This is a genomic window from Chryseobacterium sp. Leaf201 (genome assembly GCF_001421435.1).
GTDB lineage: Bacteria > Bacteroidota > Bacteroidia > Flavobacteriales > Weeksellaceae > Chryseobacterium.
The window spans coordinates 1-46,030 of record NZ_LMKA01000065.1 but is presented as its reverse complement, the minus strand read 5'-3'; the positions used below and the strand labels follow the sequence as shown (position 1 = coordinate 46,030).

46 protein-coding genes are annotated in these 46,030 nt (G+C 39.2%); 16 read left to right on the top strand and 30 right to left on the bottom strand.

Annotated features, from left to right (window positions below; genetic code table 11):
• Window positions 1-263: 263 nt before the first annotated feature.
• Window positions 264-623: a DUF805 domain-containing protein gene (locus tag ASE55_RS08585; RefSeq protein WP_056217931.1), complete on the top strand. Its 360-nt coding sequence runs from the start codon at window positions 264-266 to the stop codon at window positions 621-623.
• A 33-nt stretch (window positions 624-656) separates the two neighbouring features.
• Here the strand turns inward: ASE55_RS08585 and ASE55_RS08580 are convergent, their stop codons facing one another.
• Window positions 657-1,190, bottom strand: a complete 534-nt coding sequence (locus tag ASE55_RS08580; protein ID WP_128414531.1) for an SRPBCC family protein — start codon at window positions 1,188-1,190, stop codon at window positions 657-659.
• 219 nt (window positions 1,191-1,409) lie between these two features.
• On the opposite strand from ASE55_RS08580, the gene ASE55_RS08570 reads away from it, so the two are divergent.
• The 5 genes from ASE55_RS08570 (at window position 1,410) to ASE55_RS08550 (ending at window position 6,140) form a co-directional block, all read left to right on the top strand.
• Window positions 1,410-3,467 (top strand): M3 family metallopeptidase, encoded by a 2,058-nt coding sequence (locus tag ASE55_RS08570; protein WP_056217923.1) that lies wholly within the window; start codon window positions 1,410-1,412, stop codon window positions 3,465-3,467.
• Window positions 3,468-3,588: 121 nt separating this feature from the next.
• Complete coding sequence (locus tag ASE55_RS08565; RefSeq protein WP_056217918.1) at window positions 3,589-4,146, top strand: hypothetical protein; 558 nt, start codon at window positions 3,589-3,591, stop codon at window positions 4,144-4,146.
• A gap of 189 nt (window positions 4,147-4,335) precedes the next feature.
• Window positions 4,336-4,887, top strand: coding sequence for a hypothetical protein (locus ASE55_RS08560; protein ID WP_056217915.1), 552 nt, complete (start codon window positions 4,336-4,338; stop codon window positions 4,885-4,887).
• Window positions 4,888-4,935: 48 nt separating this feature from the next.
• The gene (locus ASE55_RS08555) at window positions 4,936-5,319 is read left to right on the top strand and encodes a tetratricopeptide repeat protein (RefSeq protein ID WP_056217913.1); all 384 of its coding nucleotides are present in this window, start codon (window positions 4,936-4,938) and stop codon (window positions 5,317-5,319) included.
• Window positions 5,320-5,477: 158 nt separating this feature from the next.
• Window positions 5,478-6,140: a hypothetical protein gene (locus ASE55_RS08550; protein WP_238585024.1), complete on the top strand. Its 663-nt coding sequence runs from the start codon at window positions 5,478-5,480 to the stop codon at window positions 6,138-6,140.
• Window positions 6,141-6,262: 122 nt separating this feature from the next.
• Here the strand turns inward: ASE55_RS08550 and ASE55_RS08545 are convergent, their stop codons facing one another.
• The 3 genes from ASE55_RS08545 to panD all read right to left on the bottom strand — a co-directional run bounded on the left by ASE55_RS08545 (window position 6,263) and on the right by panD (window position 8,414).
• Window positions 6,263-6,838 (bottom strand): TerD family protein, encoded by a 576-nt coding sequence (locus tag ASE55_RS08545; protein WP_056217910.1) that lies wholly within the window; start codon window positions 6,836-6,838, stop codon window positions 6,263-6,265.
• A 204-nt stretch (window positions 6,839-7,042) separates the two neighbouring features.
• Window positions 7,043-8,059, bottom strand: a complete 1,017-nt coding sequence (locus ASE55_RS08540; RefSeq protein ID WP_056217908.1) for a lysylphosphatidylglycerol synthase transmembrane domain-containing protein — start codon at window positions 8,057-8,059, stop codon at window positions 7,043-7,045.
• Between the two features lie 4 nt (window positions 8,060-8,063).
• Window positions 8,064-8,414, bottom strand: coding sequence for an aspartate 1-decarboxylase (gene panD, locus ASE55_RS08535; protein WP_056217906.1), 351 nt, complete (start codon window positions 8,412-8,414; stop codon window positions 8,064-8,066).
• A gap of 400 nt (window positions 8,415-8,814) precedes the next feature.
• Here panD and ASE55_RS08530 point away from each other — a divergent pair, with 400 nt between their 5' ends.
• The gene (locus ASE55_RS08530) at window positions 8,815-9,132 is read left to right on the top strand and encodes an HU family DNA-binding protein (protein ID WP_056217904.1); all 318 of its coding nucleotides are present in this window, start codon (window positions 8,815-8,817) and stop codon (window positions 9,130-9,132) included.
• Between the two features lie 117 nt (window positions 9,133-9,249).
• Here ASE55_RS08530 and pdxH read toward each other — a convergent pair whose 3' ends face one another.
• A complete protein-coding gene (pdxH, locus tag ASE55_RS08525; protein ID WP_056217901.1) occupies window positions 9,250-9,894 on the bottom strand; it encodes a pyridoxamine 5'-phosphate oxidase in 645 nt (214 codons plus the stop codon).
• A 24-nt stretch (window positions 9,895-9,918) separates the two neighbouring features.
• Between pdxH and ASE55_RS08520 the strand changes: the two genes are divergently transcribed.
• Together ASE55_RS08520 and ASE55_RS08515 are read left to right on the top strand one after the other, a co-directional pair.
• The gene (locus ASE55_RS08520) at window positions 9,919-10,467 is read left to right on the top strand and encodes a YqgE/AlgH family protein (protein WP_056217899.1); all 549 of its coding nucleotides are present in this window, start codon (window positions 9,919-9,921) and stop codon (window positions 10,465-10,467) included.
• A 104-nt stretch (window positions 10,468-10,571) separates the two neighbouring features.
• Complete coding sequence (locus ASE55_RS08515; RefSeq protein WP_056217937.1) at window positions 10,572-11,156, top strand: N-acetylmuramoyl-L-alanine amidase; 585 nt, start codon at window positions 10,572-10,574, stop codon at window positions 11,154-11,156.
• Between the two features lie 82 nt (window positions 11,157-11,238).
• Here ASE55_RS08515 and ASE55_RS08510 read toward each other — a convergent pair whose 3' ends face one another.
• From ASE55_RS08510 to ASE55_RS08460, 11 genes are all read right to left on the bottom strand, one after another.
• Window positions 11,239-12,051, bottom strand: a complete 813-nt coding sequence (locus ASE55_RS08510) for an aminotransferase class IV (protein ID WP_056217896.1) — start codon at window positions 12,049-12,051, stop codon at window positions 11,239-11,241.
• A gap of 77 nt (window positions 12,052-12,128) precedes the next feature.
• On the bottom strand, window positions 12,129-12,515 hold the full coding sequence (locus ASE55_RS08505; protein WP_056217893.1) for an START-like domain-containing protein: 387 nt from the start codon (window positions 12,513-12,515) through the stop codon (window positions 12,129-12,131).
• Between the two features lie 206 nt (window positions 12,516-12,721).
• On the bottom strand, window positions 12,722-13,288 hold the full coding sequence (locus tag ASE55_RS08500; RefSeq protein ID WP_056217889.1) for an outer membrane beta-barrel protein: 567 nt from the start codon (window positions 13,286-13,288) through the stop codon (window positions 12,722-12,724).
• A 67-nt stretch (window positions 13,289-13,355) separates the two neighbouring features.
• Window positions 13,356-14,426, bottom strand: coding sequence for a hypothetical protein (locus ASE55_RS08495; protein ID WP_056217886.1), 1,071 nt, complete (start codon window positions 14,424-14,426; stop codon window positions 13,356-13,358).
• 47 nt (window positions 14,427-14,473) lie between these two features.
• A complete protein-coding gene (locus ASE55_RS08490; protein WP_056217883.1) occupies window positions 14,474-15,649 on the bottom strand; it encodes an aspartate aminotransferase family protein in 1,176 nt (391 codons plus the stop codon).
• A gap of 447 nt (window positions 15,650-16,096) precedes the next feature.
• On the bottom strand, window positions 16,097-17,857 hold the full coding sequence (locus tag ASE55_RS08485) for an OstA-like protein (RefSeq protein ID WP_056217881.1): 1,761 nt from the start codon (window positions 17,855-17,857) through the stop codon (window positions 16,097-16,099).
• Entirely contained in the window at window positions 17,850-18,323 is a 474-nt protein-coding gene (locus ASE55_RS08480; protein ID WP_056217878.1) for a Fur family transcriptional regulator, read from the bottom strand. Before ASE55_RS08480 ends, ASE55_RS08485 begins: the two co-directional genes overlap by 8 nt.
• A gap of 67 nt (window positions 18,324-18,390) precedes the next feature.
• Window positions 18,391-20,385 (bottom strand): KUP/HAK/KT family potassium transporter, encoded by a 1,995-nt coding sequence (locus ASE55_RS08475; RefSeq protein WP_056217876.1) that lies wholly within the window; start codon window positions 20,383-20,385, stop codon window positions 18,391-18,393.
• Window positions 20,386-20,508: 123 nt separating this feature from the next.
• Window positions 20,509-21,489 (bottom strand): pyruvate dehydrogenase complex E1 component subunit beta, encoded by a 981-nt coding sequence (locus ASE55_RS08470; RefSeq protein ID WP_056217872.1) that lies wholly within the window; start codon window positions 21,487-21,489, stop codon window positions 20,509-20,511.
• Window positions 21,490-21,597: 108 nt separating this feature from the next.
• On the bottom strand, window positions 21,598-22,014 hold the full coding sequence (locus ASE55_RS08465) for a DUF2147 domain-containing protein (protein WP_056217870.1): 417 nt from the start codon (window positions 22,012-22,014) through the stop codon (window positions 21,598-21,600).
• 185 nt (window positions 22,015-22,199) lie between these two features.
• A complete protein-coding gene (locus tag ASE55_RS08460) occupies window positions 22,200-24,131 on the bottom strand; it encodes an LTA synthase family protein (protein WP_056217867.1) in 1,932 nt (643 codons plus the stop codon).
• A gap of 160 nt (window positions 24,132-24,291) precedes the next feature.
• Between ASE55_RS08460 and ASE55_RS08455 the strand changes: the two genes are divergently transcribed.
• From ASE55_RS08455 to ASE55_RS08435, 5 genes are all read left to right on the top strand, one after another.
• Window positions 24,292-25,005 carry a CDP-alcohol phosphatidyltransferase family protein gene (locus ASE55_RS08455; protein ID WP_056217864.1) on the top strand — a complete coding sequence of 238 codons (714 nt, stop codon included), beginning with the start codon at window positions 24,292-24,294 and terminating at the stop codon, window positions 25,003-25,005.
• Between the two features lie 87 nt (window positions 25,006-25,092).
• Complete coding sequence (locus tag ASE55_RS08450; RefSeq protein ID WP_056217861.1) at window positions 25,093-25,857, top strand: 3'-5' exonuclease; 765 nt, start codon at window positions 25,093-25,095, stop codon at window positions 25,855-25,857.
• Window positions 25,858-25,859: 2 nt separating this feature from the next.
• Window positions 25,860-26,258: a putative signal transducing protein gene (locus ASE55_RS08445; protein WP_056217859.1), complete on the top strand. Its 399-nt coding sequence runs from the start codon at window positions 25,860-25,862 to the stop codon at window positions 26,256-26,258.
• Between the two features lie 283 nt (window positions 26,259-26,541).
• On the top strand, window positions 26,542-27,147 hold the full coding sequence (locus tag ASE55_RS08440; RefSeq protein WP_056217855.1) for a fumarylacetoacetate hydrolase family protein: 606 nt from the start codon (window positions 26,542-26,544) through the stop codon (window positions 27,145-27,147).
• A gap of 59 nt (window positions 27,148-27,206) precedes the next feature.
• Entirely contained in the window at window positions 27,207-27,650 is a 444-nt protein-coding gene (locus ASE55_RS08435; protein WP_056217853.1) for a universal stress protein, read from the top strand.
• Window positions 27,651-27,728: 78 nt separating this feature from the next.
• Here ASE55_RS08435 and ASE55_RS08430 read toward each other — a convergent pair whose 3' ends face one another.
• Complete coding sequence (locus tag ASE55_RS08430; RefSeq protein ID WP_056217850.1) at window positions 27,729-27,962, bottom strand: DUF6341 family protein; 234 nt, start codon at window positions 27,960-27,962, stop codon at window positions 27,729-27,731.
• Between the two features lie 42 nt (window positions 27,963-28,004).
• On the opposite strand from ASE55_RS08430, the gene ASE55_RS08425 reads away from it, so the two are divergent.
• Together ASE55_RS08425 and ASE55_RS08420 are read left to right on the top strand one after the other, a co-directional pair.
• Window positions 28,005-28,910 (top strand): DUF6427 family protein, encoded by a 906-nt coding sequence (locus tag ASE55_RS08425; RefSeq protein WP_056217847.1) that lies wholly within the window; start codon window positions 28,005-28,007, stop codon window positions 28,908-28,910.
• A gap of 6 nt (window positions 28,911-28,916) precedes the next feature.
• On the top strand, window positions 28,917-29,501 hold the full coding sequence (locus ASE55_RS08420) for a DUF3109 family protein (RefSeq protein WP_056217843.1): 585 nt from the start codon (window positions 28,917-28,919) through the stop codon (window positions 29,499-29,501).
• A 236-nt stretch (window positions 29,502-29,737) separates the two neighbouring features.
• Here the strand turns inward: ASE55_RS08420 and ASE55_RS08415 are convergent, their stop codons facing one another.
• The 13 genes from ASE55_RS08415 to ASE55_RS08355 all read right to left on the bottom strand — a co-directional run bounded on the left by ASE55_RS08415 (window position 29,738) and on the right by ASE55_RS08355 (window position 45,911).
• Window positions 29,738-32,602: a M16 family metallopeptidase gene (locus ASE55_RS08415; RefSeq protein WP_056217841.1), complete on the bottom strand. Its 2,865-nt coding sequence runs from the start codon at window positions 32,600-32,602 to the stop codon at window positions 29,738-29,740.
• Window positions 32,603-32,906: 304 nt separating this feature from the next.
• On the bottom strand, window positions 32,907-33,599 hold the full coding sequence (locus tag ASE55_RS08410; protein ID WP_056217839.1) for a hypothetical protein: 693 nt from the start codon (window positions 33,597-33,599) through the stop codon (window positions 32,907-32,909).
• A 114-nt stretch (window positions 33,600-33,713) separates the two neighbouring features.
• Complete coding sequence (locus ASE55_RS08405) at window positions 33,714-35,048, bottom strand: trigger factor (RefSeq protein WP_056217836.1); 1,335 nt, start codon at window positions 35,046-35,048, stop codon at window positions 33,714-33,716.
• 145 nt (window positions 35,049-35,193) lie between these two features.
• Complete coding sequence (locus ASE55_RS08400) at window positions 35,194-35,781, bottom strand: hypothetical protein (RefSeq protein WP_056217833.1); 588 nt, start codon at window positions 35,779-35,781, stop codon at window positions 35,194-35,196.
• 18 nt (window positions 35,782-35,799) lie between these two features.
• A complete protein-coding gene (locus ASE55_RS08395; protein ID WP_056217830.1) occupies window positions 35,800-38,193 on the bottom strand; it encodes a TonB-dependent receptor in 2,394 nt (797 codons plus the stop codon).
• A 159-nt stretch (window positions 38,194-38,352) separates the two neighbouring features.
• The gene (locus ASE55_RS08390; RefSeq protein ID WP_056217827.1) at window positions 38,353-38,709 is read right to left on the bottom strand and encodes a hypothetical protein; all 357 of its coding nucleotides are present in this window, start codon (window positions 38,707-38,709) and stop codon (window positions 38,353-38,355) included.
• Between the two features lie 136 nt (window positions 38,710-38,845).
• Window positions 38,846-40,774, bottom strand: coding sequence for an ABC-F family ATP-binding cassette domain-containing protein (locus ASE55_RS08385; RefSeq protein WP_056217825.1), 1,929 nt, complete (start codon window positions 40,772-40,774; stop codon window positions 38,846-38,848).
• Window positions 40,775-40,953: 179 nt separating this feature from the next.
• Window positions 40,954-42,297 carry a T6SS phospholipase effector Tle1-like catalytic domain-containing protein gene (locus ASE55_RS08380; RefSeq protein WP_056217823.1) on the bottom strand — a complete coding sequence of 448 codons (1,344 nt, stop codon included), beginning with the start codon at window positions 42,295-42,297 and terminating at the stop codon, window positions 40,954-40,956.
• A gap of 134 nt (window positions 42,298-42,431) precedes the next feature.
• Window positions 42,432-43,109: a response regulator gene (locus ASE55_RS08375; RefSeq protein ID WP_056217819.1), complete on the bottom strand. Its 678-nt coding sequence runs from the start codon at window positions 43,107-43,109 to the stop codon at window positions 42,432-42,434.
• A complete protein-coding gene (locus ASE55_RS08370; RefSeq protein ID WP_238585023.1) occupies window positions 43,078-43,911 on the bottom strand; it encodes a sensor histidine kinase in 834 nt (277 codons plus the stop codon). The genes ASE55_RS08375 and ASE55_RS08370 overlap by 32 nt, the downstream gene beginning before the upstream one ends.
• Window positions 43,857-44,291, bottom strand: a complete 435-nt coding sequence (locus ASE55_RS08365) for a hypothetical protein (protein ID WP_128414529.1) — start codon at window positions 44,289-44,291, stop codon at window positions 43,857-43,859. Before ASE55_RS08365 ends, ASE55_RS08370 begins: the two co-directional genes overlap by 55 nt.
• 192 nt (window positions 44,292-44,483) lie before the next feature.
• Complete coding sequence (locus tag ASE55_RS08360) at window positions 44,484-45,215, bottom strand: hypothetical protein (RefSeq protein ID WP_056217807.1); 732 nt, start codon at window positions 45,213-45,215, stop codon at window positions 44,484-44,486.
• Between the two features lie 78 nt (window positions 45,216-45,293).
• The gene (locus tag ASE55_RS08355; protein ID WP_056217805.1) at window positions 45,294-45,911 is read right to left on the bottom strand and encodes a DUF5715 family protein; all 618 of its coding nucleotides are present in this window, start codon (window positions 45,909-45,911) and stop codon (window positions 45,294-45,296) included.
• Window positions 45,912-46,030 lie beyond the last annotated feature (119 nt).

The window sequence follows — 46,030 nt, the reverse complement described above, 5'->3', positions numbered from 1 at the left end:
AAAGATAATATTTTTTAAATAATATTTATTTGGCTCAGCATAAAATAATGCTTTGCAATTTTCCCGAAAGACAGGATAAATTTCAGTTCTTAACCGTTTGGGAAAACTTTTAAAGCTGATTGTTCAGCAGATTTAAATGCACATCAAAACCTTCATAATCTCTGTTATCTACAGGAATTATTCGGTGAAATAAATTTTATAGGAGTTTTTAAAATATTAAAATATTTTTTACATTTGCCGCCTATTAAAAACTAAACCCAGCCATGTTTAAAAACCCATTTTCATTTGAAGGAAGAATAAGAAGAACCGAGTATGGATTGTCATACTTAATTTATTTAGCGTTTTACCTGCCTTCTAATTTCTATCTGAGGAACTATGACGACCCTTCCGGAATCCTCATGATCATATTCGTTATTTTACTGATTCCTTTTATATGGTTTAATCTGGCACAGGCGGCAAAAAGATGTCATGACCGCGGAAATTCCGGATGGTTTCAGATCATTCCTTTTTACGGACTCTGGATGCTGTTTGGCGACAGCGATTACGGCCCGAATAGATACGGACCAAATCCGAAAGGAGAAGGAAACTACAGTTCAATCAACGAGATCGGTGAAAAATACTAAACTTAACAAGCCTTGTACCTGTACAGGGCTTTATTATTTCTCAACCAATACTTTCAGGTTGCTGAGGCCTTCTCCGTAAGATTTCCCCATCTGGTAGTCCATCAGCGGCCGCATTATTTTCATCATGGCATCCTGTTCGGTATCCATAGTCCAGGTTACTTTTGTAGCATTTCCCTGCGGAGATAAAATAATTTCAGAAACAGCTTCTCCTTCAAAAGGCTTGATAAAGGTCATTTCTGTTTTCTGACTTTCATTGGCGGTCAGCTCCTTAATTTCATGACAGCCCGCTCCGGCATCATCATTTTTGCTTTCCCAACAGTACTTATCGCCCACCTGCCCGGAATTCCCGGTATACGTGATTTCCATCTCCTTATCCAGCTTCATCCAGGGATTCCATTGGTTAAAAGCCTTCATTGAATTTACCTGCTGCCAGACTTTTTCTTTGGGAGCATTAACAACCACAGATTTTTCATAGTGATAATTATTACTGAAAGCCAGCATGGCTATTATGGCATACGCCATAATCAAAAGGATAAAGACACCAAAGATTTTGAAGATTGTTTTCATAGGTTATATTGTTTTTATGTTAAACTTTCATGACAGGATTTTATTATACTGCCTTGCCTCCAAAATTAATTATTTGAAGCGGAATTTTACTTTTCTTATGACAGGATTTATCATGACACATCATTTTGTCACATCTGCCGGCCGGGGCATTATTTTTGAGCCATTGAGCTGTCGGATCATCCCGATTTATTACATTTACAACAATTAAAAAATTAGAATATGAATATTTTAACGGAAAAATTCAACACACCATATCATGCTGCGCCATTCAACTCGATAAAAAATGAAGATTATCTTCCTGCTTTTAAGGAATTAATTCAAAAATCCGAGGAAGAAATCACTGCAATCATCAGCAATCCGGAAGAACCGACCTTTGAAAATGTTATCGAAGCACTGGCCTATTCAGGAGAACAACTGGACCGGGCATCCAATATTTTTTTCAATCTGAATTCGGCAGAAACCAGTGACGAGCTTCAGCAGATTGCCCAGGAAGTGTCTCCGATTTTAACGGAATATTCATCAAAAATCGCTCAGAACGAAGCTCTTTTTAATAAAATCAAAAAAGTGTATGACCAGAAAGATCAGTATGACCTGAATGAAGAGCAACGGATGCTTTTAAACGAAACCTACAAAGGCTTTGTAAGAAGCGGTGCTTTACTGAATGAAGAAGATAAAGAAAAATTAAAGAAAATCAGTATGGATTTATCTTTAAAATCGCTTCAGTTCGGGCAGAATGTACTGGCTTCAACCAATAATTATTTCAGGCACATTACCAATAAAGAAGACCTGGCAGGAATTCCCGAAGCTATTCTGGAACAGTATGCCGAGGAAGCCAAAGAAAGGAATCTGGAAGGCTGGGTGGTAACTTTACAGTACCCGAGCTACATCCCTTTTATGACTTACGCTGAAAACCGTGAACTGAGAAAGGAACTGACACTGGCCAACGGCAGAAAATCTTTTGACGGCGGTGAGTTCGACAATCAGAACCTCATCAAAGAACTGCTTCAGCTAAAACAGCAGAAAGCCGAATTGTTGGGTTATAAAAACTATGCAGATTATGTTTTAGAAGAAAGAATGGCCAAGTCTCCTGCAAAAGTGATCGATTTTTTAAATGAGTTGCTGACCAAAGCAAAACCTTATGCCGAGAAAGAGGTCGAGGAATTGAAATCTTTGGCAAAAGCCGACGGAATTGATGAAATGCAGGGATATGACCATGCTTTCTATGCCGAAAAACTCCGTAAAGCAAAGTATGACTTGAATGATGAGGAATTAAAACCTTATTTCCCTTTGAACCAGGTTCAGGATGCGGTTTTCGGTTTGGCAAATACATTATTCGGGTTAACTTTTGAGGAAAGAAACGATATTCCGAAATACCATGAAGATGTGAAAGTGTATGAGGTTTTTGAGGCGGGAAGCGAAAAGCCGGAGGATGGAAGTGACTACTCTGAAAAAACCTTCAAGTCTTTACTGTACGTGGATTATTTCCCAAGGAAAGGCAAAAGAGCCGGCGCGTGGATGACGAGCTACAAAAGCCAGTATACAACGGCAGGTGAAAATTCCCGGCCGCATATTTCCATTGTCTGCAATTTCAGCAAGCCGACCAAAGATACACCGAGCTTACTCACCTTCCAGGAGGTAACCACCCTGTTCCATGAATTCGGGCATGCGCTTCACGGTATGCTTGCAGATACGCAGTATCCTACCCTTTCCGGAACTTCCGTGAAATGGGATTTTGTGGAATTGCCTTCCCAGTTCCTGGAAAACTTCTGTTACGAACCGGAATTCCTGAAAACATTCGCCAGACATTATAAAACAGGAGACGTTTTACCGGACGAAAAAATTGAGAAAATTGCCCAGTCCAAAAACTTTATGGAAGGCTACCAGACTTTAAGACAGATCGGTTTCGGATTGCTGGACATGAATTACCATACGAAAGTTGAAGAACTGCAGAATAAGACGGTAAAAGAGTTTGAAGATGATTATACCAAAGAGACCCAATTATATCCTACTAATGCCGAAACGGCCATGAGCCCGAGTTTTTCCCATATTTTCCAGGGCGGATATTCTGCCGGATATTATTCTTACAAATGGGCGGAAGTTCTGGATGCCGATGCGTTTCAGTATTTTAAGGAAAACGGAATTTTCAATCCTGAAATTGCCACAAAATACAAAGTCCTTCTTTCTTCCGGCGGCACTAAAGACCCGATGGAGCTGTATAAAAGTTTCAGGGGAAGCGAACCGAAAGTGGAGAGTCTGCTGAAGAGGGCGTTTGGGTAAATTAATTAGCTTCCGGAAAATCCGGAAGCTTTTTTATACTTGTTTTAAGAATAAGTCTATAATAAATAAGCTTGATGTTACATCTGGGATATCTTTTGTATTAAGAATTATAAATTATGAAATGGTCAAAAGAATTATTTTAATTGTATTGCTGTATGCATTGTTCATTACAGCGTATACTTTGGCTATGCCACAGAACAGTGATGCTTATATTATTGTCATCACCATTTCAGGTTTGATTTTAGGAGTTTTGATTATCCGTGAAATTTACAGGAAATACTTTGCCGCTCTATCGAAAAATCAAAATGTAACATACAGCAGTTCAAATCCTGAAGGTCTGAATAAGATTTCAGGGAGGCCGTTTTTATTCGGTCTTGAAAAAAAGATAATTTCTGAGGATGATTTTTATTTTGACAATCACTTTTTTTATGCTGTCAATAAGAATAACCAGACCGCAAAGTTCAGCCTGAGAGATATTACGGAGCTCAGCAAAACCTCTTATCAGATTAACAACAGCAGGATCTGGCAGGTTAAGATCAATGATGAGGGTGACGAGGTAGTTTTCAGCTTTGCTCATAATTATTCCGTCTGGAACAAGAATTTTCTCTCCTTTTATCATAAAATAAAAGAAGCGAACCCTTCTGTCATCCAATCCAAATGGAGCGTATGGAGTATGTAATTTTATGTTTCAAGCATTAATACTACGATTAAAAAATTTAAAAATTTCACAGATACTTTTTTTACATTTTTAGGTTTTGTATGTATTGCCGGTTTAGTGGTCTTTTGTGTATTTATAGAAAACCCTGTGTCCTATTTTTTATATGCTTTTTGTATAACCGTTGCTGTTAGTTTTAAGAATTTAAGACATTTGAAAACCGGCTTCCGTAATGTAATCAGAGATTTTTCAATAATTTTAAGTGCCGTGTATCTGGTGCTTATTACCGTAATGTCTCTTTCTCCCTTTCTCAGAATTGAGGAATTCAAAATATCCCATTGGAACTGGAAAGCAATTGATGCCAAAGAAATAAAAGCACTTCCTTTCTGGGACAGCGGTTACAAAAGGATGGGAAATTCCTACACTGATGTTTCTTATATCTATCAACCGGACAAAACATTGTACAGGAAAACAGAATCCGAAGCTTTAAAAAGATATTATCCTTTCTGGAATAGGCAGGATCGTGATGTACTTATTAATGAATTTTCAAAAGCGGTTTCAGAGAAAATCGAAAAGAAAGATTTTGTCGTTTTCTACAATACGGAAAATCAGGAGAAAAGCAAACTGTTCCTGTCTACAGATCTATTTTGCTTTCAGGGCTCTTTATTTTACAATTTTATAACAAGCTTGGTCATGATGATCTTAGTTATCTTAGGGTTAGTATCGGCCATCGTCTTATTTTCGAAGAGAACTACATTGAAATAAGCTTATCAAGCCTGAATATAAGTATTTACAATTCCGTAATTTTGCATTATGAATAATATTATCCAGCGATTAGAAAACGTAAAAAAACTCCAGGCAAAAAGATGGGACAATGAAGACCATTGGGATGAAATCAATGATCTTCTGATTAAGGAACTGGATGAAATTTTATTGATCGAGCCTCAGAATACTTCAGCTTTAATCAATATCGGGGCAATTTATTCGGATATGGGAGAAAACGAAACGGCGCTGGAATATTTAGAGAAGGCACTTAACCTGGGCTCTGAAGACAAAAACCTGTTCATTAACCTGTCCATCGTTATGGTTTATATGGAAAAGCACCCGGAAGAATACCATGAATACCTGGAAACGGCTGAAGACAAAACGGAAGACCCGCTGACTTTCAAAGCTTACTTTGACCCTAATTCGCATTAGGTAATTGATTACCATCATTCAATTGACCGTAAAGCATCACAAGCTATAAATAAAATGCAGTTTTGGCAGGATTGATTTAATTTTCTGCACCGATTTAATTAAAAATTACACAGTAAAGTAATTATATCCCTTTATGTTAATTTTTTTGCTAACTTAGTATGGACAATATCAACAACCGAGGCGTTCACAATACTATGGCAGAAAAGCTTTACTTCATAAAAATCAATCCTGTTGCCGCAAAGATCAATCTGTATAACAAGCTCTGCCGTGAAGAGGAGCAGGTACTGGAATTTCTTGAAGAAGATAAAAAGACGAGCCTGGAGCTTATCCGTAAAAAAGTACAGGAAGATGTTGAGGGCCTTTCAGGGGAAGAGCTTCTGGGTATTGTCAGCTGGTTCAACGCAAAGCATGCTTCAGATCCTGAAGAAATGAAAACCCAGCTTTTCGTACACGGAATCGACCTTTTTTATGAAATCACCTCTTCTCCGCACACAGAACATTTCAGGCAGGTACTTTCGGATTATGAAAAACATGCACAGATCAGGATCAGCCATCGTACAGATTCAGAAAACTTTAACCGGTTTTTAGTTTACGGAATCTTTTTCACCGGTTTGGTAAACAGAGAAAAAACAGAGGAAGATTACCTGTTTGACACGCTGAAATCTGAACACGCAAAAATATATTCCCTTGCTGAAAATGAATATTACGGGAAAAATCCGGAACAGGCTGTCTCCGGGGATCTGTATGATTATTTCAAGAATTTATTTGACGGCACCCGGTTCTATAAAGGCTCTGTTATTAAGCTTCACAGTGACAAATAAGCAGATTCTTTTCAGTTCACGTTACATAAGGCATTGAATACTGATAAAATCATCAGCCTGATTAATTTTCACTGATAACGTGAATCTACATCACCGTCATAAAGACATTAGATTGGCCGATTTTATTTGATGATCTGGCCTTTGTAATATTTTTCAAGAAAGAATGCCAGGTCTGCACGGTAACCGATTCCGGACGCCTCAAATTTCCAGCTGCCGTTCTTTTTATATAACCTCCCGAATTCCACGCCTGTCTCAATGGAGAAATCTTCATCCAGCTCATATTTTGCAATTTCCTGATGGCTCATATTGTCGATAATCCGGATGTATGAATTTCTTACCTGCCCGAAATTCTGCTTTCTTCTCTCATAATCTTCAATAGTTACCACGAAAAGGATTTCCGTTACCCTTTCATCTACTTTATCAAGATCCACAATAATGGCTTCATCATCATCGCCATCGCTGTTTTTACCGCTCGGGTCATCACCGGTATGGATAAGCGCTCCGTCCGGAGAATTTAAATTATTATAAAAAACAAAATAGTCTTCACTCACCAGCTTGCGGTCTCCGTCAATCATAATTGCAGAAGCATCAAGGTCAAAATCATAGCCCATTCCTTCATTCGGATCCCAGCCGAGGCCGATGGTCATTTTTGTAAATCCGATTTCTATTCTTTGCCCTTTCTGTAAATTAATTGCCATAATAATGTGGTGTATTGTATTGCTTCCTCTAAGTTAGGGCGGTTTTACAAATTTTCCAACATATTTTATCCGGAATAATGATGTAAATTGTCATGCTGAGATTGAGAGATATTGATGATTGGCACAGAATTGCAGCCATAAAAAATCCGGCCATTGATGACCGGATGTATTGTAACAGATTTAATTAAGAATCTTTGTATTGTTTTACTCTTCTGAAATCCTGCTGTTTCTTGATTTCGCCAGCATAGGGATAGAAATCAGCCCCATGGTAAGCATGATGATGATCTGCAGCGGCAAGGATATGAATGAATAGGTAAGCCCTGTTTCACCACCCAGTTCACCGCTTTTCCCCATAGAAATAAACAGGGCCATAAAGCCGTATTTCATCGCCAGGTTAAAAGCCCCGATTCCGCCGCTGGCAGGCACAATCATTCCCAAAGTCCCGACCACAAGGATAAAAAAGCCGTCATCAAATGTAAAACCTGACGTTTCAGGCAAGGCAAAGCATACCAGATAAGCTGCAAAATAATAGGAAATCCAGATTCCTGCTGTGTACAGAATGAATTTTACTTTCTGCTTTAGTTTGAATATTGAGGTTAAGCCCTGAAGGATTCCATCAATAAAGCTGATAATTTTATCCAGAACCGGTACTTTAGCCAGCTTTTTCTTAAATGAAAAAAATAAAACAGCGCCGGCAATTAAAACCAAAAGAACAATAAGGATTTTATTTGTATTAAAATTGATTCCGGAATTTTTATAAAAAGAATAGATGATATCTCCTTTAAAGATGATGGTCAGTCCCAAAAAGACAATCATACACATTAAATCCACTACCCGCTCCAGAATAATAGTCCCGAAAGATTGGTCAACAGGCACTTTCTCAACGCCGTACAAAGCTGTAGCCCGCGCCACTTCCCCGCTTCTGGGAATGGTAAGGTTCATTAAATATCCGAAAGATATAGACCACAGTGAATTGGAATTGGAAATCTGATGTCCCATCGGCTCCAGCATCAGGTTCCAGCGGATGGCCCTGAACCAGTAGGCCGAGATACCAAAACAGGCAGCGAGCAATACCCACCAGTAATTTGCTTTGGAGATGGATTTTTTAAAAGACGCGTAATCAAAATCCTTCAGCGCCAGCCATAAAAAAAAGCCTGCAAAAGCAAGCGATATTACTATTGTAAGAATTTGTTTTAAAGGGTTATTTTTCTTCTTCTCCATTGGATTATGTAAGAAGATTGGTTCTTTCGTCCGGGAAGACGATTTTAGGCTGAAAGTTCTGCGCTTCTTCAGGGGTCATCTGGGCGTACGCAATTACTATAATAATGTCATCTCTCTGCACTTTTCTGGCAGCCGGCCCGTTCAGGCAGACTTCCCCGGATTTTCTTTTCCCTTTGATCACGTAGGTGTCAAAGCGCTCTCCGTTATTTACATTCACGATATATACCCTTTCTCCCACTACCAGACCGGCAGCATCAATCAGGTCTTCATCTATCGTTATACTTCCAATATAATTAAGGTCAGAAGCTGTAACTCTCACCCTGTGAATCTTAGACTTGAAAACTTCTATTAACATGGTGCAAATTTATTAATAAAAATTTATAAAACAGACTTTTGCCATAAATTTAAAACTCACAGAAACACAGCTGTTTAATTACCTTAAACCCAATATTTAAAGACTTTGATTACTGAATTTATAATATATTGCAATAACTGTTAATAAATAATACAAAATTCAGGATTTAATAAATGTAAGAAATAATTTACATTTATTGCTAAAGTCAATACACATAAGCATTTGGCATGATTTTAGTGACCGGTAACGTAGATTTTTCGCTATTTTTTGAATTATCAAATTTTAACCAATTCGGCTAAAAATCGAAAATATTATTTATTTTTTTTCATAAAAATTGCACATTTACAAAATAGTATTATATTTGCTATAATTACGAACTAACTTTAATATTAAAAAAATTATGAACAAGTCTGAATTAATCGACGCAATCGCTAAAGATGCAGGAATATCTAAAGTTGCAGCCAAAGCTGCTTTGGAATCATTTATTGATAACGTAATGACTACGTTAAAAAAGAAAGACGGAAAAGTATCTTTAGTAGGATTCGGTACGTTCTCAGTAGCGGAGAGAGCTGCGAGACAGGGGATCAATCCTGCCACTAAAAAGCCAATCAATATTGAAGCTAAAACTGTTGCCAAATTTAAGGCAGGTGCAGATCTTTCTGCTGCTGTTGCTTCAGCGAACACTCCTGCAGCTGCTGCCGGAAAAAAGAAAAAATAATCACTCAACAAGGTTATAAAAAGGCTGTTTCATTGAAACAGCCTTTTTTTATGTTATCAGGTACATAAGGATTATATTAACAGCTATACTATAATCAGCTTATTAATCTTTTAATAATCAAGGAGCCAGCCGGGAAATTTTCCAGTCGAGATCATTTTCCAGCTGATAGACAATCCTGTCATGAAGCCGGTTTGGCCTTCCCTGCCAGAATTCAATTTCATAAGGTTTTGCAATATATCCGCCCCAGTCTGCAGGCCTTGGAACCTCGGTATTCTCGTACTGCTCTTCCATCTGTTTAAGCTTTTTCTCCAAAAACTCCCTGTCGGGAATCTCCTGACTCTGTGGGGAAACTGCTGCACCCAGCTGGCTGCCTTTCGGCCTGGAATGGAAATAGCCGTCACTCAGGTTTTCAGCAATCCGTTCGAGATTGGCCTTGATAATAATCTGCCGCTCTAAATTCGGCCAGAAAAAATGAAGGCACGCTCTGTGTGTTTTTTCTATTGATCTTCCTTTTTTGCTTGTATAATTGGTGTAAAAGATAAAGCCTTCATAGGTATAGGCCTTCAGCAGAACCATCCTTGTACGCGGGCAGCCGTCTTCCTCCACGGTAGAAACCGACATGGCATTTGCTTCATAAATATCAGGATTCTCACCGGCCTCCATAAACCAGTCCCGGAACTGCTCGATCGGATTTTGTTTTATCTCACTTTCAATAAGTTGGGATTTATCATACACTTTTCTTTTATCGTGCAGGTTTTCCATAAATATTTTTTATTAAATTTGAGTATGAATTACTCATACAAAGGTAAAATATTAATTTCCACACCTGACATTTCCGGTGATATTTTTTCCAGATCGGTTGTATTGGTTGTTGAGCATAATGAACAGGGCGCATTTGGTTTGATCTTAAATAAAAAAAACAGCCAGATGAGTAGCAAGTTCAAAGATTTTTTCGATTTCAAAATCGAAGTATATGATGGCGGGCCTGTAGAAAATGACAAGGTTTTCTTTATTGTTAAAGGAAAAAAAGTCACCGAGGCATTTACTGAAATCAATAAGGAATTCTATCTCACGGAAGATATAGAAAATATCATCAGTGCCGTGCTGAGCGGTGAACTGAATATTATTGATGTAAAAATATTCTCAGGATATTCCGGCTGGTCTCCACTGCAGCTTGATGATGAGATCCTGAAAAAAGTATGGACTGTTGTGGATGTTTATAATCTGGATTATACTCTGCCTAATGACCAGACCTTATGGAAATCAATTATGCAGAACCTGGGCGGTGAATATTTACTCTGGGCCAATTCACCTGAAGATATTTCCCTAAACTAAATCCACATCTGATTAAGCATTAAACTTTTAACAAGCTTTAAGATCTCGTTAACTTAATTTAAGTCGGCAATTACCGTTATTTGTTGTACTAAAAAATGAACAACATGAAAACAGTAAAACTTTTTGCTCTGGGCCTTTTTTCTGCTGCCTTTTTATCTTTTACCCCGGTCAGTAAAAAACTTATTATTATTGATGCCGGACATGGCGGAAACGATATCGGAGTGAAACGGGAAGGATTATCTGAAAAGGAAATTACCTTACAGGTTGCAAGGGAAATCCAAAAGTACAATGAAAACCAGGATGCTTTTGAGATCGTTCTGACCAGGGATTCCGACAAAGATTTAAGCTTAGCTGAAAGAATTACCAAAATCAATAAACTACATCCGGAAATGGTTGTTTCATTACATATCAACAGCAGCCCTAAACCGGAAACTTCAGATAACGGCCCTGAAATTTATACCCAGAACTCAGAGGAATCCAAAAAGCTGGCCGAAAGAATTTCTGAGAAGTTTCATGTCCGCAGCGTCCAGGAAAAAAACCTTCACATTTTAAGAGAATCCAAAGCTCCTGCGGTCCTTATGGAACTCGGCTTTATGAATAACACCGGCGACAGGGAATATGTAACCAGTGAAAAAGGCCGGAAAGAAATCGCACAGAAATTTACAGAGGTTTTCAACACGTACAAATAAGCGGTTGATACAAACAATTTCTGATGTATTCAGGATAAAAACCCGGTAAGGACTTATAAGTTATTTACCGGGTTTGTCAATTTTACGAAAAACTGTTTTTCCAGCTCTCTGTCAGTTCTGTGAAACGGGTGTTCCCAAACGTTTTATTTCTGATTTTACCTACAGAGAAAATTCCTTTTTCATCGGAAACCAGCATGATTTCCTCCGCTTTCTGGGATTCAAAGGCTATAATTTCATGTTCCTGTATGTCGGCAAGGTTATTTTTGTGCAGGAATGTTACGAAATTCTCCAGCAGCGGCGAAATATAGGCCCCTTCAGACTGTTTCGGAACCTTAATGGTACTTCCTTCCAGAAACAGTAAGTTACCGGATGTAGCGCGGGCAATCCGTTTATTGGGGTTTAGAAGGATCACATCATCCAGGTCATTTTCCTGTGCATAAATTCCGCCATAAATATTTTCAGGGCTGTGCACACTGATGTTGCTTAAAAGATTGTTGTTAACATTGATTTCCTTAATCAGATCCATTTCCAGGGGTCGCGGATGGATGGCCAGAATATCTTCCATTTCTGTCACTTCATAGAAATAGGAAACAGAAGATTTTGACAACGTAATCCCGTCGGTATTCCGGAAAACCTGAAAATTGATAATTCCGTCGGTAATTCCTTTTTTATCGATTATTTCCTGTGTGAAAAGCGACTGAAAAAATTCCAGTGTATAGGATAAAGGAATATTCAATCTCATCTTTCTCATGGAGGCCATCAGGAAGAAATAACATTCTTCGTCCATGATCAATCCTGAATTTCTGATAAAAAAGGAAACCTTTACGGCATCGCCCAGGAGGAAAGCCCGGTTCCTTACATGTATTTCGTCTGATGTGAAATATTGATTTTCCAATGTTAACCTGATTTATTTATAAAAAAATAATGAACGATAAATCGTTCATCAGTTTTATCATTCAGTGCAGCTTACGTTTAAGCGGCACCTAATTTTATTCTAAGATTCTCAATAAGATTTTCCCAATACAGGGCATTTTCCTCTTCATCCCCTTCTTCACAGAAATCTGTAATGTTCAGTGCCAGATCTTCTGTAATATCATCGATTATGATGGTCATTTCAAAAAAATTCTTGGTCCCTTCATCCTCTTCCCATCTGAAACGCACGAAACCTTCTGGCTTATACCTAATCAAAGTCGCTTTCTCGGCAGGACCGCCGCCCCAGCTGAAAAAGAAATCATCTCCTTTCTCTGTTACATCATCCGCAAACCATTCAGACAATCCTTCCGCAGTAGCCAGATATTCATATAAAATCTCTGATAAACAGTGCATTGGAAATTCGTAATGGACTTTATGTTTCGCCATATAATCGTTGTTTTATCGTCCCGCAATATATAAATTAATTTTTTTATTACACAAAATTGTATTTATTTTTTTGGATAATCTTTATGATATTTATCAGAGATTCTTAAATACGTATTCAGGGAGAATTTATCGGAAAAAACAGGATACCGCAAACAAAAAACTCTTCAGAATGAAGAGTTGTAATCTTATACAAAATGCATAAATCGTTAAAAATGGAAATTAAGCTCTATAAAGCCTATTCTTCCGAAACCGGTTTCGCTCCATCTTGATTTATTGTCTTTCACGAAGGTAGAACGGTCTATGACATATACAGATTTGTAATACAGCATCGGTTCTGTAGAAATAGAAAAATGCGGAGAAATAAAATACTGGACTCCTAAAAATATGCCCAAGCCGTTATCATACTGAGGCTTATTGATATTCTTATAATTTGAATAACGGAAGAAATAATCTGCTCCGTAATAAAAGTTCCATCTCCTGTATCGTTTCAGGTTTCTGTCCATCCCCAGTTTAAAGGCAACCTGTGTATATCCTCCCTCACTGTCATCGTTCTTAAAATCAAACCCCGTCCTGTAAGACCATTTATTTTTCCCGCTGTACCTGTAATTGATAATCATTGCATTATCATCAGAAGCAAATACAGACTTAATGAATTTATTGACACTAATCCCCACCTGATGCCGGGGGATGGCAAACATACTGTCGTTTTCTGTCTGTGCAAAAGATGCAGCAGAAAAGAAAAGAATAAAGAATAAGGTAATACTATGTTTCATAATAAAAAACATCTCAAAGATGCAATTGAACCTTTGAGATGAATATTTTTTTGAGTTAATCTGTTAATTAGTCTAAATAATCAGCAAAGATACTTTTAATCTTCTGCTCAAAATCTCCTACATAAACATCTGCATTCTCCATGGAACCGTCAAAATAAACGATAAAGAATTCTCCGCTGCCGTTTACTGTTTTATACACTACATCACCAATTTTCTGTCCCAGATAGAATACTTCCGCCTTGGAGTTGTTATTGATCTGCGCATCGGTAGGATCTGCGATAGGCGCAAGTGCTTCCACATTCATGGTGGCTACAATCTTAAGATCCCCTTCTCTTACCGTTCCTGAAATGGTTTTGAAATCATCTTTGGAAGAGATATTCGCATAATCTGCGTGCTTAAGCGTTACATTGGCAATAATCTCGCTTATTGAACCCTGAGGTACTGAATTATCATATTTAAACTGGAAATCTTTGGATGAACTTCTTGTCCATACAATATTCTGCGTTAAAGGTGCTGCAAAAATCTGGATATTGGCACTGATCGGCATACTGAAGTTAGTACTGTTATCAAAAGTAACATTGGAAAGACCCATACTGAAAACGGTATTCCCGGATCTCTTCAATACAACATTGAATGTCTTAGGCAACCAAACTGTTTCAGAATTGTAGCTGGTCTGAACATCCGTATAGGAAGAAATTGTCAGTTCACTGTCTACCACTGAAGAGTTGGCTACAGAAGGAAACTTTAACACAACTGCTGAAGCGTTGGCCGTCTTCGTCCAGGTTCCGTTGGAATTGTTATAGGTATACGTCCCTAATTTGTTCGCGAACTGTAACTTATTATCGATCAATGCGTCACCGAACTGGTTTTCCCAGCCTTCCACTACATTATTCAGGTGGCTGTCATCAAATTCCTGCGCCGTATTATTGAACATTGAGTATAAAATGAATTCCGAAAGCGCTCCGTCATCCATTTTATTCAATTTATTATAAAAACCGTCGATAGCTTTTTTAATATTGGATTTATCCTCAGAAACAGTAGTGGTATGTAAAGAAGAATCATCAATAGAAGTACTGCAGGATTGTGTGGCAAAAAGGGTCGCAATACCTAATCCCGCAACGAAAATAGTTTTTTTCATGAGTTATTATTTTTTAACTGTGCGAAAATAGATATTTTTTTTGTTTCCTACAAATCATTAAGTACCTCAAGAATAATCTTACAGCCTTCTGTAATCTCCTCTTTTGAAATGGTAAGCGGAGGGGAAATTCTCATGTATTCATTTCGGTACAGCTGCCAGAAAACAATCAGTCCTTTTTCCATACATCTTTTTGCCACCTCTAAAGTATACGCCGGTGTGCCGAGATTTACAGCCAGCATCAGGCCTTTGCCATTGATATTTTTTATTTTGGAATGAACCAGCAGTTCACGGTATAATTTTTCTTTTTCATCCACTTCATCCATCAGTCCGCTTTCCAGAACTTCTTTTAGTGTAGCATAACTTGAAGCTGCGATTAACGGATTGCCTCCAAAGGTGGTAATATGGCCCAGCTTAGGGGAATGTGCCAGGGTTTCCATTATTTTTTTTGAGCTCATAAAAGCACCTACAGGAACGCCGCCGCCCATTCCTTTGCCCATTACCAGGATATCGGGAACGATTCCGAAGTGCTCAAAGGAGAAAAGTTTCCCGGTTCTCCCGAATCCGGGCTGGATTTCATCTAAGATTAACAAAGCCCCTACTTCTTCGCATCTCTTTTTCAATCTGATCAAATAATCATCAGCAGGCACTAAAAACCCTGCTGCGCCCTGGATAGTCTCCAGAATAACACATGCCGTCCTTTCCGTAATCTTATCAAAATCCTTTTCATTATTGAACTCAATGAAAGATACCATCGGCAGCAGCGGCCGGAATTCTCTTTTGTGGTTTTCATTTCCTGAAACACTTAATGCCCCGTGCGTATTTCCGTGGTAAGAATTTTTAAAAGAAACGATCTCTTCTCTTCCGGTATATCTTTTGGCCAGCTTCAGGCTTCCGTCAATGGCTTCCGCTCCGCTGTTTACCAGATAAGTAATTTCCAAAGGATCAGGAGTAGCTTCAGCCAGCAGCTTACATAAGGCAACCGGCTTTTCCTGGGCATATTCTCCGTACACCATTACATGGAGGTATTTTTCTGCCTGTTCCTTGATCGCACTGACGATTTTAGGGTGGGAATGGCCTAATGTATTGGCTGAAACACCTGCCACAAAATCGAGATATTTCCTGCCGTCAGTCCCATAGATATAACTTCCTTCTGCTCTTTCCACCTCGAAGCCTGCTGCAAACTGTGTAGTCTGTGCCTGATATATAAAAAAGTCCTTTTGCATTTCCTGTTTTCTTTGAAAATTTCAGCAAAACTAAAAAACATTCGCCAAACGCCGAAATTAAACCGATAGAATAAAAAAATCGCTTACAGTAAATCTGTAAGCGACACCACCAAATCACAAAATATTAATATAATTTCAATTGTATTACGATGTAAATATATATAAAAAATCGAATTAAAATACACATTCATTAAAAATTATCAGCTTATCATAGGGATAACACAAGCCAATTCAACAACTGTTGAATATTTACCTGTTTAAAAGCGCAATTGTGATAAGGCTTGTACATTCACCCTATTTTGAATAAATATTTGAAAAAAATATTTTTATTTTAAAAAAATCTCCGGAACAGCAGTCATAAAGCCGGTTTTATAAAAATAAATCACCATTTCCCTTATGGAAAATGGTGAGTGCTGTGCTTCTTTAAGCTTTTATTTTAAAAGAAAATTACCTCCTTACCCTTTTGGGTTTCTTGGCTTCTTCTTTTGCTTTTTCCTTTTCTACAATTTCCTTGGCCTGATCATACAGCGAAGTATCGGATTCATATTTTATTTCCGGATAATTCGGGGTATCAACCAGGATATCCTGCCATTTCAGGATTCTGTCTTTGGTATTCCAGTTGAAATCCGGGAATTTCCGCCTTTCAGGTTCTATTTTGCTCATCGGGTACGTATCTGAAGTGGCACCGATATTGCAGGCGACAATATAAATTGCTTTTTCTTCAAAAAGTGCATCAATAATCCCGCAGGACGTCAGCGAAATCCCGATCCTTTCTTTCTTTTTGGTCTGTGTATTTACATCGTCAGAATAGGTAATCGCCTGGGCATTTCCAATGACCTTTGCTTCTCTAATATTGTTGTCTTCGCCATAATAAATGGTCATCAGTTTTCCTTTTACCTGATTGAATTCATCTTTCATATCAAGGGAATCCACTTTGCTGATGGCAAAAGCATTTCCTATGACCTTCAGAGAATCGATACTTTCTGTCTGGGTATTGAAATAGGCTTCCACTTTGTCACCGGTCACCTGCTTCCCGCTGCTCCAGAGAACAGGGTCTGTGTACATATGGAGGACACCGTCTGTTTCATTGAAAGCAATGGAATCTGCCCTTCCCTGGGCATTGGATTTATAAAACCTTCCTTTTCTGAAAGCTCGGAGAAAACTTTTCTTCACGGTAATATCTGCCGGATCTGTTTTCTGGAAAGAAATAATTTTGTCTGCTGCAAAATACATCGAATCTTTTTCCAAAGCTTTTACCGCATACGGATTTTTGGTCATCATCGCCGAGTCTTTCTTCTCAAAGATCTCCCCGTATCCACCTTTTATCCATCTGTTTTCTTTAGGATCATCCAGTGTTACATTGCCTGTGGCTTTCCCGAAGCCGGACAGCTGATTGTAGTACATTTCATCACCGGTAAGGATTTTATCACTGTAATGCACTCTTGAATTCTTATAAAGAAAAGCTTCTTTGGAATTCATATTATAATTCCCTTTTTCGGTAAAGATATAATTCTTCGGATTTTTCCTGTTGGTAATTGTAGTCGGTCCGTTGATATCGACAATATTGGTATTCTGGTTCTGGATCACGTTCCTGCCTTCCAGCGTATAGTCTTTGTCTTCAATTTTTACATTTCCGGTAAGGTCTATGGTCCGCGTGGTCAGGAAATAGGTAGCTGCCTTTGCATAGGTGGTACTTTTCCCGTCATTAATGGTTCCTCCGGTATTGTAATACGCCTGATTGGAAACCCTGTCATAATACATGGTTTCAGTTTTAATCACGGTTCCCTTCGGGTCGGTAAGCACCACATTTTTTCTGGCAATCCCACGCTGTGTATTACCATCATATTCCATTTCCTGTGCTGTGATAACGGAACCGTCTGAATTCTGGAGCTTTACATTCCCGATCGCTTTCACGAAGTTCTGGCCTTCATAAACAATCACGAGATCAGCATTCAATAATGAACCCTGATGCTCAAACTGCACATTCCCTGAAAAGTAGTTGTTCCCGTCATACTTTTCGTCTTTCCGAAGCTCATCAGAATGGATATGCTTTACTTTTTCTGCAGGCGGAGCATTCTTTTTAGGAACTGCCAAAGGCGTAAAATACGGGTCTTTCTGCATAGGTTTTTTGTTGTCCTGTGCAAAAGCAAACGTAGAAATAAAGACCAATAAAACAAAAACCAGTCTTATGGATGATCGGTTAGTCATTCTTTGTGCCATAGAAATACAGCGAATGGGAATCAATTTTTACACCGAATGCTTCTTCAATAGCTTCTTTAATTCCCTGGATCCTCGGATCACAAAATTCAATGATCTCTTCTATTTCTTTATCCGAATCTTTCTTGTAAATCACCAGGTGGTCATGCTGTTTATCAAAATAAGATTTCTCATAAGATGAGGAAGTAAGGGTTTTTTCACCAAACTGATGCTTACGGATCAGCCCTGCATCAAGGAAAATCTCAATGGTGTTGTAAATGGTAGCCTTTGAAACATGGTATTTTTTCTGCAGCATCAGCAGATACAGATCATCAACGTTAAAATGGTGATCCATACTGTAAATCTCTTCCAGTATCGTATATCGTTCGGGCGTGTTCCGGAAACCTTTTTCTAATAAATAGTTTCTTAAAACGTCCTTTATCAGTGTTATATTCTTTTCTTTTTGTATCGTATCCATCAAAAAAATTATCTACAAATTTATTGATTTTTATTTAAATATGTAGTGTGCGATAGTGTTAAAGAATTTAACTGTTATGACGGATGTATTCACACTGCTGGATTTTAGATTTCCCTACACAATCCTCCGTCATAGGCGCAGATTCCACCACTACATTATGTGAAGTGATCCCCCAGGCCTTGAAGTCATCACTCCCTACATATTTAACAAAATTATAGATATTAAGGATAATTTTCTCTTTTACGGTAAGAAGTATATCGTTAATATAGGTATTATCTATGATAACGTACTTCAGGTCAGGCGGAATATTATGGGCTCTTAAAGAAGGGTGGCTGCTTCGTGAAGGAATGGTTCCGTCTGCCATTAAATCCCTTAATACCATATCAAAATAGTCATTGATCCTTCTGTCCATTTTGAATCCAAGCATGAAATTAATCTTGTAAATGGTACCCGGAAGTACCTCATCCACCGAATATTTAAAAGTGTACGGATCTTCCTGATTGGTAATGCTCAGAATAAAATAATGGTCTGCCCTTTTCGGCTGTTTCTTAATAATGGAATAGATAATTTTTGATTCTATCTCATCATTTCTTTTTGCCCTGCTCAGATAAGCCAGGTTGGTTGCGTATTTAGGAATGGTTTCATCAAGCTTCATATCCTTTATAATCGGGATATAATTCTCCAGTTTAATGAATTTAATGAATTTTGTTTTAATGGACCTTCCGTTGTACCAGGCATACATACACACCCCGATGAAACCGGCTAAGATAACCGTGATCCAGCCTCCTTCAAAGAATTTGATAATGTTGGCACTGAAGAATCCGAGTTCAATTGCCATATATACCAATGCAAAGCAGAGAATCAACAATTTATTAACCCTGCGTTTTAACAGCCAGAAGACCAGGAGAACAGTGGTCATCAGCATCGTTACCGTTATGGAAAGACCATAAGCAGCTTCCATTTTGCCTGATTCCCTGAAATGGAGAACCACTATGATGCAGAACAGCAAAAGCCCCCAGTTGATTCTCGGGATATACATCTGCCCTTTTACGCCTGACGGATAATCAATTTTCTGATTCGGCCACAGGTTAAGCGACATGGCTTCAGAGAAAATGGTAAATGAACCGGTAATCAAAGCCTGACTGGCAATGACGGCTGCTGCGGTTGCCAGAATAACGCCCGGAATAACCATCCACTCTTCCATGATCCCGAAGAAAGGATTAACCACAGAAAAACCGGGTTTGTTGTAATTCGTCAACAGCCAGGCCCCCTGCCCGAGGTAATTCAAAATCAGCATGATCTTGACAAACGCCCAGCTCAGCCTGATATTTTTTGCCCCGCAGTGTCCCAGGTCTGAATACAGTGCTTCCGCCCCTGTTGTACAAAGGAATACAGCACCCAGAATAACAATAGCGCTTGGTGAATCAGCAATCAGCTTATAGCCGTAATAAGGATTGAAAGACCTTAAAATCTCAAAATTCTCGCTCAGATGCGATAAGCCCAACCCGCCTAAAACCAGAAACCAGATCACCATTACCGGGCCGAAAAACTTCCCGATAAAACTGGTGCCGAACTGCTGGATTACGAAAATTACGATCAGGATTGCAATGGTAATGGGTACCACCGGCGTGTGGGGATTGTATATTTCCAGACCTTCAATAGCTGACATCACCGTAAGCGAAGGGGTAATCACACCATCCGCAACCAGGGCTGCCGCTCCTACGATAGCGATAAGATACAGCCATCCTTTTTTAAGGTTCTTGACTAAAGAAAACAGTGCTAAAATACCACCTTCCCCTTTGTTATCCGCCCTAAGGGCAATGATAACGTATTTGATGGTAGTCTGGAGCGTGAGTGTCCAGATAATACAGGACAGCGCCCCCTCTATATATTCGTTGAAAGGCATCGTGCTTCCGCTTTCTCTGGCGTTGACGATTGCTTTCATTACATAAAGCGGTGAAGTACCAATATCTCCGAAAACAATCCCAAGAGAAACTAAAATTCCAATGAAAGAAAGCTTCTTAATGTCAAAATGATGACCGCTTTCTATACCTTCTGCCATATAGCTAATTTTATTTTTGAAAGCGCAAATTTAAATCAAATTTACATCCCCCTGAACTTTTATTCATGAATATAATAAATGAAAAAACTTCCTTTCGGAAGTTTTTCTCTATAATCATTGTAATTACTTGACGTACATTGCTTTTTTGATCTCCTCTTTTACTTTTTCAAGTTTCGGGAACCATTCTGCAAACAAGGCTGCAGAGTAAGGTGCAGGTGCATCAGGAGTGGTAATTCTCTTGATCGGGGCATCCAGATAATCGAATGCTTTCTGCTGTACCATATAAGTGATTTCCGAAGATACTGAACCAAACGGCCATGCTTCTTCCAGAATAACCAGTCTGTTTGTTTTCTTTACTGATGCCAATACGGTATCAAAATCTAAAGGACGAACGGTTCTAAGATCGATCACCTCAACAGAGATCCCTTCTTTCTCCATATCTTCAGCTGCCTGAATCGCCAGTTTCATGATTTTCCCGAAAGAAACCAAAGTAACATCGGTTCCTTCTTTCTTGATATCCGCCTTTCCGATCGGTAAGTAATATTCTTCTTCAGGAATTTCCATTTTATCACCGTACATCTGCTCAGACTCCATAAAAATAACCGGGTCATTATCCTGAATGGCTGTTTTCAGCAATCCTTTTGCATCATACGGGTTAGACGGAACCACTACTTTAAGGCCAGGAACATTGGCAAACCAGTTTTCGAAAGCCTGGGAGTGTGTTGCCCCCAATTGGCCTGCCGAAGCAGTAGGACCACGGAAAACGATAGGACAGTTCCACTGCCCGCCGCTCATCTGACGGATCTTAGCCGCGTTATTGATAATCTGATCAATCCCCACCAGAGAGAAGTTGAATGTCATATACTCTACAATAGGCCTGTTACCGTTCATCGCAGCACCTACGGCAATCCCTGTAAAACCAAGTTCAGCGATGGGTGTATCGATTATTCTTTTAGGGCCAAACTCATCCAGCATTCCTTTTGAAGCCTTATATGCACCATTGTATTCTGCTACTTCCTCCCCCATTAAAAAAATGGATTCGTCTTTACGCATTTCCTCGCTCATTGCCTGTGCAATTACCTCACGAAAAGTATATTCTGCCATATTTATTTGAAAAATTTAGAGTACAAAAATAGTGTTTTTTTATGATGTACATATAAAAACGGCATCTCATTTAATGAAATGCCGCTGATTAATTTTATTTAACGTTAATTAATTAACTTTCTGCCACGTTTGTGATCTTCCAAACATAGAAACGCCTACATATCCTCTTACATTCAGTTTATCACCGCTTTTTGTAATGGTACATTTATATGTTTTACCGGATTTAGGATCAGTAATGGTTCCTCCCGTAAACTCATCCCCTTCTTTTTTAAGCCCTCTGATGATTTCCAGACCTAAGATCGGCTTTCCTTTTCTGTCATCCTTACATTCCGTACAGGTAGCACTTGCAGGCTTTATAAGCAGCTGGGAAATCTTGCCGTAGTACTTGTCTCCCTTCTTATAGATTTCAACGATAGATTTAGCCTGTTTGGTTTCATCATCTATGGTCTTCCATTTCCCTTCAATCTGAGCAAATGACATTACCCCGAATAAAGACAGGACGAATGTTAATAATAATTTTTTCATATTTTTTACCGTTTTAATTTCAATAATAAATTTCTGTTGTCAATTTACCGCTAAAAATATAAATTAAATTTAAATAAACAAAAAAATTTATTATCCGAAGCATAGATGAGGAAACATGCAGTATATTTAAATGAAGTTAACAGGAATAAGTTCATTATTTAATACTTTACATACTGATGATGATATCAATACATTTTCCTGTTAATTACCCGGTCCATATAATCCTGGTACCAGGCTTTGGCAATCTGTTTTCCTTTTTTGGCCTCAGGATTGTTTTTAAGCTGATCTGAAAGGTTTTTTTCCAGTCCTAAATCTGTCCTGTCAAAAATACCAACCACATCTTTCCCGTCAAAACGGTAGATATAATTCCCGATGATAAACTGTTCTGCAGTACCGTCTGAATTGGCAATAACCGGAGCATATTTCTTTTCACTCACCAGGCTTCTCCCCCAGCTTCTTATTTTTTTGTTATACGCGATCAGGTCTGCCAGTGTAGGATATATGTCAATCTGCTGCGCAGGTTCCTGGCTGACTCCTTTTAAATGGTATTCAGGATTCGGAGAATAAAATATCAGGGGAACAGCAAAACGGTTCATTATTTTCTCATATTCCGGATAATAGACTTCATTGGTATGGTCGCCCGTAAAGACAAAAACCGTATTGTTAAACCAGGGCTGCTTTTTTGCCGTTTCAAAGTACTTTTTAATGGCATAATCGGTATACTGAATCGGTTCATGCATCTGGTTTTTCCCTTTTTTAAATTTTCCACTGTATTGTTCGGGGATTTTAAAGGGATGGTGTGATGAAGCCGTAAAAACCGTGGCCATAAAAGGCTGTGTTTTGCCTGTATTCTTCGCTAAATACTGTAAGAAAGGCTCATCCCAGATGGCCCACATCCCGTCAAAATCTTTATCATTACTGTATTCAGTTTTCCCGAAGTAATTTTTAAAACCTAAAATATTCCCGAAGCCCAGAAAGCCCATCGAACCATTCGGAGCACCGTGATAGAAAGAGGTATCGTAACCCATTTCATTACAAACCGAAACAATAGACTGTATTTTCTGATTGGAATAAGGTGAACTGGTGAATGCATCGGTTAAGCTTGGAATTCCCGCTAAAACAGAACTCATCCCGTGAATCGACTGTCTTCCGTTGGCAAAAGTATTGGGGAAAATCAGACTTTCACTGGCCAGGCTGTCGATGAACGGTGTGTAAGACACATAATCTTTGATAGCGGTATCTTTATTAAAAGCTCCTGAATATTCCCTTCCGAACGATTCCACAATAAAAATCACGACATTGGGCCTGGAGGTGACTTTTCTGTTGTAGATTTTATACGGATGAATATGTTCATCAATAAATTTTTCATCCACAAAATGGACTTCTTTAAAATTGTTTGTGTTCAGGGTCCGGAAAAACGAAAATGTACTGTTCAGCACCATATTTCCCTGAGCAGGAAGCTTCACGAAACGGTTGGCATCTACGAGGTTAATCGGCCTTGTGCTGTGTTTAAAATCCCCTCGGATTCCGCCGATGGCCAAAACAGCTGTCAGGCAAAGCACAACTACCGACCAGATAAAATACGGAACCAATTTTACAGGCTTCCGTTCCTGTATTGTTACTTTCCGGTAAAGAAAGACCCAGAGCCACATCAGTGCTGCAAACCATAATAAAACATACGGATTCTGCATGATGGAAACGGTGAATACTCTGAAAATATTATCTTCATGCCGGGCCACCTGAAGTGCTGCAGAAGTCAGCCTCATCTGGGAGAACCTGAAGTAGACCATATCCCCGAAATTCATCGCATAGGCAATTCCGTTGGTGATAAAATACAGCCAGAAGAGAAATTTCTGATATCCTTTCCTTGTATTGATGATAACCGGGATGATGCTTAGCAGAATAAACAAGGCATTGACATACAAAATAGCTGTGGTATCAAATGCGATTCCGTGATAGGAAAGGCTGAAATAATCAGAGACAGAATCAACTTTTATCAGATCCCTGTTAAAGTACCAAAACAGAAACCGGGCAGCCTGATAGAAAAAATAGGCTAAAAAAATCCGGTACAGCAGTGCCAGAATTTCCTGTGCCCTGCTTTCTTTAAACAATTTCATGGCGCAAATTTACATCAAATTCAAATTAATGTAACAATCGATTAATCTAAACACCGACACTACAGCTGATAAAACCTGAATGATTAAAACAGCAGATGATAATGGGTACATTGTAAATTGGTATATTGCTACATTGATATATTGTTTTAATTTTGCGGCTATGAACTTTATAAAAAATAATCTTGCCAATGCCATCACATTAGGAAACCTGTTTTCAGGCTGTGTAGGCGCCATCCATCTTATTCTGGGTAACTATGAAATAACGGCAGTCTGCCTGATTTTTTCCCTGATCTTAGATTTTTTTGACGGTTTTGTGGCAAGAGCTTTAAAAGCAAACTCCAACCTGGGGGTCCAGCTGGATTCTTTGGCTGATATGGTAAGCTTCGGGGTAATTCCCGGATTAACGATGTTTAAGATCCTGGAACCTTTCGGCAGCGAAATTGCAGGAGTCAGTCTTCCTTTTGAGATTAAATATTTCGGTTTGTTAATCACTTTGTTCTCTTGCCTCAGGCTGGCTATCTTCAACCTGGACGAAGACCAGAAATATTATTTCAAAGGACTGAACACTCCTTCCAACACCATCCTGATTTTCGGGCTGTATTATGCTTTTAAAGAAAACGGAAGCTTCGGATTCCTGCTATCCAATGAAATTTTACTCATTATATTAACGCTTTTTTCATCATGGCTACTGATCAGCCCTATAAAGATGATCGCGATGAAGTTCAAATCTATGAAGCTGCAGGACAATTATCCTAAACTTGCTTTACTGGCTGGTGCTGTTATTATCTTACTTATTTTTAAAACTGCCGGCATCCCGGTGGTGATTATTTATTATATTTTAATCTCAATGATCTTTCATAAACAACTTAACTAAGTTATACGTTTTGGGTTACCATTGACAAGTACTTAACTGTCCACAGATAACCCGTAACTTATAACAAATAACTCATAATTTAAAAAAATGAACTTAAAATTATATAAGCCGCTCTGTATTTTTGATCTGGAAACTACAGGAACGAATATCGGGAAAGACCGGATTGTAGAAATCTGTATCCTGAAAGTAAATCCTGATGCTTCCCGGGAAAGCAAAACCTGGAAGGTGAACCCGGAAATGGCTATTCCGAAAGAATGCAGCGAGATCCACGGGATTTATGACGAAGATGTGAAGGATGCCCCTACTTTCAGGGAGATTGCCCCAAAAGTAGTGGAAATGATTACGGGTGCGGACCTGGGAGGGTTCAATTCCAACCGCTTTGATGTCCCGTTGCTGGCTGAGGAACTGCTGCGTGCTGATTTTGATTTTGATTTGAGCAAATTTAAACTGGTAGACGCACAGACCATTTTCTTTAAGAAAGAGCCGAGAAACTTAGGAGCTGCCTATCAGTTTTACTGTGGGAAAACGCTGGAGAATGCCCATTCTGCAGAAGCTGATGTTATGGCCACTTTTGAAGTCCTGGATGCCCAGATTGGAAAATATGACGATATCCCGAAGGAAATTGCGGATCTGAGCGAGTTTTCAACTCAGAACAGGTTTGCGGACTTAGCAGGTATGATTCATTTCAATGAAAAGAATGAAGAAATTTTTGCGTTCGGGAAATACAAAGGACAGACAGTGAAGTCTGTTTTCAAAAAAGACCTTGGCTATTACGGATGGCTTCAGAATGCTGATTTCCCATTGTATACCAAAAAAGTGTTTACAAAAATCCAATTATCCAGTAAATTTTAAAAATGAGCGAGCTTGTTAAATTCAGATTTTACGAAACGGCCCTTCAGGCTAACCGGGACAAACAGATCCTGGCTGAAAGCGGCATCAACAGCTTCATTGCGAATGAACAGCTGATCCAGTCGGACTGGCTGCTTTCCCAGGCGGTGGGCGGCATCCAGCTGCAGGTTTTTGAAGATGACCTGGAAAAAGCACAGCAGGTATTACAGGATTATAAGGACAACGAAGAATTCCCGCTGGAAGTTGAACATACCATCGAGGATCCGGAATTTGATTTTGTATGCCCGAAATGCGGGTCCAACCATATCTACAGAGACGACAGTGCCACGAGCTTTTTCGGGATTTCGATTTTAACGAGCCATAAGTTTGTGTGTTACTACTGCGGGAACGGGTTTGAACATTAGATAAAAAGAAATCCGGGCAACATTTCAGAAAGTGATCCGGAAATTCGTGCCCGGATTCCTGCGGAATGACAGAAAAGGACGGTTATTCTGATAGGGTGAAAGGAATGACTGCAGCCTTAGCCCCGATTGCAGTAAAAATCCTTTTTTGAAGAAAAAGATTGCAACGGAAAGCGGGAAACAGCTACAAAAAAGAATGGAAGCCAGAAGATGGAGGCTGGAAGTTCATTTTGATTGAGAATAAATTTATTGATGCTTTTAAATTTCAATAACATACATAAAAATTATGAAAATAATCTGCATAGGAAGAAATTACGGCGAACACGCCAAAGAATTGGGAAATGAGATCCCTGAAAAACCGGTCATTTTTATGAAGCCGGATACAGCGGTTCTGAAAGGCAATGATTTTTATGTCCCTGAATTTTCAGATGACGTCCATTATGAGCTGGAAGTGGTGGTGAAAATTTCGAAAGGGGGAAAATATATCCTTAAAGAATCTGCCCACAAACATTATGAAGAAATCGGACTGGGGATTGATTTTACGGCGCGTGACCTTCAAAGCGAACTGAAATCCAAAGGTCTTCCGTGGGAGCTTGCCAAAGGCTTTGACGGTTCTGCGGTGGTAGGAAATTTCTTTAAAAAAGAAGATTACAACCTGGAATCCCTGAATTTCAGCATGCTGAAAAATAAAGAAAAGGTGCAGGACGGCAATACAAAAGACATGATCTTTGCGGTTGACGACATTATCGCATTTGTTTCCCAGTACTTTACGTTAAGGGTAGGCGACCTGATTTTTACAGGAACCCCGAAGGGAGTAGGAAAAGTTGAGGAAAACGATATTCTTGAAGCGTATCTGGAAGACCGGAAGGTTCTTGATATCCGGATATTGTAAGGAATTTAACACCGGTTCTGGCATAATTTTCTTATCTTTAGTTAACAAAATTAAAGGTCATGATAAATATTGTATTACCCGTAGATTTTGGGGACAGAACAGAAGAGCTTGTCAACGGTGCGGTAAAATTTGCAAAGCAGGTAAACGGAAGGATTTCCCTGATTCACGTGGCACCTTCGGACATCGGTTTTGCCATCGGCGATATGGGGTTCCAGTATTTCCCTGAAGTGGAAGAGAATGAAATCCGTGAAGAGCTGCTTCAGCTGAATACGATCCAGCAGAGAATCCTGGCTCATGGTGTAGATTGCGAGCACCTTCTGAAACAGGGCATTGCTAAAGACATTATTCTTGAATATGCCAAAACGAAAAATGCAGACTTCATTGTAATGGGCTCGCACGGAAGAAGCGGGATCTATGACGTCTTTGTAGGAAGCCTGACCAAGGGGATTACCAAAGACGCAGACATTCCGGTCCTGGTACTCCCGATCCATGATCACAAATAAATCAAATTGATTATAACACTATTAAAAAAGCCGACCAAATAAATTATTTGACCGGCTTTTTACTATATAACCAATTAATTAACCTTCTCTTTTATAGATATTCGGATCGTAGTAAGGGTTCTTACCCTCCGTTGGCGAATAATAGTCTTTATCTTTATCTCCACCTAAGGTCACTACCAAAACGTAGCACCAGTACGTAAATAATACGCAGCAAACAATAAACAGAATCCAGTTTAGCACATTACCGAAAGTGTCAAAGAAACCGAAAGTCCATTTGAAAACTTTGCTTAAGAATAGAAAGAAAGACGTCATTATTTTCCTTTTTTAAATTAACTTTGTACAAATTTATAAAAAATGTTTAGATTACTTTCAAAAGAAAGCAATATTTTTTCAATCCCGGTCTATATTGGTTTTCTTCTGTTAATAGTAATATCTTTTAACTTTTTGAATTTCAACACTTATGAGGCAGTTATTGCAGGAATTACTTTTCTGGGAATTGCTTTGGGATATTTCTGTTTTCACAGCATTGCGCTGAATTACCAGACGCATCTGCCTTTATTTCTGTATACATTTTTTATTTTCGGGCTTTATCCCGGTAAAATAGACGTCGGGCTTGCCGTTGCCCTGCTTACGAATTCCTTTCTTTTGCTGCTCCTTACCAGCACCAATGAAGACATCCGCAAGAAGTCTTACGTCCTGGTTGGTTCTATTGTAGCCCTTAATTTTATCTTTCTTCCTACAACGTGGCCGATGGCCGTTTTTGTGATGATCCACGTAGTGGCTACTTCGGAAAGGATCGGGCTGAATATTTTCAGATTCTTACTGGGGATTATTTTAATTGCCTTCAGTTATTTTTCCGTTATGTTCTTTATTAACTTTACTTCCTGGAATCCGGATTATTTCCCTTTCGGAAAGATAAAAATGGTGACAGACTATGAAGAACTGATTCCTTTGGTCCTGATTGCCTGTATGCTGGTGTATGCGGTATATGACCATTTTAAAAATTACAATAAAAAAAGCCCGGTCAGCAGGTATAAATATACCTTCCTGCTGGTTTTTTCTATAGCACAGCTTATTACGATTATTCTTTATATGAATAAAAGTTATGAATATTTACTGCTTCTTGCCTTTCCTTCCACGATTATCATCAGCAGGATGCTGAGGTTTTTACCCAGGTACTGGATGCAGGAAGTAAGCTTATGGGTAATTATTTTCAGTTTAATCGGTTTTAAAGCCGGAACTTATTTTGATTTATTTTAAAAGATTATGATTCAGATAGACGATAAATTGATCTCCGAAGAAATTTTTTCTGAAGAGTTTGTGTGTAACCTTACGAAATGTAAAGGCGCGTGTTGCGTGGAGGGAGATGTAGGTGCTCCGTTAGATAAGGATGAATTGGTGATTTTAGATAATATTTTTGATAAAATAAAACCTTATCTTACCCAGGACGGCATCAAAGCGCTGGAAGAACAGGGGACATGGACCACCGATCCTACGGACGGAATGTATGTAACGCCCATGGTGGAAGATGCGGAGTGTGCCTATGTAACCTTCGACGAAAAAGGGATTACCAAATGCGGGATTGAGAAAGCTTATGAAGACGGTGCCATCGACTGGCAAAAACCTATTTCCTGCCATTTGTATCCGATCCGCGTAACGGAATATTCTTCTTTTACCGCACTGAACTACCATGAATGGAGCGTCTGCAATGACGCCTGTACCCTGGGAAGAGAATTGCAGGTTCCGGTATATAAATTCCTTAAAACCCCTCTGATCCGCAAGTATGGTGTTGATTTTTATGATGTCATGTGTGAGGCGGCTGAAGAATGGAAGCAAGAGTATGGTTCATAGTGACCTGGAATATAATCTGTTTAAATAATAGGTTATTATAAATGGTTGAATCCTTAAGTTATTAATTATTTAAGGACTTAAGCTTTTTAAATGCCTGATTTATTCATTATAAGTTCCGGTAATATTTATGATGATGTGGAAAAGCTTCTGCTTGTTTTAACATCATATGATTTGAAATAAAAATAATAAAGCCGCCCCGTAAATTTTACGGGGCGGCTTATTTTAATTAAAGCTGATTAATTTGCGGCGCCTGTAGTTACAGTAACAGCACCTGATTTTTTAGGCTCTTCTTTTTTGGCATTCTCCCATCCGTCTTCCGGCATCAGGGTTGCCACAATTCTTCCTTTGGTCAGGTATTTTTTACCGACATCCTGAAGGTCTTTAACAGTCAGGGCTTTTACCTTTTCTTCATAGTTCAGGATTTCATATTTGTCGCTTCCGTCCATCTGGTTTTTCGTCAGGGCATTCATCCAGAACATGTTGTCTTTCAGGCTTGTTTTAAGATCGTTGTATTCTCCTTCTTTGTATTTGTCAAGATCTTTCTGTTCCGGACCTTTGTCTACCAGCTTCTGAAGTTCGGCCATTGCGCTTTTGGTCAGTTTCTCAGCATTTTCAGGACCACAAGGGAAACTGATGCTGAAACTGTAATTATTGTACGGCACCCTATACATTCCGCCTCTGGCACCGCCTCCGTAAATTCCGCTTTCATCTTCTCTCAGCTTTTCAATTACTTTAATCGTGGCTACTTCGCCTAATGCTTCCAACGCCAATGCTTCTTTTTCGTTATAAGCGGTTTCCCCGATGTAAGAAATGGTCACCATGCTTTTAGGATCTTTTCCTTTTTTGTAGATTTTGGTAAAATCCCCCGTCATCTGCCGGTATCCCGTATCTTTGAAAGCGGCAGGCTTGCCGTTTGAAGGCAGACTTGCGATATATTGCAATACTTCATTCTTAAAGGCAGCTTCATCCACATTCCCTACGAAATAGAAGTGGAAGTTTCCTGCATTCGCAAACCGTTCTTTATAAATTTCGTATGCTTTTTTATAATCGGTATTCGCCCAGTCTTTTTCCATAGGAATGATCCCGATGAATCTCGGGTTCTTCTGGTTCATAAACTTCGCATGCTCGCTGGAGAAATAGAACTGCGGGTTAGACAGCAGATTATCCAGCATAGCCGACTGCTTGGTCTTATACGCATTGAAAGCATCAGGATTGTAGTTTAATCCCGTAAAATACGCATACATCAGCTCCATGGCCGTTCCAAGGTCTTTCTGTGTGGTTCTTCCGTAAATACCTTCATATAAAGATCCTACGGAAGGGCTGACATTTACCTGTTTCCCGGCCAGGTAATTGGTAAGTTCGGCTTTTGAGAATCCGTTTACTCCGGCTTCCGTTAAGGCAGGAAAGGCAAACTGGGTTTTATTGTAATCTGCATCATTGATTAAAGAGCTTCCTCCCATACTTCTTGCAGAAAACACAATTTCATCATCCTTGAAATCTGTCTTTTTGAATGTTACCTTTGCTCCGTTATTTAAAGTCCAGGTTGTGGTTCCTAATTTTGCATCGGTTTCTGTTTTGGCAATCTTTCCTTCAGATTTGAAAGGTTTTACCAGGTTTTTAATGGTTGCTGTTTCCTGATATGGCTTAAGGTCTGCCATTTTAACGCTTTCAAACGTATTCAGGACCATTGCTTCCGTCGGCATCGTGACGTTATCTTTTTTAGGACCGGTAATCACCACTACCCTGCTGTCGTCTTTTACAAACTTTTTAATGATTTCATTGGTTTGGGCCAACGTTACAGAAGGCAAAAATTTCTTTGTGTCTTCATATTCCCACACGATTCCGGGCATCGGTTCCTGCTCAAGGAAATTCCTTACGTATTCATCTACCAGAAGATCGCTTTCCGTTTTATCGCGGTTGTTGTATGTTCTTTCGATATTGGATAAAACCTGAGCTTTTGCGCGGTCTAATTCCGTCTGCGTAAACCCGAACCTTTTGGCTCTTTCCGTTTCTTCCAGAAGAACCTTCAGTGCATTCAGCTGGTTGCCGTCTTTCACCATCGCAAATCCCTGGAATCCTTCCTTGCTTCTGGCATAGCTGCTGCCATGGTATACAGAACCGTAGGTAAAAGGAGGATTGGTAGAATTTACCAGTTCACTTAACCGGTTGTTCAGCATGGTAGAGGTAAGGCTTTCAATGATGCTCTGGTTGTACTGCTCAACGGTTGCATCCGGCTCATAGGCTTCCGTATCTTTCATGATAAACTGCACCATTGACCTTGTGGCATCCGGATCGGTTTCAACCGCCACCAGTGTTTCTTTATGGTTCGGCAGGTCAAATACTTTTCTTTCTCTTGATTTTGAAGGGTTTTTATATTTGCTGAAATTATCTTTGATTTTCTTTTCAACATCATCCACATTGATATCACCCACCACTACAATTGCCATCAGATCCGGCCTGTACCAGTCTTTATGGAACTGGCGGATCACTTCAGGCTTAAAGTTCTCCAGCACGTCTTTCTTGCCGATCGGCAGCCTGTCGGCATACTGTGATTTATATAATAATTTCGGGAGGTATTTGTCTGACATTCTTTTATCAGCACCCAATCCCAATCTTAATTCTTCCAGCACAACACCTCTTTCTTTATTGATCTGTTCGTCTGAAAGCGTTGCATTGAAGGCCCAGTCTTCCATTACTTTCAGCCCGGCATCCAGGTTTCCCGGCTTGTCTAAAGGTACAGGAAGCATATACACCGTTTCATCAAAACTGGTATAGGCATTGAGATGCTGCCCGAACTTCACCCCGATTGACTGCAGAAAGTCTACCAGCTTATTATCCGGAAAATTCTTTGTGCCGTTAAAGTTCATGTGCTCCATAAAATGGGCAAGGCCCCTTTGGTTTTCATCCTCCAGAATGGATCCTGCATTGATGGCCAGCCTGAAATCAACCTTTTTTTCAGGAAGCGTATTTTTTTTGATGTAGTACTTCATCCCGTTCGGAAGCGTACCGATTCTCACAGAAGGGTCTGCAGGAATGTTTTGTGCAAAGCCATTGGCAGACATTAAAATAACTGCGGCCAATGAAGAAAGCATTTTTCTCATATCGTTTTTGATTATTAATTTTAAATTTAAAGGTATTTATTATTCACCAACAAAGGACATTTTAAGCAAAAAAAATTATTTAAAGCTTATTATTACATTCGTAAAAGTTTAACAGGCAATACAATAGAAATCCGTTTACTGAAGAATCTGTTCTTTTTCATTGTTCTGATTTGTGTTATCCGGGAACAAAAGTATTAATTCCTGAATAATCCGGATGCTCTTTTTTAGTTAAACTTACGTTAAAATTGTGGCATGCATAAAAAAACCGGGAAAAACCCGGTTATATTATGTTAAATCTGATTATTTATTTGAAATCTGCATCCGTAACTCCTGAATTCATTGTCACTTTTACGGTTTTGATGGTCACTTTCTGCCCGTTTCCTTCTGCATCAATTTCCTGTGGGAATTTTATACCGTCAACCGTCATATAGCTTTTTACCAGGGCGCTTCCTTCTGCAGCGGAAGATTTGTACAGTAATCCTGTGGAAGCATCAAAATAGAATTTCCCTTTGTCTGAACTTAAGACATTGTATTCTTTACCGTCCAGTTTTTCAACGGTTACATTCGTATAGTTAGCCGGGTCATAAGCCAGTGCATCAATAACCATGCTTTTCTTCAGTTCTGCAATTTTATCCGCAGGAATCGCGTTTTTGGTTCCCATCTGATCAAAATAGCCTTTTTCACCGTCAAAAGACTGAACCATTTTCTGGCCCATTACGGATTGTTCGGATTTGAACTTGTTCCCCATTTTTTTCGTCACCATGGTTACCTCAGCAGGCAAGCCAGGTACGGTAAGGGTATTTTCAATAACCGTTGTCTTAACAGCCTGCAGCTTATCTTTGCCTCCAAGCGCTTTCAGGTAATTATCAATGACTTCTTTAGAAGATAATTTAGATTTTACGGCTTCCGTTTTAGCGGGAGCGGCAGTTGTCTGTTGTGCAGCCATAGGAGCAGCAAAAAGCACAGCACAGAAAAACGGGATGATGATCTTTTTCATATATTAAGTTTAGAGCGTAAATATAGGAATATTGAACGATAAACATTTAATGATTTACCAATAAAAAAACCACCGGATGGCCGGTGGTTTTCAAATATTTATAATAAAATAAGATTACTTCTTAAGTTCTTCAAGAAACTCGTCGTGAGAAATTGCCGTTTCTTTTTTTGTTGCTTTTTCAAGGATAACATCTTTCAGCTTCGTCATGGCTACTTCAGAAGAGATCTGTCTTACCTGCTCCTGGTCTTTCAACATTTCAACAGCATATTTCTGGATTTCCTCATCACCTAAATGGTGGATTCCGTAGATTGCCAACTGGTTTCTTACCAACTGCTCTGCCTGTCCTAAAACATCAGCATAGTCTAACTGGATGTTGTTATCGGTCATCAGTTTTCCTTCGATGATCTGATGCTTCAACTGGTTTTTCTCAGATTCAAGGATTTCTTTAGCCTGGTCTTCAGACTGGATATTCTGGTTAGAGAACAGCAACCATTTTACAAGGAATTCTTCAGGAAGATTTACCTCTTCTTTTTCAGAAACCTGCTCCAATACTTTGTTCACAAAATGAACATCAGCATTCTGCTGGAAATATTCGTCTAATTCTGATTTTACTTTTTCTTTAAGCTCTTCTTCAGACTTAATGTTCCCTTCTCCGTATACTTTATCAAAAAGATCCTGGTTAAGCTCACCAAGGTTCAGAGAATAAAAATCTTTTACTTTTACCTCTACTTCATTGTGGTGTAAATGCTCAGCTTCTTCTTTAGAGAATCCTAATTCTTTAGCCAATTCTTCATTACCGGCAAGCGTTTCTTTGCTTACTTTTACAGAACCGTCCATTTTAAGGTCTTTCACCAACTGGAAAGCTTCTTTGTTTTCAGCAGTAACGGTAACGTTTTTCGGCTGGTGGTGGTGCTCTCCTTCAGCATTTTCTTCAACAACCTGAGAAACTTCCAAAGCGATGTAAGACTCGTCGGTAATTTCTTCCTGAGGAACCTGCTCCGCGAAACGCTTCTGCATGTTCTCAATACTCTTGTTGATTTCTTTTTCAGAAGCTTCCACTTTGTAGTGAGGGGCTTCATATTTAGCTAAATCTATAGTGAATTCAGGCTCATATCCTACTTCGAAAGCAACTTCCAGCTGATCTGCATTGTAATCGAATTCATTTACTGGCTGAGGAACCGGCTGACCAACCAATCTTAGTTTGTTGTCGTTAACATAGCCGTTCAGCGCATCAGAAACCTGCTTGTTGATTTCTTCGAATGCAATACCTGCTTCATATTGTTTTCTAACCATACTCAAAGGCACTTTCCCCTTTCTGAAACCGGGAACCTGTGCATTCTTAGCATAATTAATCAATTGTTTCTCAACTTTTTCTTTATAGTCAGATTTCTCCAATGTTACTGTAAGCAGTGCACTTACATCATCATGGTTTTTTGCGGTAACCTTCATTATTGATTAAAATTTTAGGTTGCAAAAATAGGAAATTTTTATCAAAATCACCCATTTAAACTCAACTTAAACGCTAAATAATGTTAAATAAAAAACCCATTGAAACAATCCAATGGGTTTTTGCTAACAAGATTAAGGATATATATTAATTGGTAATATTATAATTTGCCTGTGCATCCGTTTCTCCTCCGGTGTGAGCTCCGTATACCACGCCGTTTCCGCTTACTGAAGAAGCTTCAGAAACCGTTACGGGTTCATGGAACAGGGTAAGAACCAGCTGAGCCGGCGCAGAAGCATTTTTTACCGCTGTATTGACCACCCATTTTGTTTTAAGGCCTACTCTGATTCCGCCTTCTCTTGTAGAACTTGCATCATCAGTACGAGTCAGGGTAATATCAGAATTCGGGAAATTATAGACCAAAAAGTGTTCGTTTTTTGCATCTTTAATCTCCTGCGTAGCATCTTCGTCTCCGTTTTTAAAGATCACTTCCACGTTATACGTATGACCATTCGCTACCTGAACATTGGGATTGGTTGTGCTGTTTACCTGGTAATCATAAACTACCGAAGTTCCTGTAGCTTCATCTGTCACTCTTAAAAGAACATCAGAAAGCTCTTCCTGTGGGAGGTCATCCGCTTCATCATCGCTTCTGTTACAAGAGGTTATGCTGAAAGAAGCTGATAATAATAAAAGTCCTGCGATCAGTGTTGTATTTTTAAAAATATTTTTCATTTTTTTTGATTTAAGTAATTAAAATTGATATTTAAGCGTTAAAATAAAGTTTCTTCCCATTTCGTTGGAAAAGAAACGAAGCCTGTTCAGATAGTCTCTGTACGACTTTTTAAAGACATTACGGACTGAAAAATCAATTCCGAAATTTTTAGACAGACCTACTCCGGTCTGAACGTTCCAGAGCGAGTATCCGTCCGGAGGCGTGGAAATATCCACTTCCTGATTATAGGCATTCCCGTCAGAATCAAATAACCTGATCGGAATATTGTACACAGGAAACCTGGTCTGCTTCAGATATGTATTGTTGCCTATATTGAAATAAAAGTTTTTCCATTCCTTTTTACTGAATTCCAATCCATTGTTAAAATTCGGCGGCATCATCATAATCAGAGGCACATCATGCGTAAGATCCTGTCCATAAACATAAGATGCGCTTCCTTTATATCCTAAATTATCCGTGATTTTAAGCTGGACATCAAGGTCTACCCCATACATCTTTGCATCAATCTGCTCATATTTATACACAACAAAAGCACCTCCCCACTGCGTATTCTGGTAGCCTGAAGGAATTTCATTAATAAAGTTTTTAGTGTAAAATAAATATGGATTCACGGAAATATTAAGCCCTTTTAAGAAATCAGCTCTCACGTCAGCCACCAAATTAAACTGGTTTCCTGTTTCACTTTTAATCCTCAGGTCTCCTCTTTCAATAATGGCTGCCGAATGGTGAAGCCCGTCTGCAAAGAGTTCAGCTACATTAGGAGATCTTGAAACCCTCGCATAATTGAATTTTAAATCAAAATACTGAGAAGGTCGGTAAACGATTCCTGCATTTGCTGAAATATTATTGTAACTTAATGACGGTTTTGTAAGAATCCGGTTCTGGTTAACCCTTACCACAAAGTCTGAATAATCTGAAGCATAAAGCCTGTTCCAATCGCTCAGGTCATACCATTTCGTAACTTCATAATGGTCAAAATCATATCTCCCTCCCACTTCAAGGTCTAATTGGGGAGCAATCTTATATTTTAACACAGAATAAATCCCGGCATAATACCTGTCATAATTCGGCACAAGACGGCGCGCTTCAGTCTGCGTATTGGAATAATTATTCTGATACCCCGCATTGATTCCTGATTCGAGGTTCCATTTCCCCCGTTCTATGATATGATCAATATTCAGGTCATTCGTAATCAGTTCCAGATCCAATGCAGGTTTTTTACTGAGTTCTTCTCCTCTGCGGATATCGAATTCTTTTCTGTGATTGTACTGAAGGCTGTACGTGGCCGTAATCTTTCCAAAATCCCTGAACCTCTGATAAGCGGAAATTTTAGCAATATGATGTTCAATATCCTGTCTCGGATTATCAATATCATAACTGAAATCCCTCTGATAAATCGGTTCCGGCGATGTAAGAGCCAGACGAAGGTCTTCCGAATTTCCGACATGGGAGCTTCTCAGAATTCCTACCGAACTTTTTGTAAGATAATAATCAAAAGAAAAACCTTTATTAAAAGTCATCTTCTGAACCCCGAAATTAAACCCGGAACTTTCAAGCCCTGTATTCATCAAACCGTAATCAGGAGCTTCCAGATCACCAAGTTTCTTAAAACTTCCGTTTGTTCTAACCGCCCAGCCGTTCTGCCAGGTCTTTGCCACTTTTACATTAAGGTCTCCGCCTCTTCCGTTAGAAATCCCGGAAAGGGAAACCAACCCCATAATGGTATCTTTCTTAGGCAGAACCTGTGGCTGCAAAACAACAACGCCGCCTACAGCCCCGCTTCCGTATTTCAGAGCAGAAGCTCCTTTGATCACATCGATATGTTCAAAATTGTTGACATCCACATTCGGTGCATGCTCTACTCCCCATTCCTGTTCTGCCAGCTTAACGCCGTTATTAAGAATGGCAACCCTGCTTCCGTAAAGTCCGTGGATAATGGGTTTTGCAATATTATTCCCTGTTTTAAGAACATTTACTCCGGAAATATTGGTGAGCAGATTACCCAGGTTTTCTGTAACATTCCGTGAAATGACAGACTGGTCAATCGTCTTCACTACCAAGCTCCCGTTGTTCCTGTGGCTCCCGTGGACGGTCACCGTTTCAATATCCTCAATATGGTGCTCAAGGGTAATTGCCAGGTGCGTATCCTGTGTAACTCCTACATTTTCAGTATAATCATTACAGTCAGGATGCTTAGCGACAAGTACATATTTCCCCGCAGGGATTTTACCGAATGAAAATTTACCGTTTTTATCTGTCTGTGCAGAAAAATTCCCGATTTTCACCACGGCATTTGCGAGCATGGTTTTATCGTGAAAATCCTGGACAGTTCCTTCCACAGTATAAGTCTGCTGTGCACTTGTTAATGCAAACCCGCAAAAGATAAGCATAAAACTATAGATCAATTTCATTGTTAAATAGATTGATGGCGTACTTTATAAAGTACTTTTCCGTAAAAAATTAGTGAATGGATTATTTTCCACACAGCATAATGTACGTGTGTCAATATAATGGCCGATGGTAATGAAACCATGACTCAAAACATCAGTATAATCCGAAGAATCTATAAACTATGAAACGGAGGGAGGACCCCGAAGCTGAAAGGTGAATTTGGTCTGCGACCAGACTTTTTCCTGAACTGCAATAATCTGTTTTACTTCATGCGTATCGCTTTCAAAGGAAAAACTGAATTCTTCAGGAACCAAAGTATGTCCGGTGGCCAGAAAATGACAGGCCAGACAGTCGCCGGCTTTTTCTTTTGCTGTATTTTCCGCCATCTTACTTTCCGTTTTTTTCAGGTTGAAAACCTTAAAAGTATCGGTTGAGTCGTGGTGGTGAAAACTTTGGGAAAACAGCGCCAGAAAGTAGATCCCAAACAGGAGCTTGGAAATAAAACTTTTCAGATTTCTGCTTTCTTTAAAAACCATGGATCAAAATTATAAAAATAATTTAAAAAAGCACATTAAAGTTTGCTTAAAATGTGCTTTTAAATTATCTGTAATATGTTGTAAAGATATGTGCTTTGTTACAGGATTCAATAATAAATAATTTATTATCAGAAAATTAAACCAGCTGGGTCCCTAAGTATTCCCATTCCTGTAAAGCCACATCCAGCTCTTCTTTCGCTTTATTGTAAGCTTCAAGGGTTCCATCAGAAGGGTTTTCTTTGGTAAATGAAGCTTCCATCTGTTCTATCTTTGTTTCAAGTTCAGAAATCTGTTCTTCTACTTTTTTAATCTTATTCTGGATGTTTTTCTGTTCTTTGCTGACGATTACGGAAGACGGGCTGTTATTTTCCGCTGGCTTCTCTGCTTTTTTAACCTCAATTTTCGGTTCATCACCGCGAAGTTTTGCTTTCTCAGCAGAAATTTCCCTGATGCTTTCTTTTTGTCTGAATTCAAGATATTCATTGATGTCACCCAGGAACTCTTTCATATGCCCGTCACGGAATTCATAAATCTTGTCACAAAGGCCCTGCAAAAATTCCCTGTCGTGAGAAATTACAATTAGCGTACCTTCAAATTTCTGAAGTGCCAGCTTGATGATTTCCTTAGACTGAATATCCAGGTGATTGGTAGGCTCATCCATAATCAGCGTATTGAACGGACGTAAAAGCAGCTTACATAAGGCCAGACGGTTTCTTTCCCCTCCGGAAAGTACTTTTGTTTTCTTGTTTACCGCTTCACCCTGAAACAGGAAAGATCCTAACAGATCCCTTACCCTGGGTCTTGTTTCTTCGGTTGCTGCATCTTCGGCTTCTTCCTGAACGGTTTTATTAGGTGTTAAAACTTCCTCCTGGTTCTGTGCAAAATAACCGATATTTACGTTATGGCCTAAATTCCAGTTTCCGGAATAATCTTTAATATCTCCGGCAAGAATCTTCGCCAATGTTGTTTTACCCTGACCATTCTGCCCCAGAAGCGCAATCCTGTCACCCCGCTGAACAATAAAATCCACATCATCAAAAATCTGTTTCTGCCCGTAAGCTTTCCCCAGGTTTTCAGCCTCGAAGATTACTTTTCCGGGAACCACAGACTGAACGAAACGGATATTGAATTTTGAAACATCTTCATTATCTACCTCAATACGATCGATTTTATCAAGTTTTTTAATTAAAGACTGGGCAAAAGAGGCTTTAGTGGCACTGGCACGGAACTTATTGATGTTGTCTTCCATCTGCTTGATTTCCGCATCCTGATTCTTTTTTGCCTGAATCAGTTTTTCGCGGCGGTCTTCTCGCATTATGAGATATTTGGAATAATTGGCTTTATAATCATCCACTTTCCTGTTATTCACATCAAAAGTACGGTTGCAGACGGCCGTCATAAACTGTTTGTCGTGACTTACCAGAAGGATAGCCCCGGGATAGTCTTTCAGAAAGTTTTCCAGCCAGATGATGGATTCCATATCGAGGTGATTGGTAGGCTCATCGAGAAGCATCAAATCATTTTTCTGAAGCAGCAGTTTTGCCAGTTCGATCCTCATTCTCCATCCTCCGGAAAACTCGTCGGTGATTTTATGGAAATCATCCGCTTTAAAGCCTAAACCGAACAGTACTTTTTCGATATCCCCTTCCAGATTATAGGCATCGTGATGCATGAGGAGATCATTCAGGTCAGTCATTCTGTTGATCAGATCCGTATAAGAATCACTTTCATAGTCAGTCCTTACCGTCATCTGATGATTGATCTCTTCCAGTTCTTCTTTCCATGCATTGATCTGTTCAAAAGCCTGCATGGTTTCGTTCCAGACCGTTCTTCCTTTCACAAAATCAAGGTCCTGCTTAAGGAATCCAATCGTGACGTTCCCTTCCGGGACCACACTTCCTTCGTAAAACGTAATTTCTCCGGAAAGCATTTTCAATAAAGTGGATTTCCCGGCACCGTTTTTACCGACCAATCCAATTTTATCATCTTTTTTGATCGTGAAATTCACGTTTTGAAAAAGATAATTTCCCGAATGATGTAATCCTAAACCTTGAACCGAAAGCATGTGTAAATGAATAATTAAAAGTGAATAATGTCTATTGAATATTTCAAGGCGCAAAAATACGCAAAAAGAAATGAATCGCAGGCATTAAGATCAGCGATCGGATCAGAATTAATGTTAAGAATAAAAAAGAGCTGCCTATTAAAGACAGCTCCACACCTAAATTTAAAACTGAAAAAGTACTAACATTTGTTATAAAGGTTTTCTTTAATCAATATCGTACGGCTCCAATTATCATTATTCGGAGTATTCATGCCATATGCATAATCTACCACAGAATTTTCCACATGATGTATTTCTGAGCGTAATTTTGTCTGGTCTGTACTGAACTGGCTATTGGAATGGGTAGGCACGTTCAGTCCGTTGTTGATGAATTCTGCATGGGCTCCGGCTTTGGAATAGATGAGTCCGGCATGGAACAAACCGAAATTAGCCGAAATATGTATATAATCCATCAGTTTTTCATAATTGTATTCCGGTTTCAGTTCCGGGTAAAGATGTTCTGCATAAGCCTCCGAGGCATGACAGAGTTCTGCGAGGTACGGGTGTTTCTTCGGATCTATTAAAAAATCAGACTCGCTGAAATCAGTGGAAAAGACCTGTCGGTCAAAGTTAGATTCTTTCAGCATTAACCTTCCGTAGATCCTTGACATTTCACTGTAAACCAGATCCCGTTCAAGATATGCCTGGTAAAAAACATCTCCCTGTTCTACATTTATATGCTCTGAAAGATGATCCCAGACGCTGTTCCCATCTCTATCGGCCGCTGTTTCCCTGATATTTTCTATATAGGAAACCAGATCATCTTTACTGATAAAATCCGGTGAAATGTATACAGATTCTGAACCGCCTAAATAGCCTCCGCCTACATCGGCATGAGCTCCAGGAACAAAAATCTCCTTCCACACGGCATTTTTTCTTTCATATTTTGTATCCGCCAGTTCCCGGGATTCTTCAAAAAATCCGGTTAACGGGAAAAAATACCGGCACTCATTAACCGCACACAGATGGAGTGCCCTTTGTATTCCCGGTAAAAGAGTAAGGTTATATTCACTGAACGCAGAAGACTCTACCGTATCAAAAACCCCAAGAAATTTTATTGTAATATCCGCCTGAATGGCCGGCTCCGGCTTCAGCAGCTCATGGCAGAAATGCCTTGCCAGCATAGCGCCTCTGCTGAATCCATACACATACAGTTCATAGCTCCTGTTTTTATCAGCGGTTATTTTTTCAAGAAACGAAAAGGCTCTGTCCAGCTTATCATCGGAAGAATAACCCTGGGATTTCCCGGGATTTCGGCAGGTAGCCATGGCAAAATCGCTGTCTTCCTGATGTGTTACCGTCCCGATTCCTTCAACATATATTTTCTCATCACCGTCAAAAAGCCCAAACATCTTATAGATATTGGTGGTATTGCCATAATAACTTTCATTATTGGTCTGAGGCTTGCGGGAAGCTGTTGCGTTGATCCCGTTATTTCCGGTTCCGTCGAAGAAAATTCCGACCGTGATGATACTGTTTTTCATCTACTTTGTGGCTTTATCTTTAATCTTCATCAATAGTTATATGCTTATTAAATGAATTCCTCAAAGTAACGGTGAAAAAAATCAGGATGATAGCGTAGAAAGTACCAAATAAAAAATTCCGTATTTCTACGGAATCAAATTTTATCTAAGGAATATATATTATTGATGATGGCATAAATTACAATTCCGACGGTATTTTTAGCCCCAATCTTTTCAACAATCCGCTGCCTGTGGCTTTCTACGGTTCTGGGGCTTATAAATAATTTTTCTGCTATCTCATTGTTGGTATGTTCCTGGCAGATCAGCTTTACAACGTCCTTTTCACGGTCGGAAAGTTCGTCGTCCATATCAAAAAGCGTCCTTTTTTTGGTAGGGCTGTTCATATAGGAAAAGATCATCTGGTGATCTTCGGGCGTAAAGAAGATCCCGTTTTTGTAAACCATGGTAATGGCTTCTATAAAAGCATTGCGGTTCGAGTTTTTGGGCAGGAAAGCAGATACGCCCAGCTTTACCATATACCCCAGGATTGTCGTTTTGTAGTGTGAGGAAAGGATGATGATCTTAAGGTCCGGATATTTCTCTTTAAGGATTTCAACCAGTTCAAAACCGTTCATGGGCTGCATCTGAACATCCACCAGCGCAATATCAGGAAAATCTTCTCTGGGCGTATTCTCCAGAGTCTGCAAAAAGTCCGGCCCGTTGTTGGACGTGAAACCGACAGTAATGTTCTGCTCGGATGACAGTAACATTTTTACACCTTCAACGATCAGCTGTTCGTCATCAATCAGTGCTATTTTGATCTGGAAATTCATTGTTGTATGGAATTTTAATAATTAAACGGCTGCCTTCATTTAAAACATTTTTCCATTTGTGGGCCGCATTCATAGATTTTATTCTGGATTCGATGTTCTTTATCCCCATCCCTTTTTTCACTTCTTCGTATTCAAAACTCTGGCCGTTATCTGAAATAACTACTCCGAGGTAATCTTTATAATCTTTAATATAGATCCGGACTTTTGATGCTTCAGAATGCTTCAGTACATTGGTGGTGAATTCCTGAATGATCCTGTAGAGCTGTACTTCTATAAAGATATTTTTCTTCTGGAATTTCGGGCTTACCGTCAGTGAGATGTTGATTCTTCCGGACAGGTTGGCAATCAGCTCTTCTATATACAATACCAATCCTACAGCTTCCAGGTTCACGGGATACAGGGAATGCGAAATGCTTCTTGCGGAATCTATCAGGGAAGACATCTGCGTCGTTATATTTTTCTTAATCAGCTCATCTCCTTTTGTATCCAGGTTATTCAGCCATAAGGAAAGGATATTCAGGCGGTTCCCTATGTCATCATGAATCATTACCGCAATTCTTTTTCTTTCGGATTCCTGAGCCTTGATATTTTCCAGGGCCAGCTTTTTCTGATGCAGGACTTCTGCTTCATACTGTGCATTCTTTTCCCTGATAATTCTTTGGATAAAGCTTCTGTACGCTAAAAGAATAAAAGACATGATGATTACCAGTACGGCAATCAGTGCGATGAAAAAGGTGATATTTAATGTTATTTCTTTAATTTTAAAAAGGTATAAATCATTGATATATAAAGGAACCCACAAAGAATATTATTGATGCTCCAGATAAGTTCGACCTGTTCCGTAGTAAATTTGGGCAGCTGACGAATGAGGAAAAAAAGGAAAACCGATAATCCGTAATAGAGGAAAATCAGACTGTCTGCCGGCATAAACCGGTCATCAATCCTGGTATTCTTAATTTCCATCAGCAGGGCATAACCGGCAAAGCAGATGATAATGATGTTGGAAATTACTTTTTTTACTTCATTGGGAATAATCCCCAGATCCAGCAGGAAAAAGCCTGCCAGGAGTGCAACCGGGATATACCAGATCCAGGACAAGCCCAGTTTTCTGATGAAGAGAATTCCCAAGACCAAAAAGTCCCCGGCAACATAATAGGGAAACAGGAAGCCTAAATCATTCACATTAAATAATTTAATAGAAATCTTGGCTGCAGCTTCTATTAAAAAAAGAAAAATGATATAATATACATACCATTTTTCTGTATTTTTAAAAGATCTGTACTTTAAGAGCCCTATAAAAGCACAAATTACAAGTAAGCTATTATTGAGATAAAGTATTATCTGATAAACATCCACAATATTTTAGGTTAAAAATTACATATACTTGCATATCGGCGGACATGGTTCTGACCAGTCGTAGGTATTGGAGATTTTTTCAATGCTTCCCGTATTTTGAAGATCCTGATAAAAGGAAATAAAAATAAGGGTAGGCAGTACTCTCTGATATACTTCAGAAAATTTAAGCCCAAATGAACAGATGATATTCGTAAGCCCCGGTTTTGAAGGAATCAAATCACGCGAAGGGACATAGAATCTTTTAAAAATCCTGTTTCCGTCAAACTCATCACATTCTCTGAAAAACCAGCTCATCCCGTCATTTCTCCAGGATTCGATTGCCGTTACCGCTTTATCCTGATCCAGCATCGGCTTACCGGAAACCGGAAAATACATATCGGCATTACCGTCTATTTTCTGAAGGTCTTTAGAAAGAATAGCATTTTTCACGATTGTATACTCTTCGGTCTCAACCAATCTGAGATCTCTATCCAATTCATTCAGAGAACTGTACGCATAATTATCCGAAGGAATTTTCCTCCCGCGTTCGTCCATCGGATAAAGAATTGCCACCAGCTTGTCTTCATAAATTCCTATCTGCGTACAGAAGTCGGTATTTTTGTTCAGCTTCTTCATCCAATCAACCTCATCAGCATCAAAATTAAAAACATAATTCGTAGGAATCAGGTTTTTAATAGCTTGATAATTGTTACAGCAGTTAGTCCATTCTGCAATTGCTATTTCACATTGTTCCCTGTTAAGTGTATTCATTTTTTCACGGTTTTTGTGGCATAAAAATATGTAAACTAAATTATCTGTGCAAGTATATCACGCGCAATTGAAAACCCATTAATAATTTCTTACGGTTATGTGAAAGCAGCTCTGCTGTTTTTCTTTGATATAATAAATCTTTCCGGCGTCGGCATAATATTTTAAAACCTTTTCCAAAGCTGTTTCCAGCCTGGCATTATACTTCAAAACATCGTTAAACCGAACATAGGAAATATCGAAAGAGTTGCCGTAATTATGGGAGCTGATCCCCATGGACGCATTGGTATTAACTTTTCTTAACCTGCACTGGTCTTCCAGGGTCCTGGTAACGGAAGAAACGGTAAAGGTACTGCCTTTGGTCTCTTTACTGAAGCGCGCACCCATTTTTTCCAGTATCAGCTTTGCTTTGGATACCATCCACGGCCTGCTGTAATCAAGTTTATAAATACGGTATCCTTTTCCTGAACTTTTTATTTTATGGAGTTTCCCGCTGTTGATATATTTCGTTACCGTTTTCGGGTTCTCCAGGAGTTTAACCCCGAATCTTTTCGAAGCGTCCAGGTGAGGTTTATAAAGAGCGGTAGGCGTTACCTTTAAAACTTCTGTAAGATCATAGCACGGCAGTGATTTCCCCGATGCCTGACTGTAAAAAATCTGATAAAAGAAGAACAGGATGATGTACAGAAGCTTGTTCATTAAAGACCCTTTTTGAATTTAACGTAAAAATACATTTTTATGCCTAAAAGGTATATACGCAATACCATAATATTTTATAATTAAATATTTTATAAACAAAAACCCAATAAAATAATAAC

Excerpts from the sequence above, each read along its gene's own strand:
- ASE55_RS08585 (WP_056217931.1), top strand. The coding sequence starts at position 264 with ATGTTTAAAAACCCATTTTCATTTGAAGGAAGAATAAGAAGAACCGAG.
- ASE55_RS08580 (WP_128414531.1), bottom strand. The coding sequence starts at position 1,190 with ATGAAAACAATCTTCAAAATCTTTGGTGTCTTTATCCTTTTGATTATG.
- ASE55_RS08570 (WP_056217923.1), top strand. The coding sequence starts at position 1,410 with ATGAATATTTTAACGGAAAAATTCAACACACCATATCATGCTGCGCCA.
- ASE55_RS08565 (WP_056217918.1), top strand. The coding sequence starts at position 3,589 with ATGGTCAAAAGAATTATTTTAATTGTATTGCTGTATGCATTGTTCATT.
- ASE55_RS08555 (WP_056217913.1), top strand. The coding sequence starts at position 4,936 with ATGAATAATATTATCCAGCGATTAGAAAACGTAAAAAAACTCCAGGCA.
- ASE55_RS08550 (WP_238585024.1), top strand. The coding sequence starts at position 5,478 with ATGGACAATATCAACAACCGAGGCGTTCACAATACTATGGCAGAAAAG.
- ASE55_RS08545 (WP_056217910.1), bottom strand. The coding sequence starts at position 6,838 with ATGGCAATTAATTTACAGAAAGGGCAAAGAATAGAAATCGGATTTACA.
- ASE55_RS08540 (WP_056217908.1), bottom strand. The coding sequence starts at position 8,059 with ATGGAGAAGAAGAAAAATAACCCTTTAAAACAAATTCTTACAATAGTA.
- panD (WP_056217906.1), bottom strand. The coding sequence starts at position 8,414 with ATGTTAATAGAAGTTTTCAAGTCTAAGATTCACAGGGTGAGAGTTACA.
- ASE55_RS08530 (WP_056217904.1), top strand. The coding sequence starts at position 8,815 with ATGAACAAGTCTGAATTAATCGACGCAATCGCTAAAGATGCAGGAATA.
- pdxH (WP_056217901.1), bottom strand. The coding sequence starts at position 9,894 with ATGGAAAACCTGCACGATAAAAGAAAAGTGTATGATAAATCCCAACTT.
- ASE55_RS08520 (WP_056217899.1), top strand. The coding sequence starts at position 9,919 with ATGAATTACTCATACAAAGGTAAAATATTAATTTCCACACCTGACATT.
- ASE55_RS08515 (WP_056217937.1), top strand. The coding sequence starts at position 10,572 with ATGAAAACAGTAAAACTTTTTGCTCTGGGCCTTTTTTCTGCTGCCTTT.
- ASE55_RS08505 (WP_056217893.1), bottom strand. The coding sequence starts at position 12,515 with ATGGCGAAACATAAAGTCCATTACGAATTTCCAATGCACTGTTTATCA.
- ASE55_RS08500 (WP_056217889.1), bottom strand. The coding sequence starts at position 13,288 with ATGAAACATAGTATTACCTTATTCTTTATTCTTTTCTTTTCTGCTGCA.
- ASE55_RS08495 (WP_056217886.1), bottom strand. The coding sequence starts at position 14,426 with ATGAAAAAAACTATTTTCGTTGCGGGATTAGGTATTGCGACCCTTTTT.
- ASE55_RS08490 (WP_056217883.1), bottom strand. The coding sequence starts at position 15,649 with ATGCAAAAGGACTTTTTTATATATCAGGCACAGACTACACAGTTTGCA.
- ASE55_RS08485 (WP_056217881.1), bottom strand. The coding sequence starts at position 17,857 with ATGACTAACCGATCATCCATAAGACTGGTTTTTGTTTTATTGGTCTTT.
- ASE55_RS08480 (WP_056217878.1), bottom strand. The coding sequence starts at position 18,323 with ATGGATACGATACAAAAAGAAAAGAATATAACACTGATAAAGGACGTT.
- ASE55_RS08475 (WP_056217876.1), bottom strand. The coding sequence starts at position 20,385 with ATGGCAGAAGGTATAGAAAGCGGTCATCATTTTGACATTAAGAAGCTT.
- ASE55_RS08470 (WP_056217872.1), bottom strand. The coding sequence starts at position 21,489 with ATGGCAGAATATACTTTTCGTGAGGTAATTGCACAGGCAATGAGCGAG.
- ASE55_RS08465 (WP_056217870.1), bottom strand. The coding sequence starts at position 22,014 with ATGAAAAAATTATTATTAACATTCGTCCTGTCTTTATTCGGGGTAATG.
- ASE55_RS08460 (WP_056217867.1), bottom strand. The coding sequence starts at position 24,131 with ATGAAATTGTTTAAAGAAAGCAGGGCACAGGAAATTCTGGCACTGCTG.
- ASE55_RS08455 (WP_056217864.1), top strand. The coding sequence starts at position 24,292 with ATGAACTTTATAAAAAATAATCTTGCCAATGCCATCACATTAGGAAAC.
- ASE55_RS08450 (WP_056217861.1), top strand. The coding sequence starts at position 25,093 with ATGAACTTAAAATTATATAAGCCGCTCTGTATTTTTGATCTGGAAACT.
- ASE55_RS08445 (WP_056217859.1), top strand. The coding sequence starts at position 25,860 with ATGAGCGAGCTTGTTAAATTCAGATTTTACGAAACGGCCCTTCAGGCT.
- ASE55_RS08440 (WP_056217855.1), top strand. The coding sequence starts at position 26,542 with ATGAAAATAATCTGCATAGGAAGAAATTACGGCGAACACGCCAAAGAA.
- ASE55_RS08435 (WP_056217853.1), top strand. The coding sequence starts at position 27,207 with ATGATAAATATTGTATTACCCGTAGATTTTGGGGACAGAACAGAAGAG.
- ASE55_RS08430 (WP_056217850.1), bottom strand. The coding sequence starts at position 27,962 with ATGACGTCTTTCTTTCTATTCTTAAGCAAAGTTTTCAAATGGACTTTC.
- ASE55_RS08425 (WP_056217847.1), top strand. The coding sequence starts at position 28,005 with ATGTTTAGATTACTTTCAAAAGAAAGCAATATTTTTTCAATCCCGGTC.
- ASE55_RS08420 (WP_056217843.1), top strand. The coding sequence starts at position 28,917 with ATGATTCAGATAGACGATAAATTGATCTCCGAAGAAATTTTTTCTGAA.
- ASE55_RS08415 (WP_056217841.1), bottom strand. The coding sequence starts at position 32,602 with ATGAGAAAAATGCTTTCTTCATTGGCCGCAGTTATTTTAATGTCTGCC.
- ASE55_RS08410 (WP_056217839.1), bottom strand. The coding sequence starts at position 33,599 with ATGAAAAAGATCATCATCCCGTTTTTCTGTGCTGTGCTTTTTGCTGCT.
- ASE55_RS08405 (WP_056217836.1), bottom strand. The coding sequence starts at position 35,048 with ATGAAGGTTACCGCAAAAAACCATGATGATGTAAGTGCACTGCTTACA.
- ASE55_RS08400 (WP_056217833.1), bottom strand. The coding sequence starts at position 35,781 with ATGAAAAATATTTTTAAAAATACAACACTGATCGCAGGACTTTTATTA.
- ASE55_RS08395 (WP_056217830.1), bottom strand. The coding sequence starts at position 38,193 with ATGAAATTGATCTATAGTTTTATGCTTATCTTTTGCGGGTTTGCATTA.
- ASE55_RS08390 (WP_056217827.1), bottom strand. The coding sequence starts at position 38,709 with ATGGTTTTTAAAGAAAGCAGAAATCTGAAAAGTTTTATTTCCAAGCTC.
- ASE55_RS08385 (WP_056217825.1), bottom strand. The coding sequence starts at position 40,774 with ATGCTTTCGGTTCAAGGTTTAGGATTACATCATTCGGGAAATTATCTT.
- ASE55_RS08380 (WP_056217823.1), bottom strand. The coding sequence starts at position 42,297 with ATGAAAAACAGTATCATCACGGTCGGAATTTTCTTCGACGGAACCGGA.
- ASE55_RS08375 (WP_056217819.1), bottom strand. The coding sequence starts at position 43,109 with ATGAATTTCCAGATCAAAATAGCACTGATTGATGACGAACAGCTGATC.
- ASE55_RS08360 (WP_056217807.1), bottom strand. The coding sequence starts at position 45,215 with ATGAATACACTTAACAGGGAACAATGTGAAATAGCAATTGCAGAATGG.
- ASE55_RS08355 (WP_056217805.1), bottom strand. The coding sequence starts at position 45,911 with ATGAACAAGCTTCTGTACATCATCCTGTTCTTCTTTTATCAGATTTTT.